The organism is Pseudomonas sp. Soil_N_39 (assembly GCF_057655955.1).
Genome location: NZ_JBDGLI010000004.1, coordinates 1 through 57671, shown reverse-complemented (window position 1 = coordinate 57671; position 57671 = coordinate 1). Strand labels below are relative to the sequence as shown.

At 62.3% G+C, this 57671-nt stretch carries 49 protein-coding genes and 2 pseudogenes; 16 read left to right on the top strand and 35 right to left on the bottom strand.

All coding sequences use genetic code 11. The features are described 5' to 3' along the window. Window positions 1-249: 249 nt before the first annotated feature. Complete coding sequence (locus AC3A5O_RS07380; RefSeq protein WP_122568498.1) at window positions 250-726, top strand: PA2171 family ribosome-binding persister protein; 477 nt, start codon at window positions 250-252, stop codon at window positions 724-726. Between the two features lie 64 nt (window positions 727-790). On the opposite strand, the gene AC3A5O_RS07375 is transcribed toward AC3A5O_RS07380, so the two are convergent. The 7 genes from AC3A5O_RS07375 to AC3A5O_RS07345 form a co-directional block, all read right to left on the bottom strand. Beyond that, window positions 791-1669: a LysR family transcriptional regulator gene (locus tag AC3A5O_RS07375; RefSeq protein WP_122568497.1), complete on the bottom strand. Its 879-nt coding sequence runs from the start codon at window positions 1667-1669 to the stop codon at window positions 791-793. A gap of 259 nt (window positions 1670-1928) precedes the next feature. Further along, entirely contained in the window at window positions 1929-2558 is a 630-nt protein-coding gene (gene ycaC / locus AC3A5O_RS07370; protein WP_014337664.1) for an isochorismate family cysteine hydrolase YcaC, read from the bottom strand. Between the two features lie 146 nt (window positions 2559-2704). Further along, window positions 2705-4543 (bottom strand): amidohydrolase, encoded by a 1839-nt coding sequence (locus tag AC3A5O_RS07365; protein ID WP_003203401.1) that lies wholly within the window; start codon window positions 4541-4543, stop codon window positions 2705-2707. Window positions 4544-4661: 118 nt separating this feature from the next. After that, a complete protein-coding gene (locus AC3A5O_RS07360; protein WP_305467634.1) occupies window positions 4662-5300 on the bottom strand; it encodes an antibiotic biosynthesis monooxygenase in 639 nt (212 codons plus the stop codon). Further along, window positions 5293-5706 (bottom strand): DoxX family protein, encoded by a 414-nt coding sequence (locus tag AC3A5O_RS07355; protein ID WP_122568495.1) that lies wholly within the window; start codon window positions 5704-5706, stop codon window positions 5293-5295. Before AC3A5O_RS07355 ends, AC3A5O_RS07360 begins: the two co-directional genes overlap by 8 nt. After that, a complete protein-coding gene (locus tag AC3A5O_RS07350; RefSeq protein WP_122568494.1) occupies window positions 5703-6650 on the bottom strand; it encodes a LysR family transcriptional regulator in 948 nt (315 codons plus the stop codon). Before AC3A5O_RS07350 ends, AC3A5O_RS07355 begins: the two co-directional genes overlap by 4 nt. A 124-nt stretch (window positions 6651-6774) precedes the next feature. After that, on the bottom strand, window positions 6775-7596 hold the full coding sequence (locus tag AC3A5O_RS07345) for an alpha/beta fold hydrolase (protein WP_487753023.1): 822 nt from the start codon (window positions 7594-7596) through the stop codon (window positions 6775-6777). A gap of 347 nt (window positions 7597-7943) precedes the next feature. Between AC3A5O_RS07345 and AC3A5O_RS07340 the strand changes: the two genes are divergently transcribed. After that, window positions 7944-10748 carry an ATP-binding protein gene (locus tag AC3A5O_RS07340; RefSeq protein WP_487753022.1) on the top strand — a complete coding sequence of 935 codons (2805 nt, stop codon included), beginning with the start codon at window positions 7944-7946 and terminating at the stop codon, window positions 10746-10748. On the opposite strand, the gene AC3A5O_RS07335 is transcribed toward AC3A5O_RS07340, so the two are convergent. Continuing rightward, entirely contained in the window at window positions 10695-12185 is a 1491-nt protein-coding gene (locus tag AC3A5O_RS07335) for an ATP-binding protein (RefSeq protein ID WP_487753131.1), read from the bottom strand. The genes AC3A5O_RS07340 and AC3A5O_RS07335 overlap by 54 nt on opposite strands. Before the next feature lie 181 nt (window positions 12186-12366). Beyond that, window positions 12367-13317 (bottom strand): GlxA family transcriptional regulator, encoded by a 951-nt coding sequence (locus AC3A5O_RS07330; RefSeq protein ID WP_122568491.1) that lies wholly within the window; start codon window positions 13315-13317, stop codon window positions 12367-12369. Between the two features lie 323 nt (window positions 13318-13640). Here AC3A5O_RS07330 and AC3A5O_RS07325 point away from each other — a divergent pair, with 323 nt between their 5' ends. Both AC3A5O_RS07325 and AC3A5O_RS07320 read left to right on the top strand, forming a co-directional pair. Next, window positions 13641-14363: a pirin family protein gene (locus tag AC3A5O_RS07325; RefSeq protein WP_305467638.1), complete on the top strand. Its 723-nt coding sequence runs from the start codon at window positions 13641-13643 to the stop codon at window positions 14361-14363. A 626-nt stretch (window positions 14364-14989) separates the two neighbouring features. Beyond that, window positions 14990-15403, top strand: a complete 414-nt coding sequence (locus AC3A5O_RS07320; RefSeq protein WP_122568489.1) for a hypothetical protein — start codon at window positions 14990-14992, stop codon at window positions 15401-15403. 109 nt (window positions 15404-15512) lie between these two features. Here AC3A5O_RS07320 and AC3A5O_RS07315 read toward each other — a convergent pair whose 3' ends face one another. After that, window positions 15513-16556: a GlxA family transcriptional regulator gene (locus tag AC3A5O_RS07315; protein ID WP_122568488.1), complete on the bottom strand. Its 1044-nt coding sequence runs from the start codon at window positions 16554-16556 to the stop codon at window positions 15513-15515. A gap of 293 nt (window positions 16557-16849) precedes the next feature. Here AC3A5O_RS07315 and AC3A5O_RS07310 point away from each other — a divergent pair. Beyond that, window positions 16850-17932, top strand: a pseudogene (locus AC3A5O_RS07310) (HAMP domain-containing protein); the annotation flags it as partial. A gap of 6 nt (window positions 17933-17938) precedes the next feature. Then, the gene (locus AC3A5O_RS07305) at window positions 17939-18793 is read left to right on the top strand and encodes a methyl-accepting chemotaxis protein (protein WP_436278762.1); all 855 of its coding nucleotides are present in this window, start codon (window positions 17939-17941) and stop codon (window positions 18791-18793) included. A 147-nt stretch (window positions 18794-18940) separates the two neighbouring features. Here AC3A5O_RS07305 and AC3A5O_RS07300 read toward each other — a convergent pair whose 3' ends face one another. From AC3A5O_RS07300 to AC3A5O_RS07260, 9 genes and pseudogenes are all read right to left on the bottom strand, one after another. Continuing rightward, window positions 18941-19594 carry a dimethylsulfonioproprionate lyase family protein gene (locus AC3A5O_RS07300; RefSeq protein ID WP_305481842.1) on the bottom strand — a complete coding sequence of 218 codons (654 nt, stop codon included), beginning with the start codon at window positions 19592-19594 and terminating at the stop codon, window positions 18941-18943. A gap of 464 nt (window positions 19595-20058) precedes the next feature. Further along, window positions 20059-20340: a hypothetical protein gene (locus AC3A5O_RS07295; RefSeq protein ID WP_487753021.1), complete on the bottom strand. Its 282-nt coding sequence runs from the start codon at window positions 20338-20340 to the stop codon at window positions 20059-20061. 96 nt (window positions 20341-20436) lie between these two features. Next, window positions 20437-22548, bottom strand: a complete 2112-nt coding sequence (locus AC3A5O_RS07290) for a hybrid sensor histidine kinase/response regulator (RefSeq protein ID WP_122568484.1) — start codon at window positions 22546-22548, stop codon at window positions 20437-20439. 340 nt (window positions 22549-22888) lie between these two features. After that, window positions 22889-25966: an error-prone DNA polymerase gene (locus tag AC3A5O_RS07285; RefSeq protein ID WP_305467641.1), complete on the bottom strand. Its 3078-nt coding sequence runs from the start codon at window positions 25964-25966 to the stop codon at window positions 22889-22891. Beyond that, a complete protein-coding gene (locus AC3A5O_RS07280) occupies window positions 25963-27384 on the bottom strand; it encodes a Y-family DNA polymerase (RefSeq protein ID WP_305467643.1) in 1422 nt (473 codons plus the stop codon). Before AC3A5O_RS07280 ends, AC3A5O_RS07285 begins: the two co-directional genes overlap by 4 nt. A 7-nt stretch (window positions 27385-27391) precedes the next feature. Next, window positions 27392-28024 (bottom strand): translesion DNA synthesis-associated protein ImuA, encoded by a 633-nt coding sequence (gene imuA, locus AC3A5O_RS07275; protein ID WP_122568481.1) that lies wholly within the window; start codon window positions 28022-28024, stop codon window positions 27392-27394. After that, window positions 28024-28641 (bottom strand): transcriptional repressor LexA, encoded by a 618-nt coding sequence (lexA, locus tag AC3A5O_RS07270; protein ID WP_013692700.1) that lies wholly within the window; start codon window positions 28639-28641, stop codon window positions 28024-28026. The genes imuA and lexA overlap by 1 nt, the downstream gene beginning before the upstream one ends. A gap of 85 nt (window positions 28642-28726) precedes the next feature. Continuing rightward, window positions 28727-28840, bottom strand: a pseudogene (locus AC3A5O_RS07265) (GntR family transcriptional regulator); the annotation flags it as partial. A gap of 66 nt (window positions 28841-28906) precedes the next feature. Next, window positions 28907-29950, bottom strand: a complete 1044-nt coding sequence (locus AC3A5O_RS07260; RefSeq protein WP_354338256.1) for an AraC family transcriptional regulator — start codon at window positions 29948-29950, stop codon at window positions 28907-28909. 206 nt (window positions 29951-30156) lie between these two features. On the opposite strand from AC3A5O_RS07260, the gene AC3A5O_RS07255 reads away from it, so the two are divergent. Then, window positions 30157-31101, top strand: a complete 945-nt coding sequence (locus AC3A5O_RS07255) for a SphA family protein (RefSeq protein WP_305490799.1) — start codon at window positions 30157-30159, stop codon at window positions 31099-31101. Window positions 31102-31324: 223 nt separating this feature from the next. On the opposite strand, the gene AC3A5O_RS07250 is transcribed toward AC3A5O_RS07255, so the two are convergent. The 3 genes from AC3A5O_RS07250 to AC3A5O_RS07240 all read right to left on the bottom strand — a co-directional run bounded on the left by AC3A5O_RS07250 (window position 31325) and on the right by AC3A5O_RS07240 (window position 34291). Further along, on the bottom strand, window positions 31325-32623 hold the full coding sequence (locus AC3A5O_RS07250; RefSeq protein ID WP_487753130.1) for a D-arabinono-1,4-lactone oxidase: 1299 nt from the start codon (window positions 32621-32623) through the stop codon (window positions 31325-31327). Window positions 32624-32738: 115 nt separating this feature from the next. Then, window positions 32739-33110, bottom strand: coding sequence for a c-type cytochrome (locus AC3A5O_RS07245; RefSeq protein WP_305467650.1), 372 nt, complete (start codon window positions 33108-33110; stop codon window positions 32739-32741). Window positions 33111-33406: 296 nt separating this feature from the next. Further along, entirely contained in the window at window positions 33407-34291 is an 885-nt protein-coding gene (locus AC3A5O_RS07240) for a LysR family transcriptional regulator (RefSeq protein ID WP_305467651.1), read from the bottom strand. 131 nt (window positions 34292-34422) lie between these two features. On the opposite strand from AC3A5O_RS07240, the gene AC3A5O_RS07235 reads away from it, so the two are divergent. Both AC3A5O_RS07235 and AC3A5O_RS07230 read left to right on the top strand, forming a co-directional pair. Then, on the top strand, window positions 34423-36066 hold the full coding sequence (locus tag AC3A5O_RS07235) for a GMC family oxidoreductase (RefSeq protein WP_305490801.1): 1644 nt from the start codon (window positions 34423-34425) through the stop codon (window positions 36064-36066). Window positions 36067-36273: 207 nt separating this feature from the next. After that, window positions 36274-37896 carry an MFS transporter gene (locus AC3A5O_RS07230; RefSeq protein WP_305467655.1) on the top strand — a complete coding sequence of 541 codons (1623 nt, stop codon included), beginning with the start codon at window positions 36274-36276 and terminating at the stop codon, window positions 37894-37896. Between the two features lie 42 nt (window positions 37897-37938). Here the strand turns inward: AC3A5O_RS07230 and AC3A5O_RS07225 are convergent, their stop codons facing one another. From AC3A5O_RS07225 to AC3A5O_RS07210, 4 genes are all read right to left on the bottom strand, one after another. Next, a complete protein-coding gene (locus AC3A5O_RS07225; RefSeq protein WP_305481848.1) occupies window positions 37939-40416 on the bottom strand; it encodes a TonB-dependent siderophore receptor in 2478 nt (825 codons plus the stop codon). Window positions 40417-40502: 86 nt separating this feature from the next. Next, on the bottom strand, window positions 40503-41471 hold the full coding sequence (locus tag AC3A5O_RS07220) for a FecR domain-containing protein (protein WP_487753020.1): 969 nt from the start codon (window positions 41469-41471) through the stop codon (window positions 40503-40505). Next, window positions 41468-41989, bottom strand: coding sequence for a sigma-70 family RNA polymerase sigma factor (locus tag AC3A5O_RS07215; protein WP_122568471.1), 522 nt, complete (start codon window positions 41987-41989; stop codon window positions 41468-41470). Before AC3A5O_RS07215 ends, AC3A5O_RS07220 begins: the two co-directional genes overlap by 4 nt. A 103-nt stretch (window positions 41990-42092) precedes the next feature. After that, window positions 42093-42500, bottom strand: coding sequence for a response regulator (locus tag AC3A5O_RS07210; protein WP_122568470.1), 408 nt, complete (start codon window positions 42498-42500; stop codon window positions 42093-42095). Between the two features lie 242 nt (window positions 42501-42742). Between AC3A5O_RS07210 and AC3A5O_RS07205 the strand changes: the two genes are divergently transcribed. Continuing rightward, window positions 42743-44683: a DNA topoisomerase III gene (locus tag AC3A5O_RS07205; protein ID WP_487753019.1), complete on the top strand. Its 1941-nt coding sequence runs from the start codon at window positions 42743-42745 to the stop codon at window positions 44681-44683. Window positions 44684-45317: 634 nt separating this feature from the next. Further along, window positions 45318-45647: a hypothetical protein gene (locus AC3A5O_RS07200; RefSeq protein ID WP_060741484.1), complete on the top strand. Its 330-nt coding sequence runs from the start codon at window positions 45318-45320 to the stop codon at window positions 45645-45647. Window positions 45648-45710: 63 nt separating this feature from the next. On the opposite strand, the gene glsB is transcribed toward AC3A5O_RS07200, so the two are convergent. Continuing rightward, the gene (gene glsB, locus AC3A5O_RS07195) at window positions 45711-46619 is read right to left on the bottom strand and encodes a glutaminase B (RefSeq protein WP_122568468.1); all 909 of its coding nucleotides are present in this window, start codon (window positions 46617-46619) and stop codon (window positions 45711-45713) included. Window positions 46620-46921: 302 nt separating this feature from the next. Here glsB and AC3A5O_RS07190 point away from each other — a divergent pair, with 302 nt between their 5' ends. Beyond that, on the top strand, window positions 46922-47116 hold the full coding sequence (locus tag AC3A5O_RS07190) for a hypothetical protein (protein WP_058545342.1): 195 nt from the start codon (window positions 46922-46924) through the stop codon (window positions 47114-47116). A 9-nt stretch (window positions 47117-47125) separates the two neighbouring features. On the opposite strand, the gene AC3A5O_RS07185 is transcribed toward AC3A5O_RS07190, so the two are convergent. The 7 genes from AC3A5O_RS07185 to AC3A5O_RS07155 all read right to left on the bottom strand — a co-directional run bounded on the left by AC3A5O_RS07185 (window position 47126) and on the right by AC3A5O_RS07155 (window position 52535). Next, on the bottom strand, window positions 47126-48145 hold the full coding sequence (locus AC3A5O_RS07185; protein WP_487753018.1) for a hypothetical protein: 1020 nt from the start codon (window positions 48143-48145) through the stop codon (window positions 47126-47128). Window positions 48146-48351: 206 nt separating this feature from the next. Beyond that, a complete protein-coding gene (locus AC3A5O_RS07180; protein ID WP_122568465.1) occupies window positions 48352-49281 on the bottom strand; it encodes a ZIP family metal transporter in 930 nt (309 codons plus the stop codon). Between the two features lie 108 nt (window positions 49282-49389). Further along, entirely contained in the window at window positions 49390-50271 is an 882-nt protein-coding gene (locus AC3A5O_RS07175; protein ID WP_122568464.1) for a manganese catalase family protein, read from the bottom strand. 255 nt (window positions 50272-50526) lie between these two features. Next, window positions 50527-50904 carry a con-10 family general stress protein gene (locus tag AC3A5O_RS07170; RefSeq protein ID WP_439653623.1) on the bottom strand — a complete coding sequence of 126 codons (378 nt, stop codon included), beginning with the start codon at window positions 50902-50904 and terminating at the stop codon, window positions 50527-50529. Window positions 50905-51421: 517 nt separating this feature from the next. Further along, entirely contained in the window at window positions 51422-51670 is a 249-nt protein-coding gene (locus AC3A5O_RS07165; protein WP_305467664.1) for a metallothionein, read from the bottom strand. A gap of 35 nt (window positions 51671-51705) precedes the next feature. Beyond that, window positions 51706-51963, bottom strand: a complete 258-nt coding sequence (locus AC3A5O_RS07160; protein ID WP_122568461.1) for a hypothetical protein — start codon at window positions 51961-51963, stop codon at window positions 51706-51708. A 62-nt stretch (window positions 51964-52025) separates the two neighbouring features. Next, the gene (locus AC3A5O_RS07155; protein ID WP_122568460.1) at window positions 52026-52535 is read right to left on the bottom strand and encodes a ferritin-like domain-containing protein; all 510 of its coding nucleotides are present in this window, start codon (window positions 52533-52535) and stop codon (window positions 52026-52028) included. A 182-nt stretch (window positions 52536-52717) separates the two neighbouring features. Between AC3A5O_RS07155 and AC3A5O_RS07150 the strand changes: the two genes are divergently transcribed. Next, window positions 52718-53557: an NAD-dependent protein deacetylase gene (locus tag AC3A5O_RS07150; protein ID WP_305490803.1), complete on the top strand. Its 840-nt coding sequence runs from the start codon at window positions 52718-52720 to the stop codon at window positions 53555-53557. 118 nt (window positions 53558-53675) lie between these two features. On the opposite strand, the gene AC3A5O_RS07145 is transcribed toward AC3A5O_RS07150, so the two are convergent. Then, on the bottom strand, window positions 53676-54566 hold the full coding sequence (locus AC3A5O_RS07145) for a LysR substrate-binding domain-containing protein (protein ID WP_487753017.1): 891 nt from the start codon (window positions 54564-54566) through the stop codon (window positions 53676-53678). Window positions 54567-54803: 237 nt separating this feature from the next. On the opposite strand from AC3A5O_RS07145, the gene AC3A5O_RS07140 reads away from it, so the two are divergent. From AC3A5O_RS07140 to AC3A5O_RS07130, 3 genes are read left to right on the top strand one after another with little or no spacing between them, the layout of a single operon-like run. Next, the gene (locus AC3A5O_RS07140) at window positions 54804-55502 is read left to right on the top strand and encodes a CoA transferase subunit A (RefSeq protein ID WP_122568457.1); all 699 of its coding nucleotides are present in this window, start codon (window positions 54804-54806) and stop codon (window positions 55500-55502) included. A 35-nt stretch (window positions 55503-55537) separates the two neighbouring features. Beyond that, window positions 55538-56203, top strand: coding sequence for a CoA transferase subunit B (locus tag AC3A5O_RS07135; RefSeq protein ID WP_487753016.1), 666 nt, complete (start codon window positions 55538-55540; stop codon window positions 56201-56203). 11 nt (window positions 56204-56214) lie between these two features. Next, a complete protein-coding gene (locus AC3A5O_RS07130; RefSeq protein ID WP_305467668.1) occupies window positions 56215-57396 on the top strand; it encodes an acetyl-CoA C-acetyltransferase in 1182 nt (393 codons plus the stop codon). Window positions 57397-57671: the final 275 nt, after the last annotated feature.

Below are 57671 nucleotides of genomic sequence, written 5' to 3'. Positions count from 1 at the left end.
TCCATCCGCAGATCCGCTCAGATGAGTCTCGAGAGTGAAGCGTCGCCGCAGACCATCAGCGCAAAGTGCAACGCGTTTCCTACCCGGCTCATGCAGCTTGCACGACACTGAAAATCCTGAGCGTCTCAACCCATTGTTTTTAAAGAGTTTTAAAACCCGTCTCGGCTGGCACGGCTGATGCAATTCAACCTTTACGCGGCGTCGGCGCTCAAAGCCTGCCCGCATCCGTGAATTGCCGAGGAGCTACACATGAATGCCATCGATCTGTTGAAAGCCGACCACGAACGTGTCAAAGCCATCCTGACTCAACTGAGCGAGTCGACCGACCGCGCCGTGAAAAAACGCACCGACCTGTTGGCGAAACTTGAAATGGAAATTTCCATCCATACCCGCCTGGAAGAAGAGATTCTGTACCCGGCTTTCAAACAAGCAGGCGGAAAAGACGAGGCCGAAATGTATTACGAGGCCAAGGAAGAACACCGTACCGTCGACTCGCTGGTGCTGCCGGATCTGAAAACCACCGATCCGACCCAGCCGGAGTTCGCCGGTCGCGTGAAAGTGGTCAAGGAGCTGCTTGAGCACCACATCGAGGAGGAAGAAAAGGAAATGTTCCCCCAAGCGAAAAAACTGCTGGGCAAAGCCAAACTGGACGCCTTGGGTGCGGACATGGAAGCCATGAAAGCGCAGTACAAAAAAGAACTGAGCAGCGCCAATCTCGCCGCCTGATCAAAGCGCCGTGGATGCTTCAGCCGTCATGTGACGGCTGAATGCGTTGCGACGCTTTAACGCTTTACTGCATGTGTTCACGCAAGAATTCCACGAACGCCTGCACAGGGCGTGAGCCTTGGCGATGTTGCGGGTAGACCGCCGACAACGCCAAGGGCTCGGTTTCAAACCCCGCCAACACCTGGATCAACCGACCGTCCTTCAAGGCATCGCCGAGGATGAAGGTGGGCAGGTAGGTGATCCCCATCCCGGCAATGGCCGCGTCCCTGAGCAAATCACCGTTATTGGCGCGCATGCGTCCCGTGACCTCCAGGGTCAACGGTTTGCCGGCGCCTGCGAAACGCCATTGCACCTGGCGGCTGTGACCATAGGGCAGGCAGTCGTGATGGCGCAGGTCTTCAGGTCGCGTGGGCGTGCCTTTTTGCGCCAGGTAGGCGGGACTGGCGCAGTACACCCGCTCGATGGCCGCGATGCGCCGGGCAATCAGCGTCGAATCCTCCAGCACGCCGATGCGCAGCGCCAGGTCATAGCCCTCCCCCAGCAAGTCCACCGAACGGTCGCTCAGGTCCACTTCGACGCTGACGCCTGGATACCGCTGCAGAAACAGCGGCAACAGGCTGCCCAAGTGCGCCACGGCGAAAGACAGCGGCGCGCTGAGCCGGACGGTGCCGCGGGGCTCACTGGTCTGGCCGCTGATGCCCTGCTCCACCTGTTCGACGTCATTGAGCAGGCGCAGCGACGCTTCGTAATAGCGCTGCCCCAACGGGGTAACGTCCAGCCGGCGGGTCGAGCGATTGAGCAGGCGCACGCCCAGGCGCTGTTCCAAGGCCATGAGCTTGCGGCTGACGAACTGCTTGGACAGCCCCAGCTTGTCCGCTGCGGCGGTGAAGCTGCCTGACTCCATGACCTGGGCAAAGATGCGCATTTCTTCGAAGGGGTTCATTGTCATTCCTGGGGTGGACAGTCAGGGGGACGAATTGAGCATTGTGGTCTTGATGAGTCTGATTGCCTAGCTGTTGATGTGCCGACGCCATCGCGAGCAAGCTCGCTCCCACAAGGTTCGAGGGTGTACTCGGATCTTGTAATCACCGGGAACCCTGTGGGAGCGAGCTTGCTCGCGATAGCGGCGGTACAGCTTGCAAAAACCTAATGCCAGACACAAAAACGCCCGCACAAGGCGGGCGCCATCCAGCATGAACCGCTTACTTGGCCGTCAACGCCGAGTAGCTGTTCATCAGGTTGCGGTAGTTCGGAATGCGCTGGGACAGCAGGTTGCCCAGGCCTTCGATGTCGTTGCGCCAGTCGCGGTGCAACTCACAGGCCACCGAGAACCAGTTCATCATCTGCGCGCCGGCAGCGGTCATGCGGACCCAGGCGGCCTGTTGCACGGTTTCGTTGAACGTGCCCGAAGCATCGGTCACGACGAACACGTCGAACCCTTCAGCCAGCGCCGACAGGGTCGGGAACGCCACGCAGACATCGGTGACCACGCCCGCGATGATCAATTGCTTGCGGCCGGTGGCCTTGATCGCCTTGACGAAGTCTTCGTTGTCCCAGGCATTGATCTGGCCTGGACGCGGGATGTACGGCGCGTCCGGGAACATTTCCTTGAGTTCCGGCACGATCGGGCCGTTGGGGCCTTGTTCGAAGCTGGTGGTCAGGATGGTCGGCAGTTCGAAGAACTTCGCCAGGTCGGCCAAGGCCAACACGTTGTTCTTGAACTCGTTGGGCGAGAAGTCCTGGACCAGGGAAATCAGGCCGGTCTGGTGATCGACCAGCAGGACGACCGCGTCGTCTTTGTTCAGACGGTTGTAAGCGGGAACGTTGCTCATGGGATGACTCCTTTGGGATGGTTTGTGACAAAACCCTGTGGGAGCGAGCTTGCTCGCGATAGCGGAATGTCAGGCCGAGGCGATGTTGAATGTTCCGCCGCCATCGCGAGCAAGCTCGCTCCCACAGGAGAAAATCGGTGCGTTAGTCAGAAAGCAAAACAGGAACAGCCAAACGCGCCCCAGAAACCTTGGAAATCGCTGACCGGGACGTTCGACAGTCGTGCGCGTTCATGGCTGTGGGAGTGCACCGTGCACGGACCGCTGCACTGGTGGACCTGGGCCTGCAACGGTGATGTCGGACGCCAGTGCCCCGGGACCTTGACCACCGGCGACCAGTCCGGCAGCACCGGCACACTGGCCGGCCCTAGCTTTTCAAAGTCGCCAGCGGCGTACACCACCTTGCCGTCGACCACCGTCAGCACGGACTCGATCCACTTGATGGCTTCTTCCTCGACACTGAAGAAGTCCGCGCTCAGGGCCGCCAGGTCCGCCAGTTGGCCGACCTTGATCTGGCCTTTCTTGCCCTGCTCCGAGGAGAACCAAGCGCTGCCATGGGTGAACAATTCCAACGCGGTCAGGCGCGGCAGGCCCTCTTCGTGCAACGAAAGACCACCGACCGTGCGGCCGCTGACCATCCAGTACAGCGAGGTCCAGGGGTTGTAGCTCGACACCCGAGTAGCGTCGGTACCAGCCCCCACCGGTACGCCTTCGGCCAGCATGCGCTTGATCGGTGGCGTGGCTTCGGCGGCCTTGGCACCGTAGCGGTCGACGAAGTATTCGCCTTGGAAGGCCATGCGATCCTGGATCGCAATGCCGCCACCCAGCGCCCGCACGCGTTCGATGTTCTTCGGCGTGATGGTCTCGGCGTGGTCGAAGAACCACGGCAGGCCGTTGAATGGAATGTCGCGGTTGACCTTCTCGAACACGTCGAGCATGCGACTGATGGATTCGTCATAGGTGGCGTGCAGGCGGAATGGCCAGCGCTGCTCCACCAGGTGCCGGACCACCGGCTCCAGGTCCTGCTCCATGCCCGGTGGCAGGTCCGGACGTGGCTCGAGGAAGTCCTCGAAATCCGCCGCCGAGAACACCAGCATTTCCCCGGCACCGTTGTGCCGCAGGAAGTCGTCGCCCTGGTGCAGCTTGACGCTGCCGGTCCAGTTCTTGAAGTCGCTGAGTTCTTCCTTGGGCTTCTGGGTGAACAGGTTGTAGGCGATGCGCACCGTCAACTGCTGCTCGCGGGCCAACTGCTCGATCACCGCGTAGTCGTCCGGGTAGTTCTGGAAACCGCCGCCAGCGTCGATGGCGCTGGTCAGGCCCAGGCGATTGAGTTCACGCATGAACTGGCGGGTGGAGTTGACCTGGTACTCCAGTGGCAACTTCGGCCCTTTGGCCAGCGTCGAGTAAAGGATCATTGCGTTGGGCCGCGCTACCAGCATGCCGGTGGGCTCGCCCTTGCTGTCCCGCACGATCTCGCCACCTGGCGGGTTCGGCGTGTCGCGGGTGTAACCTGCCACCCGCAGCGCGGCGCGGTTGAGCAAGGCTCGGTCATACAAGTGCAACACGAACACCGGCGTATCGGGGGCCGCCTGGTTGAGTTCTTCCAGGGTCGGCATGCGTTTTTCGGCGAACTGGAATTCATTCCACCCCCCCACCACGCGCACCCACTGCGGTGTCGGTGTGCGGTCGGCCTGGTCCTTGAGCATGCGCAAGGCATCGGCCAGGGACGGCACGCCTTCCCAGCGCAGCTCCAGGTTGTAGTTCAGGCCGCCACGAATCAGGTGCAAGTGCGAGTCGTTGAGGCCGGGAATGACCGTGCGGCCCTTGAGGTCGATGACCTGGGTGCCGCTGCCGCGCAGGGCCATGGCCTCGGCGTCGGTGCCTACCGCGACGAAGCGCCCCTGGCTGATGGCTACTGCGCTGGCGCGGGGTTTCTCACGGTCGACGGTATGGAACTGGCCATTGAACAGAATCAGATCGGCGTTCATGGGATTTCCTTCTGAATGGGAAGAGGCAAGTGACAGGCGTGGCCAGAAAGCCGCGGCGGCGCTGAGCAAGGAGCCGGCGGCCAGCAACTGGCGGCGCAGCGGATCGGTTGGATCGTCCTTATTGGCCATGGCCGGACTCCAGATGTTCATGAGCCTTGGACGCTTCCAGCCACGGCGCGAACAGACGGGTCGCCAGCGGCATGCACACGTACACCACCGAAAGCACGATGGTCACGGTGATCAGAAACGTGGCGACCACATAGTTGGACAGAAACGCGTGGAGTTGCAGCAGCGGGCCCCAGAGCAACGGCACCAGCAAGGTGTGCGGCAGGATGACCAGCAGCGTCACCACCGATTGCTTCCAGCGCGGCGGTGGCGTGGCGGCATCGGCCAGCGGGGCGAACCAGAACTCCTTGTGCGAGGCGACTTCGGTCTGGTCGCCGTCGGCCAGCAGAGGCGCGGCCTCTTCCACCAGCTCACGGCGCTCGGGCGAATCCAGCCAGCGTTGCATGGCCTCGGTGGAGCAGAACCGCAGCACACAGGTGAACAGCGACAAACCACCCTGCTTGCCCCGCACCACATCCACCCCCAGATGGCCCGGCCACTGGCCAGCCACGCTGACAATGCGCCGCAACCAGGCTTCATAGGCACCGTCCTGTCCGGCCTTGATCCGGTGCTTGACCACCAGGGTGACGATTTCGTCGAAGCCGGGCCGGGATGGGCTCGCGGTGGATTCAACAGCTTGAGATTCAGGCATGGCGCAGCACTCCATCAAAACGCGCGTTCAGCGCCAGGCGCCCAGGCCCGGCAATGAACACGCTGGTAAATACAATCAACAGCAACCAACCGAACTGGCCTTCCTCCAGGCTCCACTGCGGGTGCACCACCAGCAGCGCCACGGCCAGCAAAAACAGGATCGGCAGGCACGCCAGGCGCACCAGCACACCGGCCATGATCAGCAGCGGACACAGCACTTCGGCGAAAATCGCCAGGATCAGGGTTGGCGCCGCGCCGAGGTGAAACGGGTCTTCGATGCGGGTCAGCTCGACGCTGTAGTGCAACAGCTTCGGCAGCCCATGAACCCACAGCAGGAACAACCCGCCGCTCAGGCGCAGGAACAACAAGCCCAGGTCCTGCAATGGGCGCTCATCGGTCATGTTCATCGGTGGGCTCCTTCCGGGGCGGCCGAGGCTTCGGCCGGCAATGGTTGGGACATGTGGCTGGCAATGCGCGAGCGCAGCCAGCGTTCGGCCGGGTCGTTGTCATGCACGCCGCTCCAGACCATCGACAGTTCGGCGGCATTGATCTCGAACGGCGGGTCCTCGGCACGCAGCGCGCAGCCTTCCACCAGCGCGCAGGCTGCATAGTCGGGCACGGTGGCGATCAGTTCGGTGCCGGCAAGCAAGGCCCGCAGGCCGCTGAATTGCGGCACCGCCAACACCACTTTGCGGCTGCGGCCGATGCGGGCCAGGTCCAGGTCGATGTTGCCGCTCAGGTCGCCCGAAAACGAAACCATGGCGTGGGGCCGCGAGCAGTACTCGTCCAGGGTCAGCGGCCCCGGGCGCTTGTCGCCACGCAAGACCTTGCAAGGAATGTCCCGCAGTTTCTTGCGCTTGGCGTTGGCCGGCAGATCGGTGGTGTAGCTCACGCCGACGCTGATTTCACCGCTGGCCAGCAGCGATGACATCAGCAGGAAATTGGCCCGTCGCACCACCACGATGATCCCCGGCGCCTCTTCGCGCAGTTGGCTCAACAATGGAGGAAACAGGCCGAATTCGGCGTCGTCGGACAGACCGATGCGAAACACATCGCAACTGGTGGACGGGTCGAACGCCTTGGCCCGGCTGACCGCGCCAGAGATGGTGTCCATGGCCGGTTGCAGCTCTCGCAGGATCGCCAGGGCTCGCGGGGTCGGTTCCATGCCACGACCATGACGGATCAGCAACGGATCATCGAACAGGTCCCGCAGCCGCCCCAGCGCCGCGCTTACCGCCGGCTGGCCCATGAACAGCTTTTCGGCAACGCGGGTCAGGTTTTTCTCGAACATCAGCGCCTCGAAGATCACCAGCAGGTTCATGTCGAGACGGCGTAAATCGTTGCGGTTCATGGGTGTGAGTCCTATCGGTCCTGTGGGAGCGAGCTTGCTCGCGATAGCGGTGGGTCAGCTGGCATTGATGTTTGCTGTACCGGCCTCTTCGCGAGCAAGCTCGCTCCCACAGGTTAGTGCTTGATCAACCCTGGATGAACGCCAGCAGGTCCGCGTTCAAGCGGTCCTTGTGGGTGTCGGTCAGGCCATGGGGCGCGCCCGGGTAGACCAGCAGCTGCGAATTCTTCAACAACTTGGCGGCAGCGATGCCGGCGGTTTCGATGGGGACCACCTGGTCGTCATCGCCGTGGACCACCAGGGTCGGCACGTCGATGTTGCGCAGGTCTTCGGACAGGTCGGTCTCCGAGAACGCCTTGATGCAGTCGTAGGTGTTCTTGTGGCCGGCGAGCATGCCCTGCATCCAGAACCAGTCGATCATGCCTTGGGAGACTTTGGCGCCCGGACGGTTGGCGCCGAAAAACGCGCTGGCCACATCTTTGTATAGCTGAGAACGGTCGGCCAGGGAGGCCTGGCGGAAACCGTCGAACACTTCGATGGGCAAGCCGCCAGGGTTGGCCGCGGTCCGGACCATCAGCGGCGTCACCGCCGAGATCAGGCCGAGCTTGGCGACACGGGCCGCGCCATGACGGCCGATGTAGCGCGCCACTTCGCCACCGCCGGTGGAGAAACCAAGCAGCACCGCGTCCTTCAAGTCCAGGCGTTCGATCAGCTCGGCCAGGTCATCGGCGTAAGTGTCCATGTCGTTGCCATCCCAAGGCTGGCTGGAACGCCCGTGCCCACGGCGGTCATGGGCGATCACCCGATAGCCGTTGGACGCCAGAAACATCATCTGCGCCTCCCAACTGTCCGAGTTCAACGGCCAGCCGTGGCTGAAGACCACTGGTTGACCACTGCCCCAATCCTTGTAGTAGATCTCGGTGCCGTCGCGGGTGATGAAGGTGCTCATGACAGGATTCCTTGAGATGGGTGGATCGCTTTATGGTCCGGTCAGAGGAAGCATTTGCGTGAGTTAAACGTTGTTAATTTTTTTGGAACTGGCGTGCTTTTGTGGCGAGGGAGCCCGCTCCCGCTGGGCTGCGCAGCAGCCCCAGGACTGTCACTTTGGTGTGCCAGATTGATTGGGCTGGAGACCTTTTGGGGCCGCTTCGCGCCCCAGCGGGAGCACGCTCCCTCACCACAGGGTTCGGCGGCTGGAAGGCTGGGAGTAGAGCCTGCGCCGTTGCGCTGGAAGCCAAACCTGAGGAATATGCTCGGATAAAGCCCAGGCATCGGGACCAGAACATTGAGAGCACCATGAGCCAATACCTCAGCCTGCCCGTCGAACAGACGGTGCATTTCGGCCCTTACCGGGTCCATCCGCGCCAGCGCCTGGTGCTGGAGGGCGAGCAACCGTTGCGCCTGGGACGGCGGGCCGTGGAGATTCTGCTGGTGTTGCTCGAACACGCCGGCGAAGTGGTGAGCAAGCAGCAACTGATCGCCCGGGTCTGGCCCAGGAGCGTGGTGGAAGACACCAACCTGCGCGTGCACGTCGCGGCCCTGCGCAAGGCTCTCGGGGACGGCCAGGCCGGGCAGCGCTACATCGTCACCGTGGCGCAGCGCGGCTACAGCTTTGTCGCGCCACTGTCATTCGAATCCCTCGACCCGTTGGCGCGCATTCCTCATCCATCCCTGGCGCGCAACCTGCCACTGCAGCGCACGCGCCTGATCGGACGCCAGGCCCTGGTGGACAACCTGGTGGCCCAGTTGCCACGAAAGCGCTTCATTACCCTGGTCGGCACCGGCGGCATCGGCAAGACCACCGTTGCCCTGCGGGTCGCTGAACGGTTGATCGGCCACTACTACGACGGCACTTACCTACTGGACCTGGCATCGCTCAACGATCCGGCCATGATCGTCCCCAACCTATGCGCAGTGCTGGATCTGCCACTGCACGACGGTGACCAGCCGGACACCATCGCCCGGCAACTCAGGGAGCGGCATCTACTGCTGGTGATCGACAACTGCGAGCACCTGATCGACGCCATCGCCCAGCTCAGCGAAACCTTGCTGCGCGGCGCCCCTCACCTGCACATCCTGGCCACCAGCCGCGAAGGCCTGCGCGCCGAAGGCGAACACGTGCAACGCCTGGATGCCCTGGCATTCCCGCCCCGGGAAATGCCCGTCGAGGGTTATCCCGCCCTGGAGTACCCGGCGTTGCAACTGTTTGCCGAACGCGCGATGGCCAACCGTGACGACTTCGAACTGACCGACCGCGAGGTGCCGTTGGTGGTCGACATCTGCCAGCGCCTGGACGGCATTCCCCTGGCCATCGAACTGGCTGCCGGACAACTCGGCCGCTTCAACCTCGAAGCACTGCACCGGCAACTGCAAGACAGCGTCGCCCTGCTTCACAACGACACCGACGCCGCTCCGCGCCAGCAGACCCTGCGCGCCACGCTGGACTGGAGCTTCGCGCTGCTCACGGCCTGCGAGCAAACCTGCCTGCGGCGGCTGGCGGTGTTCATGGGCAGTTTCAACCTGGCCTCGGCCGCGGCGGTGATCGTCGGCCAGCATGTCGCGCCCGAACAGGTGCTGGTGTCGGTCAGCCAGTTGGTCGCCAAATCGTTGCTCAACGTCGAGATCGGCGATGAAGAGGTGCGCTATCGCCTGCTGGACACCACCCGCCGCTACGCCTTGGAAAAACTGGCCGAAGCCGGGGAACTGGCGGCCAGCCAGGAACGCCACGCCGAACGCTGCCTGGCGCTCATGGGGCAAGCGGAAAACGATTGGGAAAATACCCCCACCCGACTGTGGATCGCCCGCTACGCCGACTATCGCGACGACATCCGTGCGGCACTCGACCGTGGCCTGGGCCCGCAGGGTTCACACGCCGTGGCGATCCGCCTGACCGCCCGCACCCTGCCCCTTTGGCAGGAACTGTCGCTGCTCAAGGAGCACGGCCTCTACGTCAACAAGGCGCTGAAATGGTTGCAGGCCAGCCCCACGCCATGCCCACGCTTGACCCTGGCCCTGGAACTGGCCCACGCCAGTTTCAACTACCACACCGAGGGCGGCACGCCGGCCACGGTCCGAGCCTTCGCCACCGCCCGGCAACGGGCCCGGCAATGCCAAGACCTGGCCAGCGAACTGCGGGCCGTGTCCGGGCAAATGACGGTCGACCTCAGCTGCGGCAACTACCAACAGGCCCTGGCACACAGCCTGGATTTCGACCGGCTGGGTTTGCAGGGCGACCCGACCCTGTCCTTGAGCGCCCAACGCCTGCGGGTGCTGGCGCTGCACTTCACCGGCGACCAGGGCGCGGCGCGGCGCGAAGCCGAACAGGTGATCCAGCGCCTGGCCCAGAGCGGCCACCTCAGCCGCTTCAGCCACGGTTTCGGTGTGCAATACGATCAGAGCGTGGCTGCACTGACGATTCTGGCGCGCATCCTCTGGCTGCAAGGGTTCGCCGAGAAAGCCCGGCGCACCGCCAACCTGGCGTTGCAGATCGCCTTGCAGATCAACCACGGCATTTCGATCTGCTACACCCTGGCGATAACCGGTTGCGTGATCGCCCACTACAACGGCGACCATCCGACCGCCTGGGAAAGGCTCGACCTGTTGAAGCAGCAGGCCAAGAAACATTCGGTGATGCTGTTCCATGACTGGGCCTGCCATTACGACAGCGCATTCAATGGCCAGCCCCTGGAGATGAGCCCGACAAACGGGCTGATCCAGGACATCGCCGTCACCCTGCGCCCGGAATTCGTCAGCCCGGCGCAACTGGAACGGGCCCGCAGTGGCGCCGCAGGCTGGTGTTCGGCGGAGATCCTGCGAGCCGGCGCCGAAACCTGGCTGGCCCGGAACGAACCCTCCCTGGAAGACGCCGCCGAAGCGCAACTGCTGGCCGCCCTGAACGTCGCCCGTCGTCAGCATGCCCTGGCTTGGGAACTGCGCAGCGCCACGTCCCTGGCCCGCTTGTGGCAACGTCGCGGGCAAGTGCACGCCGCGCAGGAACTGCTCGGGCCGGTCTATCGACGCTTCAGCGAGGGGTTCGACACCCCCGACTTATTGGAGGCCGGCGCCCTGCTCCAGGCGCTGAGTTACCGGTTGGGGCCTTGAGTGACGCGCCCCCCAAGCACCTTGCAGAACGTAACGCCGATGGAACGTAGGCCACTGACCACTGCGCCGCAGCTTGTCCATGGCATAGGCGCGCGTGGTGTGCAGCAGTCTAAAACGCCCTCCTTCGGCCAGCGGTTCGACCATCAGCAATGACACACTCGCCAGCCGCGACAGCAACGAGGGCAATTGCCCGACACTCAGTTCAGCGCAACTGATCACCGCCAGCGCCGCCTTGAGCGTAAACGACCCTTCGAACACCGCCAGGCGCTGGAACGCGGTTTGTTCGTCAGCGCTCAAACGCTCGACACTCGAATCCAGCACGGCCTCCAGGCTTCGATGCCGGGCCACCGCCGTACGCCGCCCGTGACTCAAGAGTGACAGACCGTAATCCAATTGTTCGAGGACCCCGGCCAGCCCCAAGGCATCGACTTGGGCCGCCGCCAGTTCCAACGCCAACGGCAAGCCGTCCAGGCGCTGGCAGATCTGTGCCAGGATCAGCCAGTCGCGGCCATGGGGCTGGAAACCCTGCAGCCGGGCACCCACCCGCTCGACCAACAACTGCACCGCCGGGCACGCCACGATCTGGTGCTCGGGCTCCAGGGGCGAGGCCACGGCCAGGCCCGACAGCGGCACGATTTTTTCGCCCGGCAGGGCCAGGGGCTCGCGGCTGCTGCACAACAGCGCCACCCCCGGCGCTGCCGTAGCCAGTGCCTGGGCCAACTCCCGACAGGCATCGAGGACGTGCTCGCACCCGTCGAGCACCAGCAATAGGCGGCAAGACTCAAGGCCCCGGCCCAACGAACCGGGTTCCAGGCCCAGCGTGCTGGTCACCTGCGCCGTCACCTGCGTGGGATCACTGACGGCCGCCAGGTCGACAAACCAGGCCCCGTCCTCAAAGTGCTCGAGCAGCAGCTCCGCCACCCGCAACACCACGGTGGTCTTGCCGCTCCCGCCCGGGCCGGTCACGGTGGTCAGGGCTTGACGGGGCACTTGCGCCAACAGCCGTCCCAGGACTCTGTCGCGGCCGACCACCGGGCTCAAGCGCGTGGGCAGGTTGTGTCGCTCGGCCCTGGGTCTGAAAGGCGACTCAACGCCTCCTTGCACCACCAGGGGCATCGCCAGGCAATAGCCTTGTCGCGGATGGTTGAGGATATAACGAGCGCCGTCCCGCCCGTCGCCGAAGGCCCGCCGCAGCGCCGCGATGTGCACCCGCAGGTTGATGGCTTCCACGACGCTGTCAGGCCAGACGTGGGCGATGAGGGTTTGCTTGCTGACGTAATGGCCGGCGTGCTCCACCAGCACCTGCAGAACATCCAGGGCCCGGCCACCCAGCGCGAGGGGTTGGCCGTCACGGGTGACCAGCCGCTGCTGGCGGTAGAAGGCGAACGGACCAAAGCTCACCGCCGGCTCACTATCGGGTTTGACGAAACTATTCATGCGATCCAGCGCCGGATAACCGGTGCGGGCGTCAGCGTGCGGATCACCGAACACGTTTGCCCTGGCTCCTGCGCATCCTTTCCAAAGGGTTCGCCGTTATCTTGGCAGGCACAGGCTTCAGGACAATGCTGGCACTGGGAGCGCCACGGACATCACGGTGCCCTGGACGGACACCGACGGCTCAACTGAACTGCTGACGATATTGCACCGGGGTCAGGCCGAGCTTTTCACCGAACAAAAACCGCATGTGCCGCACACTGCCGAAACCGCTGCGAAACGCCACGGTCTTGAGCGGCAGATCGGTGGTTTCCAGCAGATGACGCGCCCGGTCGATGCGCGCGCCTTGCAGGAATTCCATAGGCGTCATCTTCACTTCACGGGCAAAGACCCGGGCGAAATGCCGCGCGCTCATGGCGGCCAAGGCAGCCATGCGCTCAATGGTGAACGGTTCTTCCAGATGCTCCATCACGTGGTTCTGCACCCGGGTAATGGCCGATTCCTGCGTCGACACCGCCGCCACCAAGGGGCTGAACTGCGCTTGTCCGCCCTGGCGTTTCATCACCACCAGCAGCACCTTGGCCACGTCCAACGCGACTTTGCGGCCATGGTCCTGGGCGACGATGGCCAGGGCCAAGTCGATCCCGGCCGTGACGCCGCCCGAGGTGATCAGGCGGCGGTCCTGCAGGAAGATCTTGTCGGTTTCCACCAGGGCCTTGGGGAAACGTTGTATCAGGCGTTCGGTGTAATGCCAGTGGGTGGTGACGCGATAACCGTCAAGCAAGCCCGCCTCACCGAGCATAAAGGCACCGGTGCAGATAGAACCATAGCGTGTAGCCCGCTGCGCCGCGGCCCGCAGCCAGGTGTACAACCCCGGATGCTGGTTGTTATAGGCCCCCGGCCCGCCCGGCACCAGCAACACGTCATACGCCGCCCACGCCTGGTCGATATGGATATCAGCCTGCACCGACACGCCGTTGGACGCTCGCAACGGCCCGCGATCGGTGCCCAGGGTCAGCAGTTGATAACGCAGGTCCGGTTCGAGGTAACGATTGGCGATGGAAAACACTTCGAGAGGCCCGGCCATGTCGAGCAGCAAAAAATCCGGGAACAGCACCATTGCAACGGTTTTCATTAAAAAAGACGCCAAAAAATCCAGAAACTGTAAATGCCCCTGTGGGAGCGAGCTTGCTCACGATAGCGTTGGATCAGCCAGCATCAAGGTGACTGGCATACCCCTATCGCGAGCAAGCTCGCTCCCACAGGTGTTGTCTAGCGTAAACGCCTCAGCATTATGGCGAAGCGAAGCGACTGCTGGTGACATTTGAGTATTGTCCACTCAAAACAGACAGTCTTTCGTTTTTCACCTGCTTATTGAACCTACGGATAACCATTAACCTTCTTCTGAACCCGGCGAACGGCCCCAGCCGCCGCCCTTGAATATCAGGAGAACTCATCATGCTGACCCTTCGCAAAGCTTCGGACCGCGGCATTGCCCGTCACGGCTGGCTGACCTCGTTCCACACCTTCTCGTTCGCCAGTTACCGTAACCTCAACGAGCAGGGTTTCTCCGACCTGCTGGTCATCAACGACGACCGGGTCGCCGCCGCCAAGGGTTTCGGCCAGCATCCCCACCGGGACATGGAGATCTTTTCCTATGTGCTCGAAGGGGCGCTGGAACACAAGGACACCCTGGGCACGGGCTCGGTCATTCGCCCCGGTGACGTGCAATTGATGAGCGCCGGCAGCGGCGTGGCCCACAGCGAGTTCAACCACAGTGCGGACGAGCCGGTGCACTTCCTGCAGATCTGGATCGTGCCCGACGTCAGCGGTGCCACCCCCCGTTATCAACAGGAGCACTTTCGTCGCGAGCAGAAACAGGGTCGCCTGCAATTGATCATCTCCCCGGACGGCGCCGACGGCTCGCTCCAGGTGCGCCAGGATGCGCGGGTCTACGCCGGGTTATTCGATGGCGAGCAAAGCGCCACCCTGACCCTGCCACCGGATCGTTATGCCTACGTGCACGTGGCCCGAGGCGCTGTCGAGCTCAACGGCGTGCAACTGCGCGAAGGTGATGGCGTGCGGGTGCGCGAGGAGCAGGTCCTGAACTTAAGCAATGGCCAGGATGCCGAGGTACTGGTGTTCGATCTGCGGCCGCAGGAACTGCCACAGATGCCATGAAGCACCCTTTAACCTCTGTGGGAGAAACTGTCACAGATGCTATGAAGTTACCTGTAAACCCTGTGGGAGCGAGCTTGCTCGCGATGGCCTCAGGTCAGCCGATATTCATGTAGCTGACACTCCGCCATCGCGAGCAAGCTCGCTCCCACAATGGATTTTTAATAGTGGGTCTTTCACAACGGAGCCTCCACATTGAATGGGTGGCCGCCCCCGGCGCTTCACTCATTGTTCGCCACCTTCCAGGCAGTGGCCGGGTTTGCCTACTCGGCACTGTTCAATGCTGCTCGATTTCCCATTCATGGGTAACAGTCGCTCGAAAGTCTTGAAGTCATGATTACGAAGGTAACTCAGACGAAAAACTTCTAAAAAAAGTCAGGCGTTTGGTCAAATTCAAGCTTTGATCTAATGGAGCTGCGACGCGCCTCGGGCAGGCTCATTGCGCACCTGAAATGCGCTCATCTGTTGCCACGAGGCGGGTCAATCTATAAAGTTCCCGAAAGGATTTCGTTTCTGACCGACGGTCATTGATACCGCCTGAAGCAAATTGACCCGACGCAAGAGCCTAGGCAAAATGATCTCACTTTGCCATTAATTCTCTCCTGACTTGCTTATTCACGGAAGAAAGCATGAAAACCGTCATATCCCTCGCTTTAATCTCGATTGCGTGCAGTGCGGCCGCGGATGTCCAGAACATCAAATACCTTTACGATGATTCGGATGCCGTGTACTCCATCGTCTCGTCTGTCCACAGCGGTTCAGCCATCCAGGCCACCGTGCAGAGAACGGGCACCTACTTCACCAACTACACGAAACTGGAACTCGACTGCACCAGTCGCAATGTACGGCACATGGGGATGTACAACAGTCTCGCTGGGGTGGAGAAAGCCGAGTTCGACCAGATGCAAGGGCGAATCATCGACGGCTCGATAGCCGATGAAGTAGGTAAGGTGCTGTGCAAGGAGACGACCTTGACCGCGTCGCAAGCCGCTCCGCAGACTGAAGACCTGCCCACCGAAGCACAAACCGACGATAACAGCTGACGCGGGACCTGTGTGGGAGCAAAGCTTGCTCCCACACAGGTCCCGCGCTATAGCGCGGCGGCAACGCCTCTCCCCGCCCTAAAAACTCATCCCTGATCGAACAGCGGTTTTATCGCAAGGCTTGTTTGCGCTCCGATTTCGAGCGGTAACTGCCAGGCGGCACACCAAAGAAATCCCGAAAACGACGCTGGAAGTGCGGCGAGCTGACGAAGCCTGTCGCCACGGCGATTTCGGTCACGGACCGATTGGTTTGCTGGATGAGTTGGCGCGCACGCGTCAGGCGCAGCTCCAGGTAATAGCGCGTTGGGGTCGCGCCGAGAAAACTGCAGAACCGTCGCTCCAACTGGCGCTTGGAAATCTTCACGCACGCCGCCAGCTCATCGATGGTCAAAGGCTCCTCTACGTTCTGCCACATCAGCTCCAACGCCAACTTGAGGCTTTCCGGCAGCGTCGGGTCGGTCTCGACGAAAACCGGCGGCAAGTCCGTCGCATCGTCGCCTGACTCATCGCAACGCAGAATTTCCTCGATGGCCCCCACCAGCGCCGCTCCGCCCGTCTGGCGAATCAACTGGAGCATCATGCGCAGCGAACTGTTGGCGCCGGCGCAACTGACCCGCTCCCGGTCAACCACATAGGCCCGGCTGGACACCTTCACATGAGGAAACACCTCCGCCATCATGGCGCGGCTTTCCGGGTGGACAGCGCATTCGAAACCATCCAGCAGATTGGCATCGGCCACGAAAAAGGCACCGTTCCACAACCCGCCCAGGATCGCCCCGGACGCCGCATTCGCACGCAGCTTGCGGCGCAGCAAGGGATGGCCTTGCAACTTCACCCGAAAGCCCCCAGCGACGATCAGCACGTCGTGGTTTTCCGGCATCTGCGCCAGTTCGATGTCCGTCGAGATGACAATGCCCAGGTCGCTCGTCACCTGCCCACCTGAAACCCCCACCGTCAGCACCTCATAGAGGGGCATGTCGCTCATCAGGTTGGCGGTCACCAGCGCGTCCACCGCGCCGGTGAAGGACATCATCGAGAAGTTGTCCATCAATACGAACGCGACGCGGATCGGCGCCTGGCTGGCGGGCGCCGCGCCGAGCGGGCGATAAGCCATGTTCTTGTTTTTGAGTACGCTCTCGAATGCGCTTGGCATAGGGCCTCGTTAATACATTAAAGACGATGAGGATTTGCTGCACGTGGGTGCCCTGAACCCCAGGGCGAAGGCGCAGGGCAAACCACGCTATCTTCCAGACTAGTCAAGCCGGCTGCAATCGCGCCTGCGCCGTCTACCGATCGTCCCGCGCCAAAATGGCAAGCCTCAAGTGCCTACGACTTTGGTCGATACACTGGCAGTAGGCATGGGCGCTTTTCCCTTCCAGAGACTCGCAACGCCAACCACTGCTGTTTCCGCCGTTCCAACACTTAAAATATTCCGCGGGAGAAGTCATGAATATCAAACAGAAGCTGACATGGGCGTTCGCGACCATCGCCTGCCTCCCGGTTATCCTGGTGGCGGTGCTTGTCGTACTGAACTTGCGCGACGCCGCAAAGGCCAACTTCCTGGACAGCAGCGGCCGTGAAATCCGCCAGATCGACAACGGCATGAAGCAGTTTTTCGACGGGATCAGCCAGAACGTCGAATTCTTCGCCAAGGATCCACGGATCGTCGCCGCCAAGGATCTGAAAAACTACTCGGGTGCCGACGCCGCACAAATCCCTCTCCCCGAGAACAACAAACAGCTTTTGGAGATCTTCGACAGATTCGCCAAGAGCCATCCGACCACCGCCTATCTTTCCGTAGGCCTGGCCGACGGCGGCTATGCCAGTTGGCCGGACGACCCGAAAATCTCCAACTACGACCCACGGGTGCGTCCATGGTACAAGGCCGCCATCGCCGCGCCGGGCACCACCGTGCGCACAGACGCGTATTACTGGGCGCCAGATGATGTGTCACTGATCGGCATCGTGCATACGGTTTCAGACGCCGCCGGCAAACTGGTGGGTGTGGTCGGCCTGGACGTCTCGCTCAAACAACTGACCGAACTGGTCAAGAACATCAAGCTGGGCGAGAGCGGCTACCTGATGCTGGTGGAAGCCAACGGCAACGTCCTGGTGGACCCTGCCGATGCCAAGCACAACTTCAAGCCGCTGGCCGACCTGGGCCCCAACTATGCCGAGCTGGCCAAAAGCAGCGACGGCGTGACCCAGATCGAAATCGACGGCGTGCCCTACATGGCCAACGTGGTCAGCTCCAAAGGGTTGGGCTGGCGCTTCATCGGCCTGATCAAGCGCGATGAAGTGATGGCCGAGGCTTCGAGCCTGACTTGGCTGATCGCCGCCATCGCTGCCGTGCTGGCCGTGGTCTTCGCCGTGGTGGGCGCCAGTTTCGCCAGCGTCATCGTGCGGCCGATTCGCGGTGTTGCCAACGGCCTGCAGGAAATCGCCGAAGGTGAAGGCGACCTCACCCGTAAGCTCTCGGTGCAAGGCAAGGACGAAACCGCCACCCTGGCGGGCTGGTTCAACCAGTTCCTGGGCATGATCGCGCAACTGATGCAGCGCATCGGCAGCGCTTCCTCCGACTTGCAAACCGCCGCGGCCGATACCAGCCACGTGGCCCAGAACATGAACGATGCGGCCGGACGCCAGCGCCAGGCCGTTGAATTGGTGAGCACGGCATTCAACGAAATGGTCGCCACCGCCAACGAAGTGGCCCGCTCTTGCAGCCAGGCCGCCTCCAGTGCGGACGAAGGCTACCGCGACGTGCACGACGGCCAGCATCACATCGGTGAAGCCACCGGCAGCGTGATGAAACTGAGCGAGGACCTGCAAAAGTCGACCCAGACCATGCAGGCGTTGGAGCAGGACAGCAAGAACATCAACACCATCCTCGACACCATTCGCTCGATTGCCGAACAGACCAACCTGCTGGCTCTCAACGCCGCCATCGAAGCCGCACGGGCCGGCGATCAAGGTCGTGGGTTCGCCGTGGTGGCCGACGAAGTGCGGGCCCTGGCCCGCCGTACCGCCGACTCCACCGGCGAGATCGACAGCCTGCTGGGTAACCTCGCACGGCGCACCCAGGAAGTCACCCAGCAGATGCAAAGCAGCCTGCAGGTGTCGCACACCAGCGTCGAGCGCATTCAGCAAGCCCGTGACAGCTTCGACAAGATCCGCAACTCGGTAGACTCGATTCGCGACCAGAACACCCAGATCGCCACGGCGGCAGAGGAACAGCACCAAGTGGCCGAAGACATCAACCGGCACATCGCGCAGATCCATACCGATGCACAGCTGGTGGAGGAATACGCCCACTCGGCGCAGACCGGTTCGGGGCGTTTGACGGATATTTCCGGGCAGCTCAAGGGTTTGGTTGGGCGCTTCAAGTTCTAAGTGATATAGCCGAGGCCAGGGACGGCTCGCGGCTAGATCGACACCCGCAACTACCCTTTCTGAACCCGTTTGAGGTGCGATCCAACTTTGCCGATGCCAACTTCAGCCTGGCACGCGTTTGCTCATCCAATTTGATACCCAGTGTTGTTACCGACATAACTCAGCTTCTGAATGAAGCAAGCCCCACAACGCCAGCAATGGAGCCTGCCTCGATTTCATCGCGTGGACACAGGACGGCGGATTGAATACAAGGCCCCCCGGCCCGGGACTCCACCACCCCACATCCTCCCGATACCACTCGCCCGGTGACAGAACGAGGTAGAACTCGGCAGGCGGGTGTTGGTGGTAGGGGTAGCAGGTCTCGGGCAGCATGAGCGCCAATCCCAAGGTCAAGGTGGGACACTCAAATAGCCCTTCGGGGCCGGTGATCATCCCGTGACGATGCCGCTCCACGAAAGCGCTGTCCTGGTCAGCCCGGGCTTGGCGATTTATCCAGGTGAGATGGGGCAAGAGTGTGCTCAACGCATCCAGTATCGACACGAGATGCGGGTGGGTTCTGGGTGCAACATTGAGTGCCTGGGACAAACTGGGCGCCAGGGCCTCTGGTAACGCACGTGGCGTTTCCAATGTTTGTTTCAAGGTCCATCGGGCAGTCTCCAGGGCACTCGCATGCGCCTGTATCGAATCCAGCGCGCCATTGCGAACCCGATTCAATAGAACCGCATGAAGTGAACGCTGAAGTGACTTCCCGCTGGCAATCACATCCTGTCTCAACGATAAGTGCTCGGTACTGTTTATCATCGGTTTCGAATCCATCCTGAGCCGGACTGCATTAGCTTAGGCAGCCCAAACCTGGGCCGTGGTTTGAGAGTACTGCTTTACGCCCATCGATACATCCGGACCCCTTCACGCCTGGCCAAGGGCATCGAACTGCAACACAGCTGTTGGATTACTGGGACGGTGTCGCGGAAGTCAACGGCGTTGCAATCAGAGGGACTTTTTCCTGTCAGCACAGACTTTGTAATCAAGGGCTGCTATGCCATTTATTGCTTCAAGGCTGAATAAACAGGCTGACCCACCGCTATCGCGAGCAAGCTCGCTCCCACAGGGATCTTGGAAGCTCATGAGTTTTGCATCCACCACAGCACCCTTGTGGGAGCGAGCTTGCTCGCGATGGCGGTGGCACAATCAACACCGATTCAAGCTCCCCCCTTCGCGAGCAGACTCGCTCCCACCATGATGCGATGTTGTACAGCCTTGCTTGTCTAGCCCCCATCGGTATCGATATCGGCATCCGTGTCGTCACTGGATTTCGGCCGGTCCGGGTCAGGCTTGAAGCCAGGGCTGAAGGTGTTGTCATTGTCCTGATGATGCTGCTTCTGATCGACCTCAGTGGCGGCGCTGTCAGCCTGATCCGCCCCGGCGGGACTGGCTGGCTCGGCGCTCGACGGCTGGCCCGGGACCAGGGGATCGATGGCCGGATCGTTACGCGGGGATGGCGTCTGTGCCTGGCCTTGTTGCTGAGTGTTTGCGGGATCGTCGTTCATGGGCACCTCGTTCATGGCAGGGCCGGATGGATGACCGGTCTTGATCATTCGAAGGTGACGCGACGGCTTCGGTTCCATTTGTTTGCAGCGTCGCGCTCAACCGCCCAGCACGCTCCTCACCATCCGGGCGAGTGCGTCCGGGCCGTAGGGTTTGCTCAACAAATGGGTGTCGGGGCTCAATTGATGGTTCCGGGAAATGATGTCCCGAGTGTGCCCCGAAGTGAACAGCACGGGGACCGGCGGATTCTGTACCTTGGCCCAGGCGGCCAGGTCGGAGCTCTTGATCAGGCCGGGCATGACCACGTCGGTGAAGATCAGGTCGACCGAGGTGCCGTCCAGCAGCAACTTCATCGCCTCATCACCGTTGGCGGCCGTGAGGGTCCGATAGCCGGACTGTTCCAGCAGTTCCACCGACGCGCTGCGCACCTCGTCGTTATCCTCCACCACTAGAATCGTCTCTTGCCGACCGGACTGAAGCGCGTCGTGTTGCTCGGCTTCCCCTACTTCGGGTGCAAGACTTCGAGGGAAATACATCCGTACTCGCGTGCCCTCGCCCAGGTCACTGGATACCTCGATATGGCCGCCACTCTGCTTGACGAACCCGAACACCATGCTCAATCCAAGCCCGGTGCCCTGGCCATCGGTCTTGGTGGTGAAAAACGGTTCGAACACCTGCTGCAGGACATCGGGCGGCATGCCGGCACCGCGATCGATCACCGACAGCCGGACATAATCGCCGGCCGGGATCCCCTTGCCGGCGCAGAACGCGTCATCGAGCACAATGTTCTCGCCAATCAGATGGATGGTGCCCTCGCCGCCCATGGCATCACGCGCATTGATCGCCAGGTTCAACAAGGCATTTTCCAGTTGATTGCGATCGACGTGAATGCGCCAAGGCTCCTGGGGCAGGCTCACTTCGATCAGAATGGTTTCGCCCAAGGCTCGTTGCAGCAGTTCACCCATACCCTCGTAGATGCGCCGAGGGTTGTAGACCGCCGGTGACAATGGCTGACGCCGGGCAAAAGCCAGCAACTGCGATGACAATTTTGCGCCGCGCTCCACGGCTTCGATGGAGGCACTGACCCGCCGTTGCACATTGGCGTTGTCCCGTTCGTGGCGGGCCAGCAAATGCAGGTTGCCGGCGATCACCTGCAGCAAATTGTTGAAGTCATGGGCCACGCCACCGGTGAGGCCGCCAATGGCCTCGAGCTTCTGCGACTGGCGCAACTGCTCTTCCGCAGCCAACCGCGCCTGCACCTCGTTGGCGACCCGTTGTTCCAGGTCGCGAGTGAATTTGAGCAGCGAAGCTTCGGCCGTCTTGCGCTCGTTGATATCAATCAACACCCCCGGAAACCGCAGGGGCCGGCCCGTCCCGTCGAACTCGCATCGACCGCTGGCCAGCACCCACCGGTAGTCACCGCCCAGGCGGCGCACCCGATACTCAGCGCTGTAAGGCGTGCCTGTGCGCACGGTCAGTTCGACCCGCTGGTTGACCTCGTCAAGGTCATCCGGGTGGATGCCCTGGCGGGCAATCTCGATGGGCAGTGCGTCCAGCGAACAATCGGGTGGGTAGTTGAAGGTGCGGGCAAAACGCTCATCCCCCGACAGCGTGTCGGCCTGGATGTCCCAGACGAACGACCCCAGCAAGGGCCCGGCCGAGAGCGCCAGTTGGATGCGCTCATTGACCGCGCGGTAACTGCGTTCGGCCGCTTGCCGGGCGCGCTCGGTCAATACGTGCTCGGTGGTTTCCACCACAATCGCCAGCACGCCCGCCGGGGACTGGTCGTCATCGGGCACCGGGCTGTAGTAGAGGTCCATCCACACGTCCTCAGGCTTGCCATCACGCAGCAGGACCAGCTCTTTGCTGCGGTAGGACAAGGTGCCGCCAGCCAGGCAGACGTCCAGCACATGGCGATTAAATTCGGCGACCTCCGGCCAGCCCAACTCCACCGCGCACCCCAGCAAGTAAGGGTGGCGGCCGCCGGCGAACTCGGCATAGGCATCGTTGTAAATCATGAAGCCCTGGCGGCCCCACAACATCACCATCGGCAGGGGCGAAGCCAGCAACAATTGGACAGCGCTGCGCAAGCTGGCGGACCAGTGCTCGATGGCGCCCAACTCGGTCCGGCTCCAATCGAACGCCCGGATACGCCCGGCCATCTCACCGCCCCATCCAGGGCAGCCGTGATTCTGGGATAGAAACTCCATGGTCGACTCTGAACCTCAAAATGCCTGCAGGGAATCGGCCTACACAAACCCCTTGCGATCAGAGCTTCGAGCGCCGGGTTGGCGTTTGGTTTCATGGTGAGGTCATGATGACGACCTGTCTGGACTGGGGACATGCTTTCTGGGGCAAAAGGAATGACCTGTGGCGAGGGGATTTATCCCCGCCGGGTTGCGCAACAACCTCCTGCGTCCTGCCTGGCACATCACTGTGGCTGATGAAACATGGGGCTGCTTCGCAACCCAGCGGGGATAAATCCCCTCGTCACAGAGTTCTTTGTTTGCCACAGGAATCATGTCCCGGATCCAAACAGGGTTTGCGAGCTCAACGGAAATCGCGACTCTGCACCTGGATACCCGCCAGCAATTCAGTCAGGTCGCTCAAGCGCCCGGCGATCAAGTGGCGGACCTCGCCGACGCTTTCCCAGCGCCCGTCGACCCTGAGCAATTGCGAGCCCACCAGGGTCTTGCGCTGGCGCTCGGCCAGGTCGCGCCAGACCACCACGTTGAGGTTGCCAAATTCATCTTCCAGGGTGACGAAGGTCACGCCGCTGGCCGTGCCCGGACGTTGGCGGCCGGTGACCAGCCCGGCGACGCTGACGTTGCGGCCATGCTCCACGTCCTGCAATTCCCGGGAGCTGCGACAGCGCCGGGCGCGCAGCTCGGAACGCAGCAGGGCCAGCGGATGAGGCCCGAGTGTCGTGCCCAGCGTGGCGTAATCGGCAAACAGATTTTCTCCCAGCGTGGGTTCGGGCAAGGCCACGGGCGGTTCTTCCTGGCTGGGCAAACCGGCGAACAAGCCCAGTTGTTTCTGCACCCCGGCCACTTCCCAGCGGGCCCGATGGCGATCCCCCGCCAAGCCCTGCAAGGCCCCCGCGTCGGCCAGTTGCGCCTGGGCCCGGGCATCGAGCTGCGCGCGTTCGCCCAGGTCGGCCACGTCGCTGAAGGGTCGATGCCGGCGCGCCGCTTCGATACGGCGGGCATCCTCTTCGCGAAAGCCCTTGACCAGGCGCAGGCCCATGCGAATCGCCGGTTGCCGGCCGTCCATGGGCTCGAGGCTGCACTCCCAAGCGCTGGCGCGCACGTCCACCGGGTGGATCGACAGTTGATGCCGGCGGGCATCCTGGAGGATCTGGTCCGGGCTGTAGAAGCCCATGGGCCAGCTGTTGATCAGGGCACAGGCGAACGCCGCCGGTTCGTGGCATTTGAGCCAACTGCTGGCGTAGGTCAGCAAGGCGAAACTGGCGGCGTGGGATTCGGGAAAACCGTAATTGCCGAAGCCTTTGATCTGTTCGAAGATTTGCGCGGCGAATTCTGCGGTGTAGCCGTTTTTCTTCATCCCCTGCGCCAGGCGCTCCCGATGGGGCTCCAACCCGCCGTGACGTTTCCAGGCGGCCATGGAACGCCGCAACTGGTCGGCTTCACCCGGGGTGTAATCGGCCGCGACGATGGCGATCTGCATGACCTGTTCCTGGAACAAGGGAACCCCCAGGGTGCGGTTGAGCACTTCCTTCAATGCTTCAGAAGGATAAGTCTCCGCCTCTTCTTTGTTTCTACGCCGCAGGTACGGGTGCACCATCCCACCCTGGATCGGCCCGGGCCGCACGATCGCCACTTCAATGACCAAGTCGTAGAACGTCTCGGGTCTCAGCCGAGGCAACATCGACATCTGCGCCCGGGACTCGATCTGGAACACACCGATGGTGTCAGCGCGGCTGATCATTTCGTAGGTCGCCCGATCCTCCTTGGGCAACGACGCCAAGGCATAACGCTGCCCCCGGTACTGCTCGATCAAGTCGAAACACCGGCGAATCGCACTGAGCATGCCCAGGGCCAGGATGTCCACCTTGAGCAAGCCCACCGCATCCAGGTCGTCTTTGTCCCACTGGATGATGGTGCGCTCGGCCATGGCGGCGTTTTCCACCGGCACCAGGGTGTCCAGGGGCTGTTCGGAAATCACGAAACCGCCAGGGTGTTGGGACAAATGCCGGGGAAAACCGATCAATTGCTGGGTCAGGCCCAGGACCCGGCGCAACACCGGGCTGTCCGGGTCGAAACCGCCTTCACGCAAACGCTCCACCGGCGGCGCTTCGTCGCTCCAACGGCCACAGCAATCGGCCAGGGCGTTGACCTGATCCGGTGGCAGGCCCAGGGCCTTGGCCACATCGCGCACCGCCCCGGCGCCGTGGTAGCTGCTGACCACCGCCGTCAAGGCCGCACGATGACGACCGTAGCGCTGGAACACGTACTGCAGCACTTCCTCGCGACGGTCATGTTCAAAATCGACATCGATGTCCGGCGGCTCGTTGCGCTCCCGGGACAGGAAGCGTTCGAACAACAGGCTGGTGAGGCTGGGGTCGATTTCGGTGATGCCCAAGGCGTAGCACACCGCCGAGTTGGCCGCCGAGCCGCGCCCCTGGCAAAGGATATGGCGGCTGCGGGCGAAGCTGACGATGTCCTGCACGGTGAGGAAATAGCTGTCATAGCCCAACTCGGCGATCAGGCTCAGTTCCTTGTCGATCTGCACCCGGACCTTGTCTGGTACACCTTTGTCCCAGCGCTCACGCATGCCGCGCTCGGTCAGTTCCCGCAGCCAGGACGCCGGGTCATGCCCCTCGGGCACCAGCTCGCGGGGGTATTGGTAGCGCAGTTGGCCGAGGTCGAAGGTGCAGCGCCGGGCGATGTCCAGGGTTTCATCGAGCAAGGCCCGCGGATAGAGCTCGGCCAGATCCTTGCGGCTGCGCAAGTGGCGCTCGCCGTTGGGGTGCAAGCGCTGGCCGGCCTCGGCCACCGTGACGTGATGACGGATGGCGGTCATGGTGTCCTGCAAGGCGCGACGGCCACGCACGTGCATGTGCACGTCGCCGCTGGCCACGGCCGGAAGAGCCAAGCGCTCGGCCAGCGCCAACGACTCTGCCAACCGGCGACGGTCGTCCTGCCCGCAATGCAACTGGACCGTCAGCCACAGGCGCCCGGCAAAGATCGGCTGGAGCCAACGCCCGTGTTCCTCGGCGTCTTTGCCCTCGGCGACCCACAAGGCCAGCAGCCCCGGCAAGGGTTGGTCGAAGTCCTCTCGCACGATGCGATAGTGGCCCTTCTCGCTGCGACGCCGGGCGCGGGTGATCAACCGGCACAAGGTTTGATAACCGTCCAGGTTCTCCACCAGCAACACCAGTTTCGGACCGTTCTCGACCTGGACTTCGCTGCCGACGATCAGTTGCAGCGCCAGTTCCTTGGCCGCCTGCCAGGCCCGGACGATCCCGGCCAGGGTGCATTCGTCGGTGATCGCCAGGGCCTGATAGCCCTGCTGCTTGGCGCGACGGCATAACTCCAGGGCACTGGAGGCGCCGCGCTGGAAGCTGAAGTTCGACAGGCAATGCAGCTCGGCATACTCAATGCTCATGCAAACCAACCCTGCAGCCACAGCGGCCCGCCCTCGCCCACCGGTCGATAGGCCCAGCCCCGTTGCCCGCTACGGGTTTCGATCAGGTAATAGTCGCGGCGCACATCCGCACCGTCCCACCAACCGGTCTCGATACGCTCGGGGCCCATGAGGATCTGCGCCTGGCCTTGCGCCAATGCCTGGGGCGCATCCAGCAACCAACCGGGACGCTGCACGCCGTCGCGCACCGGACACGTCTGGGATTTGGGTTGGGACGTCATCTGCCAGGCGCACTCAGGCCGATGGTCGTCGCGAAACCCCAAGCCCTGCACGGCGTCATCCCCCAACCGGGCTCGCAGACGTTCGCGCAATTGCTCCCAGGGCAATGACTGTTGCGGGCGTTCGTCGAACAGCTCCAGGCGCTGGGGCACGAAACTCGGCAAGTCTTCGGCACACAAGCGAAAGCCCCGCACCGGGGCCTCGACCTGCACCTGTTCCAAGCGACCGCGGGCCAGCTCGAAGAGCATCGCCGGGTCCCGTTCGGCGCTGAGCAGACCGACCTTGATCACGGTATCCGGCAACCCGGCGTGTTCCAGGTGCAGGTCGAAGCGCTGCACGCCGCTGTCGCGCCCGCAGAGGAAGGCCGACAGGTCACCGGTCAGGCGACGCAACGGGAACAACAGTGCCTGGTGGGATTGCACGTCATAGTTGAGTTCGATGCGCACATCGAAACGGTCCGGTGGCAGGTAGAACGACAGCGCCAAGGTGCGATTGCCCGTCAGCGCGTCGAGGTGCTTGAGCACCTGGGCCTCGAAGCGCCGTGCCAGGGTCTGCCGGGGCAAGGCCTGGACCTGGCTCAGGCGGCGCAGGCCCATGCGCGACAGCGCCGTGGCGACATCGGGCTCCAGGCCGACTCGCTCCACGGGCATGTGTCCCAGGTACTGTTGCAAGGTCTCGACATCGGGCACCACCAGGGCGTCATAGGCATTGGCCAACACCCGTGCCGCCACCGGATTGGGAGCGGCGACGATGCGATGACGAAAGCCCAGCTCGGTCAGCTCGGCCCGCAAGCGCGCCTCGAACACCGGCCAGGGTCCGAACAGGCCCAGACTCGACTCGATCTCGAACAGCAACGTTCGCGGGTAATGCACGCTGACCTGGGAGCTGAAACGGTAGGCCCAGGCCGCCAGGAACTGTTGCCAATGTTCGATCTGCGCCGCGTCGTATTCGGCGGTGGCAAAGCCTTTGCTCAAGGCCTGGGCGGCGGTCATGGTCTGGCCGGGCCGCAAGCCCAGGGCCCGGGCCGGCGCGTTCACCGCTTGCAGCACCCGACGCTGGGCCGGGCCGGTCAGCAATGCCAGGGGTTGGTCGGGATCGGGGCGCTGACGCAGCGCGGCGTCCAGCGCCAATTGCGGGAAGAGAATACAGACCCAGCGCATCGCAACCTCAATGCCCGGTTTGTGGGGCGAGCGTGGCAAAGGCAATCGGCGCCGAACGGGCCAGCCCGCCCCGGCACTTGAGCACACGCAACTGCGCAGGCCGGGTATCGATGGCAATGCGCAGGGCCGCCGGCGATGGGTTGATGGCTTCCTGGATGGAGCGCCAGGCGAACGCCAGGGTCTGGCCGGTTTCCGCCGCCACTTGCAAACGGCGCAAGGCCCGGTCGTCCGCCTGTCGGGGCCAGCACAGCACCGCGCCACAACTGCCCGAACGCAGGCATTGTTCGGTGGCCCACAGGGCCTCGCGCTCATCGGCGCGGATCACCGATAACTGACGCAGGTCGATACCCGCGTTCTGCCAGGCCTGGGGATAAGGCACGAACGGCGGCGCCACCAGCACGATCCGCTCCCCCGCCGCCGACAGCCGCGCCAGGGTCGGCCACACCAATTGCAACTCGCCCACGCCCGGCGCAGCGATGAGCAGCTCCGTCAACGCCGCTTCCGGCCAGCCACCACTGGGCAACGCCGCATCCAGTGCTCCATGGCCAGTGGGTTGCGGACTGGCGGCCGGCGGCGCAGGCCGGCCCTTCCAGACCTGGCCGCCGTTGAACAGCGTATCCAGCGCAACAACAGCGCCCATCACCCTTGCCTCACCAAGCCACAGAACACCCCTTCTATCGCCAGGTCCTGGTCGGCCTCGACGATGATCGGCTGATAGGCCGGGTTGCGCGGCAGCAAACGCACCCGCTCGCCGATGCGCTCGAAGCGCTTGATGGTGACTTCACCGTCCAGGCGCGCCACGACGATCTGGCCGTTGGCAGCCTGGGGGGTGCGCTGCACGCCCACCAGATCACCGTCGAGAATGCCGTCCTCGATCATCGAGTCGCCCTGGACCCGCAGCAGGTAATCCGGGGCCTTGGTGAAAATCGCCGGGTCCAGCATCAGGCGGCTGTGGACCTCGGCATCGGCGCCAATCGGCAGGCCCGCCGCCACTCGCCCCAGCACCGGCACGTCCAGCAACTCGGGCCGTGGCGGCTGGTTCAGCAGCCGGATGCCCCGGGCCTGGTGCGGATTGACTTCGATGAAACCAGCCTCGGTCAACGCCAGCACATGCTTGCGCGCCACGCTGCGGGAGGCAAAACCAAACGCCTCGCTGATTTCAGCGAGACTGGGAGGCTGACCCTGATCAGCGATGCGTTCGCGGATAAAAGTCAGGATGGCGGTACGGCGGGGCGTGAGAGTCGTCATGGAGTACATTTGTACTCTTCCGGGATTTTTCTGACAAGCGCCGCCAGTCAGTTCACAGACTCAGAGCCCACCACCAATCCCTATGGTGGTCTGTACGGCTGACACTAAACAGCGCACCGAGCTTGCTTTCCGAGGGGACCTGGCTGCCTTGAGGGTATTGTTGCGTGTGCAGCGGCACGCTGCTGAGGGAAAGCACGTTGTCGGGCATGGCCTTATCACTTGTCATAACGAGTCAGGACGGGACCTTAGGGAAGCCGACCCAGCTTGAGAAATACTAGAGCCGAGCGTCGGCACTCTCATTGCGAAACGCGCTCGGGCTCATGCCTGTCCAGCGCCGAAACGCCCGGCGGAAACTGCGCACATCGCTGTAGCCGACTTCTTCGGTAATGCGCTCGATGGACAGCTCTGGGTTGGCCAGCAGGTTCAGGGTGCGGCCGCGGCGCACTTGTTCGAGCAAGGCCTCGAAGGTCAGGCTGTGTTCGGTCAGGCGTCGACGCAGGGTGCGGCTGCTCATGTTGAGGTCGCCGGCGATTTTCTCGATGTGGCTGCCCCGGGTCAGGTCCCGGGCAATTGCCCGTTCCACGGTCTGGATCAGGTCGATCTTCTGGTGGACCTCGCAGGCCTCCTGCTCGAGCAAGGCCAATGCCTGGCGCAGGGCCAACGGATGATGATTGGGCAGGCGCATATCCAGCCAACGCACATCGATCAGCATGCGGTTGTGCCGGCAACCGAAACGCACATCCGGCCCCAAGATCCGCTGATATTCCTGGGCATAGGACGGCGCAGCGTGCATGAACTCCACGGCCTTGGGTTTGAAATCGGGGCCTGCCAGCGCCCGGCCGTAGACCATCAGGCTGGCGAAGAATTCTTCCACGGCAAACACCTGGATCTCGGCGAAAGGCAGGCGGCACGTGGCCTCGACCATGATCCGGTCAGTGGCTTCTTCGACCCGGGTCACGGCGATACCGCCGGTGGTGTGCTGGTAACGAACCCCCAGGGCGAAGGCATCGCGCAGGGTTTCGCACAACGACAAGACGTGGCCCAGCAGGCCGAGGGTGCCGAGCACGTTGCGGTCACCCACCCACAACCCCAGGCCTTGGTCGGGCAACAGCTTGAGCGCCCGTTGGATCATGACCACGGCCTGGCGGTAGGAAATGCGCTGGGCGGGATCTTGCAGGTCATCGAGGTCGAAGCCCAGGCCGCGACACAGGCTGGCGGCATCGAAACCCTTGTCCGCCACCACCTCGGCCAGGGTTTGCAGCAGGAAGGGCGATACCAGCGCCAACTCATAGGTGGGGTCGATGACTTTCATCTGCATGGGGCGAATTCCGGAGCACGTTAGGTGGCGTTTTTGTAACCGGTTATTTCATAAAGTTAGCATGAGCCGCTGGGTTGGGAGGCATAAAAATCTGGCCGCCCAAGTCCCCTGTCTGGCCGCCAATACCCTGCCCTGTCGGCGGCGAACGGCTTATTTGTATGACTCGGACCTCCGGTGCATTTCCAACAATAATAATGAGCCCTCCCATGAACCCGATCCGCACGAAATTCGCCTTGCAACTGACCCTCGGCCTGGCCTGCGGCTATGCCCTGCCCGCCTTGGCTACCGAATCGGGGGTGGACAACATCGGCCCCGGCACCGACGGCTTTTTCGTATTGCCGCTGGAAGTCGACAGCCTTCCCGACCACATGGTCGCGTTCAACCTCTACTACAACCATTACAAAGCCCGGAAATTCAACATCAGTTCGTTGGGTGGCGAGCTGCCGGATGTCGAAATCGAATCCACGGCAGTGGTCCCGCGTATCGATTACCTGAGCCCATTGCGGGTGGCCGGTGGGCGCGCGGGGATCTACATCGCCCAGCCCTGGATCAAGCAGGAAGTTTCGGTGTTCGGCCTGCATGACACCCGCGAGGGCATGGGCGACACCACCATTTCGCCCATCGTGCTCTGGGACATGGGCAAGAATCTGACCCTGGCCGCGGCGGTGGAAATCACCGTACCGACCGGCGAATACAGTACCGATCGACTGGCCAACACCAGCAACAATTTCTACACCTACAAGCCGCTGTTCTCCTTCACCTGGTTGCCCACGGAAGACACCGAGGTGTCGATGAAAAGCACCTACAGCTTCAACCGCAAGAACAAGGACACCGACTACCGTTCGGGGCAGATTTTCCACTTCGACTATTCCGCCAGCTACCGCGTGACCGACAACCTGAGGTTGGGGCTCAACGGCTACTACCTCAAGCAGACCACCGACGATAAACAGTACGGTCGCACCGTGCAATTCGCCGGGCAGGACGTGGACGATGGCGTACGCGGTCAGGTCTTCGCCATAGGTCCGGCGCTGCATTTCACCTTCCTCAAGTACGCCAGCGCCGAAATTCGCTGGGCCAAGGAGTTCGACGTGGAAAACCGCCCCGAAGGCGAAATGCTCTGGGCCAAGATCAGTATTCCGTTTGCGTTCTAGAGTGTTTCACAGCACCTGTGGCGAGCCACTCTGTGGGAGCAAGGCTTGCCCGCGAAACAGGCGACTCGGTTCCAGATAGACCGTGTGTTCTTCATCGCGGGCAAGCCTTGCTCCCACAGAGCCTTGCTCCCACAGATAAGTCCCCTCGCCACAGGTTTTGTGTTTGACAGGAATGCATCAGCTGCAGGCCAGCCAGCGCTCGACCCGCGACGATTGAAGCCAATCAGCTCACCCCCAGAATCGATGAAAGATGCCCATTGAGGAACTTGCCACCAGGGTCCAGCGCCTGGCGCACCTGGATGAATTCAGTCCAGCGCGGGTATAGCACCTGGAGGGCCTTGGCGTTCAGGGAGTGCAGTTTCCCCCAGTGCGGACGGCCCTGGTACTTCCAGAAGATCGGCTCGATAGCGGCAAAGAAATTGTGGTGGTCCATCTGGTAATGCTGGTGCACCGAGATCGAGCAACTGTCCCGGCCTTCGAACATGCTCAAGGCAATGTCGTCGGCCTTCACGTAGCGGTATTCGATGGGAAACCACGTACGCAGGTCCTTGTCGCGGATCAGTGCGAGGATCTCCCGCAGGCACGCCGGGCCGTGTTCGGCCGGCATCGAGTACTCCATCTCGTTGAAGCGCACGGTGCGGGCGTTGGCGTAGATGTCATGGGAATCCCCGACGCGGTCATCGAAATCGGCCACCAGCCGCAGGCTGTTGAGCAGCGCTCGCCGGAGCGCGGGAAAATCGCTGCCGTACTTGTCGAGGTTTTCGATCAGGGATACGAATTCGTTGCCGCCCTCCTCCTCGGGGCTGATCGGCGGCGTGGCCGGATCCGTGGTCTCGTTCAGGGTGATCGACAGCGCATAGTCGGAATGGGTGACGACTTGCATCTCCCAGTGCTGGTTGTCCCGGGTGTTGGCGTCTACGTCCTCGAGCAACTCCTCGGTCTTCGCCACCCACTGGTGCTCGCGCAAGCGATAGGCGGCGCGGTTCTGCAGGCGCACGCGGGTCACCAGCCCCAGCGCGCCAAGGGACACCCGGCCGGCCTTGAACACGTCGGGATGACGCTGGGCATCGCAATCGAGCACCTCGCCGCTGGCCGTCACCAGTTGCAGGCCGACCACTTGGGACGCGTACGAGCCAAAGGCCTTGCCGGTGCCGTGGGTCGAGGTGGCGATAGCTCCGGCCAGGGTCTGGTAATCCACGTCGGCCATGTTCGGCAGGGCCTGGCCGATGGCCTTGAGCGCCGGGCCCATGCGGGACATAGGCGTGCCACCGCCAAACTCGGCTTGCAGGCTGGCCTCGTCGTGATCCAGCAGGCCACTGAAAAAACTCAGCGACAACAAGGTGCCATCGGTGGGCACCAGGGCGCTGAAGGAATGACCGGAACCCACCGGGCGAATCCGCCCTTCGGCGCGGCGCACCACCTGCACCAGTTCATCGAGGTCCTTGGGGGCCAGGCGCGCCGCCGGCAGGCAACTCTGCGCACCGGACCAGTTGCGCCACGGGATCAACCGCGGCGCACGCATCAGCTCGGCCAGGGCGCCCTGGCTGCCCAGCGCCGTGAAGGCGGCGACAACGCCGGCCTGTTGCAGCAACCGACGCCGTGAGTAGTCCATCGTCATGCCGTAGTACCCGTATTCATTATTGGAAGTGTTGACCGGACATGAAGGCGATCAAGGCCAGGAACTGCTCTTCGGAACAGTGCATGCACAGGCCCATCGGCGGCATGCCGTTGTAGCCGTTGATCGCATGGTCCAGCAGGGTCTCGGCGCCCTGGGCGATCCGCGGGGCCCAGGCGTTCGTGTCGCCGGTCAACGGTGCCCCGGCGCTGGGGTTGGCGTGGCAGAGCTTGCAGCTGCTGTCATAGACCTGGGCCAGTGCCGCATCGCTGGGCATGGCCGTGAACACCGTGGGCATGGGCGGCTTGGCTTCTTCGCCGCAGCCGGCGAGCAAGGTGCCAAGCAGGAGGATGACGGCTGGGTTGAGCCAGGTGGAAGGTGTCGTTGCCGGCATGGGGCCCTCTTGGCTGCGCTTTTCTTGTTGTGGGTCAACACTAAGGCACGCCAGCACGTCGGCTTGAGGTCATTGGGGGCCAGAAAAGGGGGCTTGGGCGGCCAGTTGCCGGCCTATCAATGACCTTTGTGGCGAGGGGCTTTATCTGTGGGCTCTATGGGTTCTGTGGGAGCAAGGCTTGCCCGCGAAGCAGGCGACTCGGTTCCAGATAGACCGTGTGTTCTTCATCGCGGGCAAGCCTTGCTCCCACAGAGCCTTGTTCCCCCAGAGCGGCTCGCCACACGGGCATTGCGTGCTCAGGGGAGTAATAACCCCTGCTCGCGCTCGCACAACTGCACCACGTAATCCCACAACACCCGCAGGCGTACGGATTTGTGCAGTTCGCGGCGGGTGCTGATCCAGTAGCTGCGGCGGATGGTTTCGTCCGGCAGCAACGGCACCAGCGTCGGGTCCCCGCTGGCCATGTAGCACGGCAACACGGCGATCCCCAGGCCCGAGCGCGCGGCCTGCTGCTGAGCGATGACGCTGGTGCTGTGGAACACCACCCGGGGATTGCGGCAAAAGCTGTTGAGGAACATCAGTTCCTGGCTGAACAGCAGGTCGTCGACATAACCGATCCAGGCGTGGCGGGCCAGGTCTTCGCGGCTGCGCAAGGCTGGCGAGCGGTCCAGGTAGACCTGGCTGGCGTACAGCGCCAGGCTGTAGTCGGTGAGTTTTCGCGTCACCAGCAGGTCGGCCGCCGGGCGTTCGAGGTGGATGCTGATTTCCGCCTCACGGTTGAGGATGCTGACAAAGCGCGGCACCGCCACCAGTTCCACCTCCAGCCCCGGATAACGCTGGAACAACCCGTCCATGCGACTGGCCAGAAACATGATGCCCAGACCTTCGGTCACCCCCAAACGGATCTTGCCCAAGGGCGCACTGGACTGGGTGATGTCCTCCTGGGCCAGCAACGCCACGTTCTCCATGGCTTCGGCGTGCTTGAGCAATGTCTCGCCGGCAGGGGTCAGTTCATAACCCTGGGCATGCTGGACGAACAACGCGGTGCCCAGGCTTTTCTCGATGGCCTCGATGTGCCGGGCCACCGTGGCGTGGGTGGTGTTCAGCCGTCGTGCAGCCGTCAACAGACGCCCACTGCGTTGCAGTTCCAGGAAATAGCGCAGGTCATTCCAGTCGAACATGAGGCGATCCTTGAACACGCCTGAAAGGCATGACTGTTTATAAACACACAGCGGCTGCGCAAAAACTAACATTCTTTTGACGAAAACTAACAACTAGGATGGATCCCACAACAACAAGAATGAGGTCGCGAATGCAACCTGTCGTCGATGAATACGATTACGTGATCGTGGGCGCCGGCCCTGCCGGGTGCTTGCTGGCCAATCGACTGTCGGCCAACCCGCAACACCGGGTGCTGCTGCTCGAAGCCGGCGGGCGCGACAACTATCCGTGGATTCACATCCCGGTCGGCTACCTGTTCTGCATCGGCAACCCGCGCACCGACTGGTGCTTCAAGACCGAAGCGCAACCGGGCCTGCAAGGCCGCGCCCTGAGCTACCCGCGCGGCAAGGTCCTGGGCGGTTGTTCCTCCATCAACGGCATGATCTACATGCGCGGCCAGGCTGCGGACTACGACGGCTGGGCCGCCGAGGGCAATCCCGGCTGGGCCTGGGAGGACGTGCTGCCGCTGTTTCGCCAGAGCGAAAACCACTTTGCCGGCGCATCCGAATTCCATGGCTCCGGCGGCGAATGGCGGGTCGAACGCCAGCGCTTGTCATGGCCGATTCTCGATGCCTTCCGCAGCGCCGCCGAGCAGAGCGGCATCCCCAACGTCGACGATTTCAACAGCGGCGACAATGAAGGCTGCGGCTACTTCCAGGTCAACCAGAAAGCCGGGGTGCGCTGGAACGCGGCCAAGGCGTTCCTCAAGCCGGTTCGCCAGCGCGCCAACCTCACGGTGCTGACCGACATCGAGGTCGACCGGGTGTTGCTGCGTGACGACCGCGCCCACGCCGTCAGCGCGCGCTGGCAAGGCAAGGGCATGACCTTCAAGGCCCGCAAGGAGATCGTCCTGTGCGCCGGGGCCGTCGGCTCGCCGGGGATCCTGCAACGTTCCGGGATCGGCCCGCGCAGCCTGCTGCAACGCCTGGGCATCGGCGTGACCCATGAGCTGCCCGGTGTCGGTGGCAACTTGCAGGATCACCTGCAACTACGGCTGATCTACCAATTGGAAAACGCCCGCACCCTGAACCAGATCGCCGGCACCCTGTGGGGCAAGATGGGCATGGGCCTGCGCTACCTGTACGACCGCAGCGGCCCGCTGTCCATGGCCCCCAGCCAACTCGGCGCGTTCGCCCGCTCGGGCCCGGAGCAGACCTCGGCCAACCTCGAATACCACGTGCAGCCGTTGTCCCTGGAACGCTTCGGCGAACCGCTACACAGCTTCCCGGCCTTCACCGCGTCGGTCTGCGACCTGCGCCCGCAAAGCCGTGGCCGGGTGGACATTCGTTCGGCCGACCCGCACGAAGCGCCGCTGATCCAACCCAATTACTTGAGCCACCCCGAAGACTTGCGGGTCGCCGCCGACGCCATCCGTCTGACCCGACGCATCGTCGCGGCCCCGGCCCTGAGCGCGTTCAAACCGGTGGAATACCTGCCGGGCCCCGGCCTGCAAACCGAAGAGGAACTGCACCAGGCCGCCGCCCGCATCGGCACGACGATTTTCCACCCGGTGGGCACGTGCCGCATGGGCCAGGATCGCGACGCGGTGGTGGACGCGCAACTGCGCGTCCACGGCATCAAGGGCCTGCGCATCGCCGATGCCTCGATCATGCCGCGCATCACCTCGGGCAACACCTGCTCGCCGACGCTGATGATTGCCGAGAAGGCAGCGCAGATGATGCTTGAGGCGGACACAAGAATCACCACGCCCCAAAAGGAGCCTGCCACGGTCTGAAAAACAACAGAGCCCCCTCTGTGGGAGCGAGCTTGCTCGCGAAGGCGGTGTGTCAGCTAACGATGATGTCGACTGGCGCACCGCTTTCGCGAGCAAGCCCGCTCCCACAGGGGGAAATGTGTAAGCAAAAGGAACGTATCAAATCAGGAGACGCCACCCCGGCGTCGCAGTGGAACAACAAAAACAATCACTGTGAGGGATACCGCTATGTCCGAGCATGTTCAGCCCCTGGAAGCCACGCGCAGCGCCGGCACCAGCCAGGAAACCCAGAAAGTCATCTTCGCCTCGTCCCTGGGGACGGTGTTCGAGTGGTACGACTTTTTCCTCTACGGCGCCCTGGCGGCGGTGATCAGCAAGCAGTTCTTTGCCGGGGTCAACGACACCACCGCGTTTATCTTCGCCCTGATGGCCTTCGCCGCCGGTTTCATCGTGCGGCCGTTCGGGGCCCTGGTGTTCGGTCGGTTGGGGGACATGATCGGGCGCAAGTACACGTTCCTGGCCACCATCATCCTCATGGGCCTGGCGACGTTCTGCGTCGGCCTGCTGCCCAACTACGCCAGCATCGGCATCGCCGCGCCGATCATCCTGGTGGTGTTGCGCATGCTCCAGGGCTTGGCCTTGGGCGGTGAATACGGTGGCGCGGCGACTTATGTGGCCGAGCACGCGCCAATGGGCAAGCGCGGTTTCCATACCAGTTGGATTCAGTCCACCGCCACGTTGGGGCTGTTGCTCTCGCTGCTGGTGGTGCTGGGCTGCCGCTACTTCACCGGCGATCAATTCGAAGTCTGGGGCTGGCGCATTCCGTTCCTGCTGTCGATCCTGCTGTTGGGCATATCCACCTGGATTCGCCTGAGCCTGCATGAGTCGCCGGCCTTCCTGAAAATGAAAGAGGAAGGCAAGTGCTGCAAGGCGCCGATCCGCGAGTCGTTTGGCAAATGGGAAAACTTGAAGGTGGTGCTGATCGCCCTGTTCAGCATCAACGCCGGGCAAGCGGTGACCTTTTACGCCGCGCAGTTCTATGTGCTGTTTTTCCTCACCCAGTTCCTGAAGATGGACCCAGCCCTGGCCAACAGCCTGCTGATCGTCAGCGTGGTGATCGGCGCGCCGTTCTTTATCTTTTTTGGTTGGCTGTCAGACAAGGTCGGGCGCAAACCGGTGCTGATGATCGGCCTGCTGCTGGCCACCGCCCTGTACTTCCCGATCTTCAAGACCCTGGCCCACTACGCCAACCCGGCCATCGATCAAGCAAGCCGCCAGGCACCGATCACCGTGGTCGCCGACCCGGCCACCTGCACCTTCCAGTTCGACCCGGTGGGCAAGGCGCGTTTCGACAGCCCATGCGACAAGGTCAAGACCTTCCTGGTCAAGCAAGGCCTGCCCTACAGCAGCGTCGCGGCTCCGGCCGGCAGCACGGTACAGATCAGCGTCGGTGACGTGAAACTCGAAGGGTACGACGAAGCCGCCCTGCGCGGTGCGGTGACCCTGGCCGGCTACCCGCAGCAAGCCGACGCCCAGCAGATCAACCGGCCGATGATCGTGGCCTTGATCGTGGCGCTGATCATCATCTCGGCGATGTGCTACGGACCGCTGGCGGCGTTGATGGTCGAACTGTTCCCGACCCGGATCCGCTACACCTCCATGTCCCTGCCCTACCACATCGGCAACGGCTGGTTCGGCGGTTTCCTGCCCACCGTGTCGTTCGCCCTGGTGGTCTACACCGGGGATATTTTCTACGGGCTGTGGTACCCGGTGGTGATTACCGGGGTGAGCTTGGTGGTGGGCATGATCTGCCTGCGGGAAACCCGCAACGTGGACTTGGATACCAACTGAGGGCAACACCGTGGCGAGGGCCTTGGCGCCCTCGCCACTGCCTCAGAAGTGCGCCTTCACAGTCATGGTGAAGTTGCGCGGCTCACCGTAATAGTTACCGAAACTCTCGGTGCCAATCGTGGTGTAGTAGCGCTTGTCGAACAGGTTGTTGCCATTGAGGGCCACCGACCAGGTGTCATCGATGCGGTAGCCAACGCGACCGTTCCACACGGCATAACCGGCCTGGGTGATCTTCTCGCCGGTCGCCGGCGATACCCGGAAGTTGTCGCTTTGGGCATTGACCCCGGCACCGACACTGAACCGCTCCAACGCCCCGCCGAGGGCATAATCGCCCCACAGGCGCAGCACATGGCGCGGCACGTAGCTGTTGAATGAGCCGCCGTTGAGGCTGGTATCAATGTCGTTGAGGGTCTTGGTCTGAGTGTAGGTATAGCCGGCCAGCAGTTGCAGACGCTCGATGACTTCACCGCTGATCTCGGCTTCGAAACCCTGGGCGCGCACCTTGCCGGCGTTCTCATAGCAAAAACCGTCCGAGGACGCACAACTGGAGAAGTAGTCAGTCTGGGCCTGGTCTTTCTGCAGCGTGCGGAACAGGTTGAAGGCGCTGTTCAGGCGTCCTTCGAACCACTCGCCCTTGATCCCCAGCTCATAACTCTCGCCCACCAGGGGCTTGAGCGCCGAGCCGCTTGCGGAGCGATAGTTGCCCTGGGGCGTGAAGATATCCGAATAGCTGGCGTAGGCGGTCAGGTGCTCATTGAGGTCCAGCAACACCGCGGCAAACGGCGTGACTTGCCCCGTCTCCGTGCTCTTGGCGTGTTCCGTACCGCCGGTGAGGAACACCGAGTCGGTCTTGGAGCTGTACCAGCTCACCCGGCTGCCCACGACAAACGTCAACGGGTCCGCCAGTTTCAGGCGCAGGGTCGAATACATCCCTTGCTGCTCGGTCACGGTCTTGACCGGACCACCGCGCGTCGAGTTTTCGATGAAGTAACTGTCGTCCGGTTCGGGAATATGTCGGTCCGGATCGAACACATTCTGCTTCTGTGGCAGCAGTGCCACTGAGAAGAAATCATCCTTGTCCGAACGACTGGCGTTAAAACCGATGATCAACTCATGTTGCTGCCCCAGGGCGTCGAACTTGCCGTCCAGGTAGGCATCGAGGCCGTAATCGACCTGGTCATAGTCATACATGCTGCCCAGCATGTTGGTGGTCGAGGTGCCGGGCGCCACCGAGCCCGATGCAAAGGCGTATTTGATGTCCTGGGTATTTTTCGTATAGACCCCGGCGACCTTCACGGCCCAGTCGTCATTGAGCTGATGTGCGATATCGCCGAACACCGTGGTCCGCTGGCTGCGCCAAGTGTTCCACGAGGGGTCCAGGCAGGTGGAGCGACTGAGTTTCAGATCACTGCCGTCCCGGTAGCGAGGAAGGCCGCCCCAGCAGGGGCTGGCATCGACGTCTTCATAGGCGATGCCCAAGCCGAGCGTCGTGTCGGGCGACAGATCGAAGTCCAGGGCACCGTAATAGATCTGGTCCTTGCGCCGGGCATCGTCGTAGAAATAATGCCGGCTCTGTTCGGCGATCACCGCCCTGCCCCGCACGGTGCCAGAATCATTCAACGGGCCACCGGTATCGACCTGCCCACGGTAGTTGTCCCAGGTGCCGCCCGAAAGGCTGAGCTCGGTCTGGGCCGTGGTCTGCCCCCGTTTACGGACGAAGTTGACGCCGCCGGACGTGCCGCCCGCCCCCTTCATCATCCCGGCGGCGCCGCGCAGCACTTCGACACGGTCGTAATAGGCCATGTCGCTGCTGAAACTGTCGGCCTGGACATAGCTGTTGCCCATGTCCAGCGGAACGCCGTCGTATTGATACTGGCCAGACATGCGGAACCCGCGGGAGTAAAAATACTTGCCGCCCATGGTCGAGTCGTAGACGGTGATGCCGGGGGTCTTTTCCATGACCTGTTCGATGGTATTGAGGTTCTGGTCATCGAGCATCTTGCGAGTGATCACCGTCACCGATTGCGGCGTTTCACGCAGGGAGTGCGCACCCTTGCTGATGGTGACCGCGCCCGTCGTGTAGGAATTGCTCTGCTCAGTGGTTGCCCCGAGTCGCTGAGCCTCGATGGTGGTGGCATCCAGCTCCAGTGCCGAACCGCTGACCGGCACGGAGCGCAGCACGTACGTGCCGTTAGCCTGGAGGGCAGCTTGCAGACCGCTCCCCCCCAGAATGCGCGCAAAGCCGTCGCCCACGCCGAAAGAACCTTTCAGGCCGGGCGATCGCAAACCTTCGAGTTGCCGGGCATCAAACGAAATGGCGACACCGGCGGCGCTGGAGAAACGGGTCAGCACATCCACCAGGCTACCGGCGCCGATATCGTAGGCCTGCACCGCACGCTGCTGCGCCACAGCCGTTGGAGCCGACCCGGCGTTCACGACCGTGGCACCGGCAGTCGTGACCGCCAGCAAACCGATTTTCACTGCAAACACCAGACGGCCTGGCGCGCTCACCCACGTCATACTTCCCCTCCCCCAAACGGTCGATAAAAACTCACTGAGGAAGAGCCGAACGATGAGGATGAAAAGTGCAGGGGCTGGTTTTTTTATTACGCAGCATTACCACCGACGCCAGCGGAGACCTGGACCCAGAAGCGGCTGTAGCGGGTCACCCGCAACGAAAAGCCACTTTCCAGCGCGGCCAGGGCGAGATCGGTGTTATCGACGGGAAACACACCGGACACCTTCAAGTCGCCAATCGCCGGATCCCAGCGCAGAACACCGGGTCGATAGCGCGACAGTTCACCCAGCAGCGCTGCCAGAGGCCGGTCAATGGCGATGATGCTTCCCTTCTGCCAGGCACCCACCGACACATCGTTGCCGCGCAGCGCCCCCAACGACCGCTCATTGAAATCCAGGCGCTGGCCGGCCTCGACCCGCATCTTTGAGCCACTCGCCGGCAGGCTCACCTCGACCGCTTTCTCCAGCACCGCCACTTCGCCGCCCCGCGCCTGGCCACGGACGATGAAACGCGTGCCCAGCGCCAGCACCTCGGCCGGCCCCGCAACCACCTTGAACGGACGTCGCAAGGGATCGACCGCCGTCGTCACGAGCACCTCACCGCGCAACAGTTCCAGACGCCGCTGCTGCCCATCGAAACGAACATTGATCGAGGTGTCGGTGTTGAGCATGAGCGTGCTGCCATCGGCCAACTGAAACTCGCGACGCTCACCCACCGCAGTGCGGTAATCGCAAAACAGGTTCTGCGTCGCCTGACTGCGCCAACCCAACCAGCCCAGGCCGCCGGCGGACGTCAGCAGCAAGGCGCTGCGCAGCACCTGCCGCCGGGATCGCTGGTGGGTGTCGCTCAAGGTCGGTGCCGCCAGGGCGCCCGGCACACTCGCCATCTGCTCGGCCACCGCGGCCATGCGCTGCCAGGCCTGGCCGTGCAACGGATCGGCGGCGAGCCAGGCGCGCCAATCGGCCCGGTCCGCGTCGGTCGTAATGCCGGAATGCAGCCGGGCGTACCAGCGCGCCGCCACACGGATGGCTTGCAACTCTTCGGGCGGCAGGTTCATGAAAGCTGCAATTGAATCTGCATCAGGCAGCAATGTTCCATGGCCTTGGCCATGTGATTGTTGACCGTGCGGACGCTGACGCCCAAGCGCTCGGCAATTTGCGGGTACGTCAAGCCATCGAACTGCGACAGGATGAACGCTTGCCTGACGCGCGGCCCCAACCCCAGGAGCAGACGGTCGATCTCCATCAGGGCCTGGAGCAGGATCGCCTGCTCTTCCAGCGATGGGTGCTGCTCTTGCGGCATGGCGGCCAAGGCTTCGAGGTAGGATTGCTCCAGCGAGCGGCGGCGAAACAGGTCGATCAGCAGCCCCTTGGCGATCATCGACAAGTACGGTCTCGGCTCGCGGATATCCAGCGCGGTGCGCGCCTTGATGACCCGCACGAACGTATCCTGGGTCAGGTCGGCGGCATCGAACGTGTTGCCCAAGCGCTTGCGCAACCAGCCCTGGAGCCAACTGTGATGATCACTGTACAGAACGTCGACAGCACTGCGTAGGGACAGATCGTGGGCGGGCATGGCAATGGAATAATTCGCGACTGATAATGACTCGCATTGTCATGGAGCCCATCGCCGCTTGCAACCCAAACGTGCCCGGCCGCCTCCATCCTCTGGCATCACTTTAGTGGATGGCGTGATTTTTCACCGTGCTCTCCACCAGGTCCAGCATCTGTCCCAGGGCCCAGGGCTTGGCGATGAACGACGCGTGGTGCTTGATCCCGGCGCTTTCCGGCGTCTCGAAGCCGGACATGATCAGCAGCGGGATCTGCGGCCAGCGGTCTCCGGTCAGGTTGGCCAGGTCCGCACCGTCGATCTTGCCGGGCATGGTGATGTCGGTGAGCAACAGATCGACGAAATGGGCGCTCTTTTCGAGGAACTCCAAGGCATCATCAGCGTTTTTCTGAGGCTCCACGACAAATCCTTCTTCCTCAAGGATTTCACAGAGAAATTCCAGGATAGTTGGATCATCTTCCACCACGAGAATCAAACGTGTAGTCGCCTGGCCGTTGCCATTTGGCATCGAATTCATGAAAGTGACTCTCCTTGACCTCATAAACTTTCTTTGCGGTTTCAACCGCCTTGAAGTTATGAGCCATCCCCCTGCGAGAAATTCATTCTGCGTGCCGACAGGCCGCCGAATGTCACGCCAGCCCCCTCCTTGGCAACGCAGCGCAACGCTTTTATCTGTATATCCATACAGATAAAACTTGCCCTGGCGCCCATCCATGACCATGCTACAGCCCCAAGAAATCTGCTCAGGAAAAGGGCGCTATGCAGCTGTACCTGTGTGAAAAGCCGTCCCAGGCCAAGGACATCGCCGCCGTGCTCGGTGCCACGCGCCGTGGCGACGGTTGCTGGCTGGGCCCTGGCGTCACGGTTACCTGGTGCATCGGCCACCTGCTGGAAACCGCCCCACCCGACGCCTACGACGCGCGTTACAAGCGCTGGGTCCTGGCCGACCTGCCCATCGTGCCCGCGCAATGGAAAATGACCGTCAAGCCGAAAACCGCCAGCCAGTACAAGGCGGTCAAGCGCCTGTTGGGGGAAGCGAAGGAATTGGTGATCGCCACCGACGCCGACCGCGAAGGCGAAATGATCGCCCGGGAGCTGGTGGAACATTGCCGCTATCGCGGACCGATCCGGCGGCTATGGCTGTCGGCCCTGGACGAAGCGTCGATCCGCAAAGCTCTGGCCGCCCTCAAGCCGGGCATCGAAACCTTCAACCTGTATCACTCGGCCCTGGGGCGCTCCCGGGCCGACTGGCTGATCGGCATGAACATGAGTCGCCTGTTCACCTTGCTGGGGCGCCAGTCCGGCTACCAAGGCGTGTTGCCGGTAGGCCGCGTGCAGACACCGACGCTGCGACTGGTGGTGGACCGCGACCGCAGCATCGCCAACTTCGTGCCGGTGGCCTATTGGGCCATCGACGTGCAACTGAGCCACGAAGGCACGGCGTTCACTGCCCAGTGGCGCGCCGACCCGGATGCCTGCGACGACCAGGAACGCTGCCTGAACCAGGCCCTGGCCCGGGACGCCGCCCAGGCCATGAGCAACGCCGCCACCGCCCGGACGCTGAAGGTGCGTACCGAGCGCCTGCGCGAAGCGGCGCCGTTACCCTTCGACCTGGGCACCCTGCAGGAAGTCTGCTCGAAGAAACTCGGCCTCGGCGCCCAGGAAACCCTGGACATTGCCCAGTCGCTCTATGAGACTTACAAGCTCATCACCTACCCCCGCAGCGATTGCGGTTTCCTGCCCTTGAGCCAGCACAGCGAAGCACCGGCCATCCTGGCCGCACTCGCCCAGGCCGACCCAAGCCTGGCGCCGCTGCGCGAACATTTGCAGCCGCAGCGCAAATCCCGGGCCTGGAACGACGCCAAGGTCAGTGCTCACCACGGCATCATTCCCACCGCAGCCGCCAAGAACCTCGACAAACTCACCGGCAAGCCGCGTGCGGTCTATACGTTGATTCGCGCGCGCTACCTGGCGCAGTTCCTGCCCAACCACGAATACGACCGGACCCAGGCTGACTTCAACTGTGCCGGCCAGGCGCTGCGTGCCGTGGGTAAGCAGATCGTCGAACCCGGCTGGAAACGCGCCCTGCCCGAAGCTCTGGCGCCGGCAAAGGGCCGTGAAGCACCGGCGCCGCAAACCTTACCGGCACTGGCCGAAGGTCGCGATTGCGCGGTGGACGAGGTGAAACCCAAAGACCTGTGGACCCAGCCGCCCAAGCCGTTCACCGAAGGCGACCTGATCAAGGCGATGAAGAACGTCGCCAAGCTAGTGGAAGACCCGTTGCTCAAACAGAAGCTCAAGGACACCACCGGCATCGGCACCGAAGCGACCCGAGCCTCGATCATCCAGGGGCTGCTCGACCGCGGTTACCTGGTGAAAAACGGCAAGGCCCTGTCCGCCACACCGGCGGCCTTCAGCCTCATCGACGCCGTGCCCCGGGCCATCGCCGACCCGGGCACCACCGCCATCTGGGAGCAAGCCCTGGACATGGTGCAGAGCGGGGAAATGAGCCTTGAAGAGTTCGTCACCCGGCAAGCCGCCTGGATGAGCAAGCACGTCGCCCGCTGCCAGGGCATGAGCCTGACCATCAGCGGCCCGGCCAGCCCCGCCGGGCGTGGCGCAACGCCATGGAAAAACAAACGCAAGCCGGCCAAGCGCAAGACCGGCGGCGCACCGCGCAAGGCGAGCAAGGCCACCTGAACAAAAATCAGGCCCACCCTGATTCCTCCTGTGGGAGCGAGCTTGCTCGCGATAGCGGCGTGTCAGTCAATTATCTGTTGGCTGATCCACCGCTATCGCGAGCAAGCTCGCTCCCACATTGACGAGGTCTGACTGAAAATCTTCATACCCAAACCATTTTGTCCGACAATATGTAGTGAGCAAAAATAATCACTACAAAACCGTTGACGCCTCCGATTTGCCCTTGCATGATGCAGACGTCTCCCCGATCGGGAGTACAGGCAACTGTTTGAGCAAGCTCGTCTGACCGCCGAGCTGTTTTATGGATAAGGGACTGCCCACAAGGCAGATTGAAGGTGCTGACCTGGCATGACCGTCCGGTAACAAGGACGAGAAACGTCGGCGAAGATCCTCATGACGCGCGTGGTCGACCCTCGAAAGTTGACACTGCCTGATGATTCTTCGCTGTTTCTCTTCGTTGTAGCGCATTTGCGTAGCAGCCCTTCGATAACACTACACAACCGATGCACGACCCCGTCGAAGTTCGACGGACGAACGCTGACGGCCTGGTTTCGGTAGCAGGCAGGCACTTACCGAGTAGCGAAGTTTTTGCGAACCACCAGACAGATCAACCAAATGGTCAAGGGGCTTACACATGAATCTGAATAATCAACCATCTATTGATGAACTGGCTCGCATGTTCGCCGCACACAAGGACACACTCGACAGCCATATCCTGTGGATCAGCAAGACTGGCCAGGTCCACATGGACTGCCTGTCGCCCTACACCCAAGAAGACGAGTTCGAAAAGAACACGCAAGAGCTGTGTGCCCGGCTGAAGATGTACCGCCGTGGCCAGGGCTACGTTGGCAAGAAGGCCGCCGCTGACAAAGACTTCATGGGCCGCGTGTTGCAAACGCTGACCCAGGCCTGGCAGTCGATGCAGAACACGTCCGAGGTCCGGGTCATCGACCGCCTCTGCTGATATCCCCTAACAAAAGGGCCCGCTCCTGGATCAGGAGCGGGCCCTTTTTTGTGAGACCGGAAACTAGAACACCGACCAGCCGATTCGCTGGCTCATCATTTCCAGCGCCGCCATGCCGGCCAGGGAGTTGCCGGCGACGTTGAGTTCGGGCGACCAGACGCAGACGGTGAACCTTCCTGGCACCACGGCGACAATCCCGCCACCGACACCGCTCTTGCCCGGGAGGCCGACGCGATAAGCGAAGTTGCCGGCCTCATCGTACAAGCCGCTGGTGGCCATGATGGAATTGACCTGCTGGGTCTGCCGGGCGCTGAGAATCTGTTCGCCGCTGTGCTTGCAGAACCCATCGTTGGCCAGGAAGCAGAATGCCCGCGCCAGGTCGATGCAGCTCATCCGCAAGGCACAGTGGCTGAAATAACTGCGCAGCACGGCTTCCACGTCGTTATGGAAGTTGCCGAACGATTGCATCAGGTACGCCATCGCCGCGTTGCGGGCGCGGTGCTGGTATTCCGACTCGGCGACCTTGCCGTCCACCATCACCTGCGGGTTACCCGACAGGCGGCGCACGAAATCACGCATCGACAGCGCCGGAGCCGCAAAACGCGACTGGTTGATATCGCAGATCACCAACGCGCCGGCATTGATGAACGGGTTACGCGGCCGACCACGCTCGAACTCCAGTTGCACCAGGGAATTGAAGGGCTGGCCAGATGGCTCATGGCCCAGGCGTTCCCAGATCGCTTCGCCGGAATGCCCGATGGCCTGCACCAGGCTGAACACCTTGGAAATACTCTGCACCGAAAACGCTGTGTCGGCGTCGCCAGCGCAATACAACTCGCCATCATTGCCATACACGGCAATACCCAACTGGTTGGGCACCACGGTGCCCAGGGCAGGAATGTAATCGGCTACCTTGCCCTGACCAATCAGGGGGCGAACCGCATCGAGGATCTCGTTCAACAGTGCTTGCATACGCGCGGGGTCCAGTCATTCCCCGTTCGAGTGCGGGGATACAGACGCTAGACGCTGGTGGACGGGGTCAGAGCACACTGATTATCAAGCTTCAGGCATACAACCCTGTAGCAAGGGGATCTGTGGGTGCAGACTTTGTGGGAGCAAGGCTTGCCCGCGATGAAAATGACATGGTCTATCTGGAACCGAGTCGCCTGCTTCGCGGGCAAGCCTTGCTCCCACAGGATGCAAGCGTTTTCATGGGCGCTGGTCATCAAATCGAGCGGTCTATAGTTCTAAGGATCAATCGGCAGGAGCAGACGATGCGTCAGATCATGCAAAAAGAACCCTGGTGGGCCTCGCCGCCCAAGCCAGGGCAGGATGAAAGCGAGCTGGAATGGGGTTGGCTGGTGATCTACAGCGAAGGCGAGCCACGTTTCGAATTCATCAAGGAACGTCCATCGGACGAGCAGATCCGCCATCGCAAGGGCTGTCGCGTCACCCTCGGCTCAGAATGAACCGGCCCGTCACGGCTTGATGTCCGGCAGTGCCACCGCCCGATTGGCCAGGTCCGCCTCCACCAGGCTGCCCCCTATTTCTTCGTCCAGGTAGTACACCGGTGCCATCACCCCGCTGAGGGGATGCTTGAGTGACTTGAACCACGCCTCGTCGAACGCAGCGCTCAGGCTTTTGCGGATCTGCGCCTCCATTTCCGGCCGCTCGCCCTCGTGGATGATCGCGCGAATACCCGCCACGCCCACCGAGATCAACGCCCCGACCGCCTTCCCGGCCACGGCCGCCGCCGCACCGGTTGCCCCACGCGTGGCGAACTGGGCCTCGATTTTTTCGCTGGTGCGTTGCGCCACCGTGGCGATCACTGCCTCCGATGGCCCGGCACCTGTGGTTGCAGCCTTGTTGACGTGATCGATCAGGGCCGCATAGGCCGGCAGGGTGGTCAACGGTTCGGTGTGGACCATCTCGTACAACGAAGCGTCACGCGCCGCCGGCGGCCCCAGGCGGATGGCCGGGATGCCGTGCAGGCGCCGGTTCATCAGTTCGTTCGGGATGCGATGCCGCAGGGCGATGACCTGGACCTGCTGATTGAGCTGGCGCAGGTAGTAGTCCATTGCGTTGGCCCTGATCGCTTCGGGATCGATTTCCACCGCCACCGGTTCCAGCACCTGATCGCGATACTGTTCCTGCAGGTAAACCGCCAGGCGCCTGGCCGAGGAATCCGCTTCGCCCTCGGCGCTGGCGGCATACCAACTGACCTTCACCGCCAGCCACTCCTGGGTCCAATAGCTGCTGAACCAGGGGATGAATTCAACCTCGGTGCGCTCGTAGACCAACACGCGCCAATGCTCCATCGACCCACGGGCGTAGAGTGCCGCCTGTTCGACGGCGCTTTTCGATGCCGCGATGATCTGTTGGTCCACCTGCCGCCAAGTGTCCTGGGCAATCACTACCGTGGCGACCGATTGACCGCGCTGTGGCGCGACGCACCCCGCCAGAACGAGCACAACGGCCAACATCAGCGAACGCAGCACAGTCGCGCCACCCCGGATTCATGTGATCCACGGGGTTGAGTATAGGTCGTGAGGAACAGGGATCCGGGTTAAACACACAAAACCAATGTGGGAGCGAGCTTGCTCGCGACAGCGGTGTATCAGTTGCTATCAACGCTACTGACCCACCGCTATCGCGGGCAAGCTCGCTCCCACAGGATCTAATCCAACAGGTATCTGGCAGGCCTTCAACCCAACGCCGTGTCGAGAAACATCATCACCGCAAAGCCCATCATCAACCCCAGAGTGGCCGGGGTTTCATGGCCGTTGCGATGGGTCTCGGGAATCACCTCGTGGGAGACCACGAAGATCATCGCCCCCGCCGCCAGCCCCAGGCTGATGGGGTACGCGACGGCCACACCCGACGACATGCCCAGGCCGATCACCGCCCCCAGTGGCTCCATCAGCCCCGAGCCGACCGCGATGAGCGCAGCACGCAAGGTGCTGATGCCGGTGACGCGCAGCGCCATGGCGATGGCCAGGCCCTCGGGGATGTCCTGGATGGCGATGGCGGTGGTCAGGGGCAAACCGACCTTGAAATCGCCATCGGCAAAACTGACGCCGATGGCCATGCCTTCCGGCAAGTTGTGCAAGGTGATGGCAAGCACGAACAGCCAGACGCGATTGATGCGCTCGGCTTGCGGGCCGCGCCGACCACTCAACTCGTGCTCATGGGGGACGAAACGGTCGAGGCCGATCATCAAGGCGACGCCCAACCCCAGGCCGACCACGACGACAAACGCGGCGAGCAATTGATTGCCACAAATGACCTGTGCAGCCTCGATCCCCGGCAAAATCAGTGAGAATGAACTGGCGGCGAGCATCATGCCCGCGGCGAAACCCAGCATGATGTCCTGGGTTCGGGACGAGATGTCCCGCAATACCACTGCCATCAACGCGCCCAAGGCGGTGGCGGCAAAACCCGATGTACCGCCCAGCACGGCGTAGCCCAGGTTTTGCCGGTCTGCTCCCACCAGTGCGTTGTAACCGCTGTAGAGCAATAGCCCGGCAATCACCGCCAGCCCCAGCCAGAAGGTCACCCCTAGCACTAGATTGTTTTGCACAGGATCCAGCCAGGTACGCCAGGGCGACCGGATCCGGGAGGTGGGCTGGTCCATCGAATGTCCTTACTGGGGTTAGCCAGGCCAAGTCTGGTCGTTCGCGCCACGGCTTGAACGATCAAACGCAATGTTCAGGCGAGGGAGCCAAGCCCCCTCGCCGGTTTCCTAAAGTTTGTCACCTTGTAACCCTGAACCCAAGTCGGCACCTGTGGTGGGGTCGCTATCGGGGTTGGACATCGTCCGTGCCTTCATGTCCATCAACAACGCTTCGTCTTTTTTACTCAACTGTACACTGGCGAGCCCATCGCCGCCGTCCACGGCGGGCGTTGGGTTTTCGACGAACTCCCAATCGTCGCCCTGGTTCCATGGACCGCGCACGGAAGGTTCGCCTTGGGACATGTTGAAATACACATGGCTGAACTCTGGCATACCGGGCAATTTGCCTTGGGGGAAATTGGGCTGGATCGAATGCAAGGCTTTTTCGAACGACAACTGGTGCGCGATTTCACGAGTCATCAAAAAGCCCAGTGCTTCTTTTACGCCGGGATCGTCAGTGAGGTTCATCAGCCGTTCATAGATGATTTTCGCCCGGGCCTCGGCGGCGATGTTAGAGCGCATGTCCGCCGTAGGTTCGCCGATGGTGTCGACATAGGCGGCAGTCCAGGGCACGCCAGCAGAGTTGGTCAGCGGCGAGCCGGCGCCATACAAGAGGCTGGTGATGTGAGAGTCGTTACCGGCACCGTTGATGTCCCGGTACAGTTGCCCTTCCTTCTCCACCCCTTCGGCCATCCTGCCCTTGGCACCCTTGTTCAACATCACGATGATCGAACCGATCACTTCCAAGTGGCTGAGCTCTTCGGTGGCGATGTCCATCAGCAAATCCTTGCGACCCGGATCGTCCTCGGACAAGGCCTGGGTGAAATAACGCGACGCCGCCGCCAGTTCCCCTTGGGCCCCACCGAACTGCTCGAGCAGCAGGTTGGCGAGGCCAGGATTAGGCTCAGCGACACGCACGGTGTACTGCAATCTTTTGTTATGTAAAAACATGATTGAACTCCTCGTTCAGGTACACGGCATGAGAACACTGCCGACGGCAGGCCCATGAAAGTCTGAAGAAGTTAAACGAATAAAATTTAGTTTTTATTCAAAACAGAGGACGAGTGGTCTATTGCAACTCAAGCACACTCGCTTATTTTCAAACAATAAAATCCATCAGCGAAGTCGGGCATGAATACCCGACTTAATATCACCGCCGAAACAGGTCCCTGCCCAATGGCACGGGACCTGCGAGACCGCGAAACATTACGAATTACGACCGCCACCGCGGCTGTTTTCAGCGCCTTTCTTGCCGGCTTCAGAGGCTTTATCCCGGTCGTTGGTAACGTTGCCGCCCGAGGCCTGACCACCTTTTCTGCCGGCTTCAGAAGCCCGTTCAGGGTCGTTGGCAAAGTTACCCCCCGAGGCTTGTCCGCCTTTGCGTCCGGCTTCTGCGGCGCGTTGCGGGTCGTTGGCAAAATTGCCGCCCGAGGCCTGGCCACCCTTGCGCCCAGCCTCGGAAGCGCGCTCAGGATTATTGGCAAAATTACCACCTGATGCCTGGCCGCCCTTTTTCCCGGCTTGCGATGCCTTTTCACGATCGTTAGCGAAATTGCCAGGGTTGTTATTACCTGTGTTAGCCATTTCATTCACCTCGTTAAATTGATATCAACGAATCTTGCTGACTCGTCTTATTCGGAAAACATGACGCCGCCAAGGTTTTAAGGAAACGCGGCAAACGGCGACGAATGGTCAACGCTTCTATTTACACCTGTACCCTTGATAGTTATTGCAACAGGCTATTAAACAAGCGGCGACCGATTAACAGTCTTAACGCTAAAACTTCATCCAACGAAAAACCTGTGGGAGCGAGCTTGCTCGCGGTAGCGGTGTATCAGGCGATAGTGATAGTGAGTGATTGATCGCTATCGCGAGCAAGCTTGCTCCCACATGGATCTACGGAAAAACAGTGCGTGTCTTTCCACGCTGTCCGCCAAAGGCCGGGCCACGCCGGCACCCCATTGCACCGGTCTCGTCACCCTGGCCTCGCGCCGTTCCAGGAAGCCAAAACTCGCGGGCTGCCGGTGTTGTCCTGCACCACCGCACTGACCGGCTTGCGGCGTCCGGATACCCTGTCGCCGATACCCGGATTCAAGAATGCTCAGGGTGAAATCGGATCGCTCGCTGGAAACGTTTCCTCCAACGCGTCGTCCAGTTGGTTGTTGGTGACATTCCGATCCCCCACCTTACCGCTGCGCTCGCAATGGCAATCGGGTGAAGGACAAGGTTCACCGTTGGGATGTTGTTCGGCGCAGGCCTGGCTGCAATACGCCTCGCCGTCGTGGTTGAACATCCGTTGCGGATCCACCTCGCATTGGCAATCGGGGCAACCGCACTTTACTTTGCTCATGCTCTTTCTCCCGAGGTAACGGGTTGAAGGCGCCGTCAAAACTGGACATCGAGGTTCGCCGTTGCTACACCGTGGTTGGCCACATACACATCGGCAGTCCAGCCCTTGGTCAGGTTGTGATAGGACTGGGTGCCCAGGGCCGTGCCGCTGTCCCACGCCAGAATGTCGCCAATATCGATGTCATTGGCTGAACTCAGCTTCAGCACCGTATGGCGGTCCTCTTGCTTCACATACACACCCACCATTGAGCTCTCTCGATTGATGGCCCGTACTTCACCCTGGGTCCGCTTCATACGTTTCCTCTCTCGGCAGTTTCAGGAGCAGCCACACCACAGGGCCGACCGCTCTTTGCTGCTCAGCGTTTGGCTTCGGTATGTGGGGTAGCCGAACGCTCCAGGAACGCCGCGGTAATCTGCGGCAGGTGGTCGCGCAACCAATCGGCCATGGCGATTTCCTGTGGCAGGATCTGTTCGCAGGCCCGTTGCGTCTCCACATCGCCGGCCATTTTCGCGGCCTCGATCAACACGGTGTAGGAGGCAATCTCGAGGTTCTCGAACACGTAGCCACTCATGGCGCCCTTGACCACTTCGTCGCTCATCGTCATCCCGCCCACCGCTTGACCAAAGGCCATGAGTTTGCCGGCCAGGTCCTTGAGCGTCGACGTACTGCCGCCCAGGCGCTGGATGCATTGCTCCACGAGCTTCTGCTGCCCGAGCGTCTCTTCCAGGTGCTGTTCGATCCGGGTCTTGAGCGCCGGGTAATGCTCGAGCCGCGCGGCCTGGGCCTTGAGCATTTTTTCCGCTTGCTGTTCCATGGCATGGGCATCGTTGAGCCAATCCAACAGGTTCTCTTTAGGCGTTGCCATTTCCTTCTCCTTAGCCCTGGTCGCCACTGCGGCGCAGCGCGACGGTTCTGAAATACCGCACATAAAGGTGGATATCGCGGCGCGGGGGAAAGTTTGAACAAACCAGCAGCCAGGGCGACGAAAGGCGTCTGCTCGCTCCAGGTGCTAACCTCAACGGCTCAAGGCCAGCGCAGACACCTTCCATGCCCGACGACTTTCACCAAGCCCCCATCGATCAGTTACTGGCGTACACCGCCGGGCGCCGCTTCCTCGTGCTCACCGGCGCCGGCATCAGCACCCCTTCGGGCATCCCCGATTATCGCGACAGCGACGGCGTGCGTCGGGGTCGACAGCCGATGATGTACCAGGAGTTCCTCGCCCAGGCCGAGGCACGACGGCGCTATTGGGCCAGGGCGATGCTGGGCTGGCCACGGGTCAGGCAGGCCAGGCCGAACGTCGCTCACGAAGCCTTGGCCGAGTTGCAGGCGCAGCAACGCATCACCGGCCTGATTACCCAGAATGTCGACACCCTGCATGACCAGGCCGGCAGCCAGGACGTCATCGAACTGCACGGCAGCCTGCATCGCGTGTTGTGCCTGGATTGCGGCCAGCGCAGCGAGCGACAGCAGATTCAGCGATTGATGGAAACCCAAAACCCTTACCTGGCCGGCGTCGATGCGGTACAGGCACCTGATGGCGACACCCTGCTCGACCCCGCGTTCGAGGCGCGCTTCCAAGTCCCCCATTGCCCCCATTGCGGCGGCGAGCGGTTAAAACCCGACGTGGTGTTTTTCGGCGAGAACGTCGCCCCCCTCACCGCGACCCGCGCCATGCAAGCCGTCGAGCACGCGGACGGCCTGCTGGTGGTGGGTTCGTCGCTGATGGCGTATTCAGCGTTTCGCCTGTGCCGGGCCATCAAGGACCAGGGCAAGCCGCTGCTGGCGATCAACCGAGGCAAGACCCGGGCTGATGAGCTGTTGGACCTCAAGCTGGAAGAACCCTGTGAACAGTTGTTGCCGTTGCTGACACAACACCCGCTCTAACCACACCACCATCCCCTGTGGGAGCGAGCTTGCTCGCGATGGCGGAGTGTCAGTCACTATCACCGCTGGCTGATCCGACGCCTTCGCGAGCAAGCTCGCTCCCACAGGGTATGGATGGTTAACGCGCTCCCAGACCCTGATCCCTGAGCGTATCGAACAACGCCTGCGCCGCCGCTGACAGTTCATGCCCCGGCTTGGTCAGCACCCCGATGGCTCGCTCGATCACCGGATCGCTCAAGGTGATGCAGCGGGCCCCCAGCTCATGCATCTGCCCGACACACAGCGCCGGCACGGCACTCACCCCCAGCCCACTGGCGACCATCCGCCCGACGGTCGCCAACTGGTGGCTCTCGAACTCCACGGGCAGCTTCATCCCTCGGGCCTGCAGATGCTCTTCCAACATCACCCGCACGGTGGAGGGCCGTTGCAGCGTGATGAAGGGCTGCTCCAGCAGGGTTTCCCAGTGGATTTCGTCGTGCTGGGCAAACGGTGAGTCCAGCGGCACCACCGCGACGAAGCGATCGAGGTACAAAGGCGTGAACGCCAAAGACGAACCCTGCATCGGCTCGAACGCCACGCCCAGTTCGACATGGCGATCACGGACCATTTCCAGCACCTGTTCATTGATCACATCGTTGACCGTGACGTTGACATTCGGATAGCGGGCGCGGAAGGTCTTGAGGATCGGCGGCAACAGGTTGCCGGCAAACGAAGGCATCGCCGCCAGCGTCACGCGACCGCGCTGCAAGGTGAAGCGCTGGCGCATTTCGTCCTCGGCGTTGTCCCAGTCGGCCACCAGTCGGCGGGCCAGGGGCAGCAGCGACTCACCTTCGGGGGTCAACGCCACGTTGCGGGTATTGCGGCTGAACAAGCGGCCACCGAGGCCTTCTTCCAGGGCCTTGATGGTCAAGCTCAGGGCCGATTGGGAGAGGTGCAGCCGCTCGCAGGCCACGGCGAAACTCAGACTCTGGGCCACGGCGAGGAAGGCGCGGACTTGCTTGAGGGTCATGGTCGTTTTGTGTCCGGTTGGGTAGGAGCTGTCGAAGGCTGCGATCTTTTGATCTTTCGCTTGAGATTCACGCGTTATTGGAAAGATCGCAGCCTCGTTGCACTCGACAGCTCCTACGGAGGGAGGTAACTATTGAGTTTTATCAATCAATCCAATCTAAAAATCAACTTAACAAATATATGACTTGGCGCAACACTGCATTCCATTGCGACCCCATCAAGAATAAAAGAGGTGTCTATGGCAGGTTTCGACAAACGCGTGAGCTCTTATGAGCAAGCGCTGGAAGGCTTGAAGGACGGCATGACCGTCATCGCCGGCGGCTTCGGCCTGTGCGGTATCCCGGAAAACCTGATCGCCGAGATCAAGCGCAAGGGCATCCGCGACCTCACCGTGGTGTCCAACAACTGCGGCGTGGACGGTTTCGGCCTCGGCGTGCTGCTGGAAGACCGGCAGATCCGCAAGGTGGTCGCCTCCTACGTGGGCGAGAACGCCCTGTTCGAGAAGCAGCTGCTGAGCGGCGAAATCGAAGTCGTGCTCACCCCCCAAGGCACCCTCGCCGAAAAAATGCGCGCCGGTGGCGCGGGCATCCCGGCCTTCTTCACCGCCACTGGCGTCGGCACACCCGTGGCCGAAGGCAAGGAAGTGCGTGAATTCCATGGCCGCCAGTACCTGATGGAAGAATCCATCACTGGCGACTTCGCCATCGTCAAAGGCTGGAAGGCTGACCATTTCGGCAACGTGATCTATCGCCACACCGCCCAGAACTTCAACCCGCTGGCCGCCACAGCGGGCAAGATCACCGTGGTGGAAGTCGAAGAAATCGTCGAACCCGGCGAGCTGGACCCGACGCAGATCCACACCCCTGGCATCTACGTCGACCGGGTCATTTGCGGCACGTTCGAAAAACGCATCGAACAGCGCACCGTGCGCAAGTGACCCCCTGCCCCCGGCCCGAATGAAGGAATAAGAACATGGCACTTTCCCGCGAACAAATGGCTCAACGCGTCGCCCGCGAAATGCAGGACGGCTACTACGTGAACCTGGGCATCGGCATTCCGACCCTGGTCGCCAACTACATTCCCGAAGGTATGGAAGTCATGCTGCAATCGGAAAACGGCCTGCTCGGCATGGGCGCGTTTCCCACCGAAGCCGAAGTCGACGCTGACATGATCAACGCCGGCAAGCAGACCGTCACCGCACGCATCGGCGCGTCGATCTTCTCTTCGGCCGAATCGTTTGCCATGATCCGTGGCGGCCACATCGACCTGACCGTGCTCGGCGCATTCGAGGTGGATGTCGAAGGTAACATTGCCTCGTGGATGATCCCCGGCAAGCTGGTCAAGGGCATGGGCGGCGCGATGGACCTGGTGGCCGGTGCCGAGAACATCATCGTCACCATGACCCATGCGTCCAAGGACGGTGAGTCGAAACTGCTGCCGCGCTGCAGCCTGCCGCTGACCGGTGCCGGGTGCATCAAGCGCGTGCTGACCGACCTGGCCTACCTGGAAATCCAGGACGGCGCCTTCATCCTGAAAGAACGCGCTCCAGGCGTCAGCGTCGAGGAAATCGTCGCCAAGACCGCCGGCAAGTTGATCGTGCCGGACCACGTGTCTGAAATGCAGTTCGCTGCCCAGTGAGGAGAGATTCGATGCAAGAAGTCGTGATTGTCGCCGCTACCCGTACCGCCATCGGCAGCTTCCAGGGTTCGCTGGCTGCCATTCCCGCCCCGGAACTCGGTGCGGCGGTGATTCGTCGCCTGCTGGAGCAGACCGGTTTGTCCGGCGAGCAGGTCGATGAAGTGATTCTTGGCCAGGTGCTGACCGCAGGTTCTGGGCAAAACCCGGCGCGCCAGGCGTCGATCCTCGCTGGCCTGCCCCACGCCGTGCCGGCGCTGACTTTGAACAAGGTCTGCGGCTCAGGGCTCAAGGCGTTGCACCTGGGCGCCCAGGCGATCCGCTGTGGCGATGCCGAGGTCATCATCGCTGGCGGCATGGAAAACATGAGCCTGGCTCCGTACGTGTTGCCGGCCGCCCGTACCGGCCTGCGCATGGGCCACGCGAAGATGATCGACAGCATGATCACCGACGGTTTGTGGGATGCCTTCAACGATTACCACATGGGCATCACCGCCGAGAACCTGGTGGACAAGTACGAGATCAGTCGCGAGGAGCAGGACGCCTTCGCCGCCGCGTCCCAGCAGAAAGCCGTCGCCGCCGTTGAAGGCGGTCGGTTCGCCGATGAGATCACGCCGATCCTGATTCCCCAGCGCAAAGGCGATCCCGTGGCGTTCGCCACGGATGAACAGCCGCGCGCCGGTACCACCGCTGAATCCCTGGGCAAGCTCAAGCCGGCCTTCAAGAAGGACGGCAGCGTCACTGCGGGTAATGCGTCCTCGCTGAATGATGGCGCCGCCGCCGTGATCCTGATGAGCGCGGAAAAAGCCAAGGCCCTCGGCCTGCCGGTCCTGGCGAAAATCAGTGCATACGCCAATGCCGGCGTCGACCCGGCCATCATGGGCATTGGCCCGGTCTCGGCCACCCGTCGCTGCCTGGACAAGGCTGGCTGGTCGCTGGAGCAGCTTGACCTGATCGAAGCCAACGAAGCCTTCGCCGCCCAGTCGCTGGCCGTAGCCCGGGAACTGAAATGGGACATGAACAAGGTCAACGTCAATGGCGGCGCCATCGCCCTGGGCCACCCTATCGGTGCCTCGGGTTGCCGGGTCCTGGTGTCGCTGCTGCATGAAATGATCAAGCGCGACGCCAAGAAAGGCCTCGTGACCCTGTGCATCGGCGGCGGCCAAGGCGTGGCCCTGGCACTGGAGCGGGCATAACCGACACGGGTTCAACGGTGGCTGCACGGACCCACGAATATCCGTGCAGCCACTGGCCCCCCCCCGGCGCGACCTCGGTTGCGCCGGTTTTTTTTTGCCTGCTGGTTTATGTGCATGGCTTGCCGACCCCATCGCGAGCAAGCTCGCTCCCACAGGGGACCAGGGGTACACAACCTCTATGCTCGCCACAAAACCCTGTGGGAGCCGGGCTTGCCCGCGATGGCGGCGGTACATTCAGCCTCCCAGTGACAGATACACCGCTTTCGCGAGCAAGC

Bases quoted from the DNA above. Each gene is read 5' to 3' on its own strand.
- AC3A5O_RS07365 (WP_003203401.1), bottom strand. From the start codon at position 4,543: ATGAACGCCGATCTGATTCTGTTCAATGGCCAGTTCCATACCGTCGAC.
- AC3A5O_RS07130 (WP_305467668.1), top strand. From the start codon at position 56,215: ATGCAAGAAGTCGTGATTGTCGCCGCTACCCGTACCGCCATCGGCAGC.
- imuA (WP_122568481.1), bottom strand. From the start codon at position 28,024: ATGGGCGCTGTTGTTGCGCTGGATACGCTGTTCAACGGCGGCCAGGTC.
- AC3A5O_RS07285 (WP_305467641.1), bottom strand. From the start codon at position 25,966: ATGAGCATTGAGTATGCCGAGCTGCATTGCCTGTCGAACTTCAGCTTC.
- AC3A5O_RS07325 (WP_305467638.1), top strand. From the start codon at position 13,641: ATGCTGACCCTTCGCAAAGCTTCGGACCGCGGCATTGCCCGTCACGGC.
- AC3A5O_RS07140 (WP_122568457.1), top strand. From the start codon at position 54,804: ATGGCAGGTTTCGACAAACGCGTGAGCTCTTATGAGCAAGCGCTGGAA.
- AC3A5O_RS07350 (WP_122568494.1), bottom strand. From the start codon at position 6,650: ATGAACCGCAACGATTTACGCCGTCTCGACATGAACCTGCTGGTGATC.
- AC3A5O_RS07245 (WP_305467650.1), bottom strand. From the start codon at position 33,110: ATGCCGGCAACGACACCTTCCACCTGGCTCAACCCAGCCGTCATCCTC.
- AC3A5O_RS07250 (WP_487753130.1), bottom strand. From the start codon at position 32,623: ATGCGTGCGCCGCGGTTGATCCCGTGGCGCAACTGGTCCGGTGCGCAG.
- AC3A5O_RS07135 (WP_487753016.1), top strand. From the start codon at position 55,538: ATGGCACTTTCCCGCGAACAAATGGCTCAACGCGTCGCCCGCGAAATG.
- AC3A5O_RS07345 (WP_487753023.1), bottom strand. From the start codon at position 7,596: ATGAGCACCTTCATCACCCGCGACGGCACCGAGATCTACTACAAGGAT.
- AC3A5O_RS07380 (WP_122568498.1), top strand. From the start codon at position 250: ATGAATGCCATCGATCTGTTGAAAGCCGACCACGAACGTGTCAAAGCC.
- AC3A5O_RS07205 (WP_487753019.1), top strand. From the start codon at position 42,743: ATGCAGCTGTACCTGTGTGAAAAGCCGTCCCAGGCCAAGGACATCGCC.
- AC3A5O_RS07190 (WP_058545342.1), top strand. From the start codon at position 46,922: ATGCGTCAGATCATGCAAAAAGAACCCTGGTGGGCCTCGCCGCCCAAG.
- AC3A5O_RS07225 (WP_305481848.1), bottom strand. From the start codon at position 40,416: ATGACGTGGGTGAGCGCGCCAGGCCGTCTGGTGTTTGCAGTGAAAATC.
- AC3A5O_RS07235 (WP_305490801.1), top strand. From the start codon at position 34,423: ATGCAACCTGTCGTCGATGAATACGATTACGTGATCGTGGGCGCCGGC.
- AC3A5O_RS07145 (WP_487753017.1), bottom strand. From the start codon at position 54,566: ATGACCCTCAAGCAAGTCCGCGCCTTCCTCGCCGTGGCCCAGAGTCTG.
- AC3A5O_RS07155 (WP_122568460.1), bottom strand. From the start codon at position 52,535: ATGGCAACGCCTAAAGAGAACCTGTTGGATTGGCTCAACGATGCCCAT.
- AC3A5O_RS07230 (WP_305467655.1), top strand. From the start codon at position 36,274: ATGTCCGAGCATGTTCAGCCCCTGGAAGCCACGCGCAGCGCCGGCACC.
- lexA (WP_013692700.1), bottom strand. From the start codon at position 28,641: ATGTACTCCATGACGACTCTCACGCCCCGCCGTACCGCCATCCTGACT.
- AC3A5O_RS07335 (WP_487753131.1), bottom strand. From the start codon at position 12,185: ATGAATAGTTTCGTCAAACCCGATAGTGAGCCGGCGGTGAGCTTTGGT.
- AC3A5O_RS07340 (WP_487753022.1), top strand. From the start codon at position 7,944: ATGAGCCAATACCTCAGCCTGCCCGTCGAACAGACGGTGCATTTCGGC.
- AC3A5O_RS07260 (WP_354338256.1), bottom strand. From the start codon at position 29,950: ATGCAGATGAAAGTCATCGACCCCACCTATGAGTTGGCGCTGGTATCG.
- AC3A5O_RS07280 (WP_305467643.1), bottom strand. From the start codon at position 27,384: ATGCGCTGGGTCTGTATTCTCTTCCCGCAATTGGCGCTGGACGCCGCG.
- AC3A5O_RS07175 (WP_122568464.1), bottom strand. From the start codon at position 50,271: ATGTTTTTACATAACAAAAGATTGCAGTACACCGTGCGTGTCGCTGAG.
- AC3A5O_RS07180 (WP_122568465.1), bottom strand. From the start codon at position 49,281: ATGGACCAGCCCACCTCCCGGATCCGGTCGCCCTGGCGTACCTGGCTG.
- AC3A5O_RS07290 (WP_122568484.1), bottom strand. From the start codon at position 22,548: ATGGAGTTTCTATCCCAGAATCACGGCTGCCCTGGATGGGGCGGTGAG.
- AC3A5O_RS07300 (WP_305481842.1), bottom strand. From the start codon at position 19,594: ATGATAAACAGTACCGAGCACTTATCGTTGAGACAGGATGTGATTGCC.
- AC3A5O_RS07210 (WP_122568470.1), bottom strand. From the start codon at position 42,500: ATGAATTCGATGCCAAATGGCAACGGCCAGGCGACTACACGTTTGATT.
- AC3A5O_RS07375 (WP_122568497.1), bottom strand. From the start codon at position 1,669: ATGAACCCCTTCGAAGAAATGCGCATCTTTGCCCAGGTCATGGAGTCA.
- AC3A5O_RS07170 (WP_439653623.1), bottom strand. From the start codon at position 50,904: ATGGCTAACACAGGTAATAACAACCCTGGCAATTTCGCTAACGATCGT.
- AC3A5O_RS07150 (WP_305490803.1), top strand. From the start codon at position 52,718: ATGCCCGACGACTTTCACCAAGCCCCCATCGATCAGTTACTGGCGTAC.
- AC3A5O_RS07330 (WP_122568491.1), bottom strand. From the start codon at position 13,317: ATGAAAACCGTTGCAATGGTGCTGTTCCCGGATTTTTTGCTGCTCGAC.
- AC3A5O_RS07360 (WP_305467634.1), bottom strand. From the start codon at position 5,300: ATGCCTGAATCTCAAGCTGTTGAATCCACCGCGAGCCCATCCCGGCCC.
- AC3A5O_RS07305 (WP_436278762.1), top strand. From the start codon at position 17,939: ATGATCGCGCAACTGATGCAGCGCATCGGCAGCGCTTCCTCCGACTTG.
- AC3A5O_RS07315 (WP_122568488.1), bottom strand. From the start codon at position 16,556: ATGCCAAGCGCATTCGAGAGCGTACTCAAAAACAAGAACATGGCTTAT.
- AC3A5O_RS07240 (WP_305467651.1), bottom strand. From the start codon at position 34,291: ATGTTCGACTGGAATGACCTGCGCTATTTCCTGGAACTGCAACGCAGT.
- ycaC (WP_014337664.1), bottom strand. From the start codon at position 2,558: ATGAGCAACGTTCCCGCTTACAACCGTCTGAACAAAGACGACGCGGTC.
- AC3A5O_RS07295 (WP_487753021.1), bottom strand. From the start codon at position 20,340: ATGAACGACGATCCCGCAAACACTCAGCAACAAGGCCAGGCACAGACG.
- AC3A5O_RS07220 (WP_487753020.1), bottom strand. From the start codon at position 41,471: ATGAACCTGCCGCCCGAAGAGTTGCAAGCCATCCGTGTGGCGGCGCGC.
- AC3A5O_RS07215 (WP_122568471.1), bottom strand. From the start codon at position 41,989: ATGCCCGCCCACGATCTGTCCCTACGCAGTGCTGTCGACGTTCTGTAC.
- AC3A5O_RS07165 (WP_305467664.1), bottom strand. From the start codon at position 51,670: ATGAGCAAAGTAAAGTGCGGTTGCCCCGATTGCCAATGCGAGGTGGAT.
- AC3A5O_RS07320 (WP_122568489.1), top strand. From the start codon at position 14,990: ATGAAAACCGTCATATCCCTCGCTTTAATCTCGATTGCGTGCAGTGCG.
- AC3A5O_RS07355 (WP_122568495.1), bottom strand. From the start codon at position 5,706: ATGAACATGACCGATGAGCGCCCATTGCAGGACCTGGGCTTGTTGTTC.
- glsB (WP_122568468.1), bottom strand. From the start codon at position 46,619: ATGCAAGCACTGTTGAACGAGATCCTCGATGCGGTTCGCCCCCTGATT.
- AC3A5O_RS07200 (WP_060741484.1), top strand. From the start codon at position 45,318: ATGAATCTGAATAATCAACCATCTATTGATGAACTGGCTCGCATGTTC.
- AC3A5O_RS07160 (WP_122568461.1), bottom strand. From the start codon at position 51,963: ATGAAGCGGACCCAGGGTGAAGTACGGGCCATCAATCGAGAGAGCTCA.
- AC3A5O_RS07255 (WP_305490799.1), top strand. From the start codon at position 30,157: ATGAACCCGATCCGCACGAAATTCGCCTTGCAACTGACCCTCGGCCTG.